This is a genomic window from Ferruginibacter paludis, from assembly GCF_030409685.1.
GTDB classification, from domain to species: domain Bacteria; phylum Bacteroidota; class Bacteroidia; order Chitinophagales; family Chitinophagaceae; genus Ferruginibacter; species Ferruginibacter paludis.
In genome coordinates this window covers 288356-346026 of sequence record NZ_JAUFQJ010000002.1, presented here as the reverse complement: position 1 = coordinate 346026, position 57671 = coordinate 288356, and the positions used below count along the sequence as shown (strand labels likewise).

The 57671-nt window shown below is 42.9% G+C and carries 31 protein-coding genes (1 of these 31 cut by a window edge); 7 read left to right on the top strand and 24 right to left on the bottom strand.

What is annotated here, in order from left to right:
* The 5 genes from QWZ08_RS03345 to QWZ08_RS03325 all read right to left on the bottom strand — a co-directional run.
* Window positions 1–1040, bottom strand: the 5' portion of a protein-coding gene (locus QWZ08_RS03345) for a glycosyltransferase family 2 protein (RefSeq protein ID WP_290335794.1). Its footprint begins 145 nt before the window's first position; the window shows 1040 of its 1185 coding nt (coding positions 1–1040); its start codon is at window positions 1038–1040; the stop codon falls past the left edge of the window.
* Window positions 1041–1360: 320 nt separating this feature from the next.
* Window positions 1361–1651, bottom strand: coding sequence for a hypothetical protein (locus tag QWZ08_RS03340; protein ID WP_290335793.1), 291 nt, complete (start codon window positions 1649–1651; stop codon window positions 1361–1363).
* Window positions 1652–1683: 32 nt separating this feature from the next.
* A complete protein-coding gene (locus QWZ08_RS03335; RefSeq protein WP_290335792.1) occupies window positions 1684–1887 on the bottom strand; it encodes a hypothetical protein in 204 nt (67 codons plus the stop codon).
* Window positions 1888–2074: 187 nt separating this feature from the next.
* Window positions 2075–3250, bottom strand: a complete 1176-nt coding sequence (locus QWZ08_RS03330; protein ID WP_290335791.1) for a sugar transferase — start codon at window positions 3248–3250, stop codon at window positions 2075–2077.
* A 12-nt stretch (window positions 3251–3262) separates the two neighbouring features.
* Entirely contained in the window at window positions 3263–3664 is a 402-nt protein-coding gene (locus QWZ08_RS03325) for a response regulator transcription factor (protein ID WP_290335790.1), read from the bottom strand.
* A gap of 482 nt (window positions 3665–4146) precedes the next feature.
* On the opposite strand from QWZ08_RS03325, the gene QWZ08_RS03320 reads away from it, so the two are divergent.
* Window positions 4147–4920, top strand: coding sequence for a glycosyltransferase (locus QWZ08_RS03320; protein WP_290335789.1), 774 nt, complete (start codon window positions 4147–4149; stop codon window positions 4918–4920).
* 159 nt (window positions 4921–5079) lie between these two features.
* On the opposite strand, the gene QWZ08_RS03315 is transcribed toward QWZ08_RS03320, so the two are convergent.
* The 5 genes from QWZ08_RS03315 to QWZ08_RS03295 form a co-directional block, all read right to left on the bottom strand.
* Window positions 5080–6435 (bottom strand): ATP-binding protein, encoded by a 1356-nt coding sequence (locus QWZ08_RS03315; RefSeq protein ID WP_290335788.1) that lies wholly within the window; start codon window positions 6433–6435, stop codon window positions 5080–5082.
* A gap of 374 nt (window positions 6436–6809) precedes the next feature.
* Window positions 6810–9602 (bottom strand): glycoside hydrolase family 2 protein, encoded by a 2793-nt coding sequence (locus QWZ08_RS03310; RefSeq protein ID WP_290335787.1) that lies wholly within the window; start codon window positions 9600–9602, stop codon window positions 6810–6812.
* Window positions 9603–9635: 33 nt separating this feature from the next.
* Window positions 9636–10577: a glycoside hydrolase family 43 protein gene (locus QWZ08_RS03305; RefSeq protein WP_290335786.1), complete on the bottom strand. Its 942-nt coding sequence runs from the start codon at window positions 10575–10577 to the stop codon at window positions 9636–9638.
* A gap of 70 nt (window positions 10578–10647) precedes the next feature.
* Window positions 10648–13077 carry a beta-galactosidase GalB gene (gene galB / locus QWZ08_RS03300; protein ID WP_290335785.1) on the bottom strand — a complete coding sequence of 810 codons (2430 nt, stop codon included), beginning with the start codon at window positions 13075–13077 and terminating at the stop codon, window positions 10648–10650.
* 31 nt (window positions 13078–13108) lie between these two features.
* Entirely contained in the window at window positions 13109–15982 is a 2874-nt protein-coding gene (locus tag QWZ08_RS03295; RefSeq protein WP_290335784.1) for a TIM-barrel domain-containing protein, read from the bottom strand.
* A gap of 236 nt (window positions 15983–16218) precedes the next feature.
* On the opposite strand from QWZ08_RS03295, the gene QWZ08_RS03290 reads away from it, so the two are divergent.
* On the top strand, window positions 16219–17676 hold the full coding sequence (locus tag QWZ08_RS03290; protein ID WP_290335783.1) for a gluconokinase: 1458 nt from the start codon (window positions 16219–16221) through the stop codon (window positions 17674–17676).
* 4 nt (window positions 17677–17680) lie between these two features.
* On the opposite strand, the gene QWZ08_RS03285 is transcribed toward QWZ08_RS03290, so the two are convergent.
* Window positions 17681–19009: an NAD(P)/FAD-dependent oxidoreductase gene (locus QWZ08_RS03285; RefSeq protein ID WP_290335782.1), complete on the bottom strand. Its 1329-nt coding sequence runs from the start codon at window positions 19007–19009 to the stop codon at window positions 17681–17683.
* A 307-nt stretch (window positions 19010–19316) separates the two neighbouring features.
* On the opposite strand from QWZ08_RS03285, the gene QWZ08_RS03280 reads away from it, so the two are divergent.
* Window positions 19317–19970: an HD domain-containing protein gene (locus QWZ08_RS03280; protein ID WP_290335781.1), complete on the top strand. Its 654-nt coding sequence runs from the start codon at window positions 19317–19319 to the stop codon at window positions 19968–19970.
* A gap of 32 nt (window positions 19971–20002) precedes the next feature.
* Here the strand turns inward: QWZ08_RS03280 and QWZ08_RS03275 are convergent, their stop codons facing one another.
* Both QWZ08_RS03275 and nagA read right to left on the bottom strand, forming a co-directional pair.
* Window positions 20003–20722 (bottom strand): phosphatase PAP2 family protein, encoded by a 720-nt coding sequence (locus tag QWZ08_RS03275; RefSeq protein WP_290335780.1) that lies wholly within the window; start codon window positions 20720–20722, stop codon window positions 20003–20005.
* 115 nt (window positions 20723–20837) lie between these two features.
* A complete protein-coding gene (nagA, locus tag QWZ08_RS03270; RefSeq protein ID WP_290335779.1) occupies window positions 20838–21953 on the bottom strand; it encodes an N-acetylglucosamine-6-phosphate deacetylase in 1116 nt (371 codons plus the stop codon).
* Between the two features lie 278 nt (window positions 21954–22231).
* Between nagA and QWZ08_RS03265 the strand changes: the two genes are divergently transcribed.
* Window positions 22232–23518 (top strand): acetyl-CoA hydrolase/transferase family protein, encoded by a 1287-nt coding sequence (locus QWZ08_RS03265; RefSeq protein ID WP_290335778.1) that lies wholly within the window; start codon window positions 22232–22234, stop codon window positions 23516–23518.
* A 135-nt stretch (window positions 23519–23653) separates the two neighbouring features.
* On the opposite strand, the gene QWZ08_RS03260 is transcribed toward QWZ08_RS03265, so the two are convergent.
* Window positions 23654–24253, bottom strand: coding sequence for a hydrolase (locus QWZ08_RS03260; RefSeq protein WP_290335777.1), 600 nt, complete (start codon window positions 24251–24253; stop codon window positions 23654–23656).
* A gap of 174 nt (window positions 24254–24427) precedes the next feature.
* Between QWZ08_RS03260 and QWZ08_RS03255 the strand changes: the two genes are divergently transcribed.
* Window positions 24428–24994, top strand: coding sequence for an HNH endonuclease (locus QWZ08_RS03255; RefSeq protein ID WP_290335776.1), 567 nt, complete (start codon window positions 24428–24430; stop codon window positions 24992–24994).
* Here the strand turns inward: QWZ08_RS03255 and QWZ08_RS03250 are convergent, their stop codons facing one another.
* The 3 genes from QWZ08_RS03250 to QWZ08_RS03240 form a co-directional block, all read right to left on the bottom strand.
* Window positions 24995–27484: a cation-translocating P-type ATPase gene (locus QWZ08_RS03250; RefSeq protein ID WP_290335775.1), complete on the bottom strand. Its 2490-nt coding sequence runs from the start codon at window positions 27482–27484 to the stop codon at window positions 24995–24997.
* A 192-nt stretch (window positions 27485–27676) separates the two neighbouring features.
* Window positions 27677–29644, bottom strand: a complete 1968-nt coding sequence (locus QWZ08_RS03245; protein WP_290335774.1) for an adenylate/guanylate cyclase domain-containing protein — start codon at window positions 29642–29644, stop codon at window positions 27677–27679.
* 53 nt (window positions 29645–29697) lie between these two features.
* A complete protein-coding gene (locus QWZ08_RS03240; protein WP_290335773.1) occupies window positions 29698–36564 on the bottom strand; it encodes an MBG domain-containing protein in 6867 nt (2288 codons plus the stop codon).
* 416 nt (window positions 36565–36980) lie between these two features.
* On the opposite strand from QWZ08_RS03240, the gene QWZ08_RS03235 reads away from it, so the two are divergent.
* On the top strand, window positions 36981–37589 hold the full coding sequence (locus QWZ08_RS03235; protein WP_290335772.1) for an HD domain-containing protein: 609 nt from the start codon (window positions 36981–36983) through the stop codon (window positions 37587–37589).
* Window positions 37590–37709: 120 nt separating this feature from the next.
* On the opposite strand, the gene QWZ08_RS03230 is transcribed toward QWZ08_RS03235, so the two are convergent.
* From QWZ08_RS03230 to QWZ08_RS03200, 7 genes are all read right to left on the bottom strand, one after another.
* A complete protein-coding gene (locus tag QWZ08_RS03230) occupies window positions 37710–37880 on the bottom strand; it encodes a hypothetical protein (RefSeq protein WP_290335771.1) in 171 nt (56 codons plus the stop codon).
* 711 nt (window positions 37881–38591) lie between these two features.
* A complete protein-coding gene (locus tag QWZ08_RS03225) occupies window positions 38592–46880 on the bottom strand; it encodes a DUF8693 domain-containing protein (RefSeq protein ID WP_290335770.1) in 8289 nt (2762 codons plus the stop codon).
* Window positions 46881–47137: 257 nt separating this feature from the next.
* Entirely contained in the window at window positions 47138–47356 is a 219-nt protein-coding gene (locus tag QWZ08_RS03220) for a hypothetical protein (protein ID WP_290335769.1), read from the bottom strand.
* A gap of 159 nt (window positions 47357–47515) precedes the next feature.
* A complete protein-coding gene (locus tag QWZ08_RS03215; RefSeq protein ID WP_290335768.1) occupies window positions 47516–50593 on the bottom strand; it encodes a PKD domain-containing protein in 3078 nt (1025 codons plus the stop codon).
* Between the two features lie 416 nt (window positions 50594–51009).
* Window positions 51010–54702, bottom strand: a complete 3693-nt coding sequence (locus tag QWZ08_RS03210) for a glycosyltransferase (protein WP_290335767.1) — start codon at window positions 54700–54702, stop codon at window positions 51010–51012.
* Window positions 54699–56063, bottom strand: coding sequence for a glycoside hydrolase 5 family protein (locus QWZ08_RS03205; RefSeq protein WP_290335766.1), 1365 nt, complete (start codon window positions 56061–56063; stop codon window positions 54699–54701). Before QWZ08_RS03205 ends, QWZ08_RS03210 begins: the two co-directional genes overlap by 4 nt.
* 337 nt (window positions 56064–56400) lie before the next feature.
* Window positions 56401–56901, bottom strand: a complete 501-nt coding sequence (locus QWZ08_RS03200) for a DUF6702 family protein (protein ID WP_290335765.1) — start codon at window positions 56899–56901, stop codon at window positions 56401–56403.
* Between the two features lie 174 nt (window positions 56902–57075).
* On the opposite strand from QWZ08_RS03200, the gene QWZ08_RS03195 reads away from it, so the two are divergent.
* A complete protein-coding gene (locus tag QWZ08_RS03195; RefSeq protein ID WP_290335764.1) occupies window positions 57076–57654 on the top strand; it encodes a HupE/UreJ family protein in 579 nt (192 codons plus the stop codon).
* Window positions 57655–57671 lie beyond the last annotated feature (17 nt).

Here is a 57671-nt window from a genome sequence, read left to right as displayed (position 1 = left end):
CTGTTTTCTAAAATGTACCCGATAATAGCCGCACTATAAAACAGCACCTGGGCAACCATTATGGTCATGTAAAACTGGCTGCCTGATTTTATAATGTACATGTTCAATATAAAGATGGCTATTAAAAGGAACGGCGTAATGGTCCAGCGAAGCACCCTGTGTGATACGTACTGAAAATATAACAGGGGTGTTTTTTGCATTGTAAGATTACCGGATAACCGTTGAATGGATTGCCAGCCACCAGCGCAAATTCGTATTTTCCGTTTTAATTCTTCAGCCACATTTTCTGATGCCGTTTCTACTGCATACGCTTCTTTTTCGTATATAATTCTATAGCCTGACGCAGCCATTTGCATGGATTGCATAAAGTCATCCAATAATGTATCTTCCGGCAAATCGCGGTACAAGGAAGACCTGAAAGCTACCAGTTCACCCGCCGCACCACATGCACTGTTAAGCTCGGAATCCAGTTTCTTTAAAAGGGATTCGTATTTCCAGTAAATGCCTTCGCCCGCAGCACTTGCACTGTCAGCAGCATCGTTGATTATTCTTTTTTCGCCCGATACACAACCCACCATATCATCTTCAAAATGTTTCACGATATTTTTTACCGCTGCACTGTTTAGCATGGTGTTGGCATCAGAAAAAATTACAAATGGCGTATCCACATATTTCATTGCCCTGTTTTCAGCAGCTGTCTTTCCACCGCGCCTGTTTTCATGCAATACAACAATATCCGGCCATGCATTTAAATAGCAATCACTGCCATCCGTAGAACCGTCGGTTATAAAAACAATCTTCAGTTTATCAGCCGGGTAATCCAGCTTTTTACTGTTGGCTATCTTAGCCCTCAATATATCCGCCTCGTTAAAACAGGGTATTACCAAAGTAACAGCCGGCTCAAACGGTTTTGCTTCCAGCTTGTCTTTACTTACAATACGCTTAATCAACACCATTGCATACAATACTATCCCGTATCCTAAAAAAGCGTAAAAAACAATACCCATACATATCCAAAAACTTATTTCAATCCATTTCATACGTAAAGTTTTGTAGGGTGGCCAGCGTGTAATTTGTCAGCGGTCATTCTTACCTGGGTAATTATTACAAATTTTCCATAATAAAAAATAACGTTATAACTGACAATAAATTGCACATAGCACACCCGGGGGTGAAAAATAATTATCGTTTATACACAAAGTCGCCCATACAACCGATGGACGATAGTGCGCAACAAATCGTTGTTTCAGCTAACCGGTAACCCGCTTATTTATTATATTTTCTATATTAATATGCCGGTAATGTTACATTTACTTTAGTATATCCAGAGCCTTTACTTCACCAGGCAGGCTGGCGCAAATTATCTGTTCGATGATCGTTCAAGGCTGGTTTGAAACTTGAAAATGTTTGTCTCAAAATCAACCACCAACTTATTATATTTCTCCGCCACTGCAGATACCTGGTCAATGGATATCTGGGCATTAAAAAAGTCTTTTTGCGCAATGGTATTATTTACTTCGGCCGACTGTTTGTTTTTACTGCTTATAACCAGCAACTTTTGTTCTAATTTAAATTCCTGGTAAAGCGTTATTACATCCTGTTTAATCTGCAATTCGGAGCTGTCTTTTTTCGCCACAGCAACGTCCAGCATTGTCTTTTGTATACGCGTTACATTCTTTCTGTTTACCAGCATGGAGAGCGAAAGCTGAACACCACACCCAAATTATAAAATGCCGACTGGGATGTTGTAAGGTTATTTCCTACAACAGCAGATTGATTGTTTACGGCGGAATAGTTGGTACCATACCCATAAGAGCTGCGCAGCGACACAATATCAAAAATGACTTTTTTGTTCATTTTCAAATTCAGGTCTGCCCGTGTTTCCATACTGCGTGATTTACGTGCCTCAGGCGAATATTTAATAGCAGAATCAATCAGCATTGGCAGTCAAGCATCATTTGCCAACACCTTTATTACTGCCAGGTGAAGCCTGCTGCGCAGATAACCGATTTAGAAATGAAACGCAGAGGAAAAAGGTAAAACCAAAAATTCTTAGCCGGTACATGTATTTTTTTTAAACATTTTCAGACTGAAACAAGGCCGGAATGGTACGCATGATCAGCCGGATATCATTTGCGAAACTGTGGGTTTTAGCATAATTATTATCAAGGTTTAATCTTTCTTCTTCCGTCATTTCTCCCCGGTCTCTTTTTTCTACCTGCCACAATCCGGTGATACCTGCGGGAGCCATAAAACGCAATGCATATTTATCTGTAGTAATTTTTTCAGCTTCGTACAATGGCAGGGGCCTGTTGCCAACAATCGACATATCGCCAATAAAAACATTCCACAACTGGGGCAGTTCATCAATACTGGTATTGCGGATAAAATTGCCAATGCGTGTACTACGGGGATCATTTTTAATTTTAATAAAGGCAGAATCAACATTGCTTTCTTTCTGCTGATTATATAAAGTCTCGCAAACAACTTTATTATCTGCGTACAGCGGGTTAATGCAACCCGTTCCTGCCTGTTCGCAAAACTCACACAACTCTTTTACTGCGGGCTCTTCCGCCACCGGCGAAGTTTTAGCAAGATTGTATTGACTCAGGTGCGACAAATCTTTCAGCTTTGCATCGGCACCAGTAAACATGGAACGAAATTTATAAAACTTAAACACTTTATACCCGGAACCCACGCGTAACGAGTAATAAAAAACCGGTCCCTTACTTTCTGCCCGTACCAAAATGGCGATGATCAAAAAGAGCGGACTTAACGTCAATAGGGCCAACCCGGAAAATGTAATATCGAAAATGCGTTTGATTAAAGGGAGTTTATACTGTAGTGCTGTTGCTGCCGCTCCTGTCTTACTATTGTAATTTTCCACCAGGTAAGGAATTCTTGTACGCAGTGCATTTTGGTCAATTGGTTTCGAAAATATTTCAGCAATACTTGCACTCATTGCCATGTTGCGCTGTTCATTGTCAATCTGGTTCATTACTACCATAAATGGTATTTTTCCATATCCAAAACTGCTGAGCGTTTTACGCAAAGGGATACCGTTGGCACCCAGTAATTCATCATCCGTAATAATGGCTTTATAAGGCTTTGTTTTTTCCATGGCATGGTGTAGCGCCAGGCCATTTTTAAAAGTATCTACATCAAATAAATCTTTCAATGCTACCCTGATATGGTCTGCCATAGCAGCCTGGCTGGTAATTACGGCTACTCTCTGATCTGTGTTTATCATAGGTACTAATTTTTATGAATTCTTTTTTCCGTTGCAGCGAAGAATGCCGTTCATTCTTGTAGACAGTTCGCGGGGATTAAAAGGCTTCACTATAAAATCATCGGCACCCGATTCCAGGCAGCGGATTTTATTGTCGGTACTATCACTGCCGGAAAGCATTACCATCGGAATATTTTTTAAGTAACCACTGGAGCGTACCTGGTAAATAAAAGTGTAGCCATCCATTTCCGGCATATTAAGGTCTTCGACTATGATGTCTGGAATATTTCCTTCCTGCATCCTTGCCAATGCCTCTTTGCCATTGCCTTTGGCAACCACGGAAAAAACATCTTTGAAATAATGCTGCAGAATGAGCTTGATAGAGACTTCGTCATGAATGGCCAGCATTGATAGTTGCGGTGTTGATTGATTCATGGATATATGTATTTTACTGTTCAGAATAAAAACATACAACAGGTACTAATTCATTCTTTGCAGGGTACTTTTTTATTGGGATAACAAGTTTTACAACGGATATCTTTCACTGATATTATAACTTAAGTTGGATGAACTTATTTGTAGATATTCATCTACGATTGCGCTAAAAATATCGCTACAGCAAATGAATAATTCGTCCATTACCGGGTTGTAATAATAAAAAAACGCACAGGCAGTTGACATGCTGTTTACTTTAACAAGCCCTGTCACGGGATAAATGACCGGCTTGAATTGGAAGCAAGTGTTGCCAACCTGCTGCCCCAACTTTGTGCACAATGCCTCACCAAAGTCAATTTTCATTCCATCCTGGCCGGTAAAAAACTAACCCCCCGTTAGATATTTGTCTAAAAAAAATCAAGTAAGAAATAAAGACATGCTGTTTACGTTAAGGCTGTACAGCATACAACGAAATAATATCAATGAAAGAAAATTTTGAAGGTGTAACGCTCTTGATTACGCACTACAACAGAAGCAGTTCTTTGGAACATTTGCTTAGAAGCTTTCAAAGCCTCGGTTGCGCATTTGAGGACATTGTAGTTTCGGATGACGGCAGCAAACCGGAGCACCAGGCTTACCTGCGAAAGATACAATCCGAATTTTCGTTCCGGTTAATTACTACTCCCCAAAATAAAGGTTTGGGAAACAACCTTAACAAAGGCCAGGATGCGGTGGTAACACCTTATACGCTTTATGTGCAGGAAGATTTTATACCAACCAAACTTTTTCCGGCCCGTTTCCGGGATGCGCTGACTATTATGAATGAACAGGAAAAGCTGGATGTAGTGCGGTTTTACGCTTACAAAGCGTATCCCTATCTGAAGCCATTTAAAAATGGTTTCTCAGAAATGCTGATAAAACCCTGGTATGCCAATTACGGAAAAATTTATTACTACAGCGATCATCCGCATTTAAGGCGAAGCAACTTTTTGCAAAAATTCGGGCGGTATGCCGAAGGAATAAAAGGCGACCGTACCGAATACCGCATGTGTGTTTCCTTTATACAGCATAAAGGAAAAGGCTTGTTCTACGATGATTTTAAAGCGTTGTTTGTGCAGGAAAATTCGGCCGCAGAACCAAGCACCATGACGAGAAAAAATCTGACTACGGTTAAAAATTCGCTTATTGCCTTTTTAAGGTATGGTTACCGTCAATTGCGTTATAATTTTGATATCCAGTTTGCCCGCTATAATTAACAGCCGCAGTTATATCCCTGGTTTTAAGAACTGGAAACTGGTCAGATAGAGAGCAATTGAACCGTTATCCCAGGCGCCTTGATGCAGGCTTGGTTAAATCAGATTCTGCCTGCCTTGATGACATTGATTGTCCGAATGCCATTTTTCCAGGCGGTACATTTAAATAAATCCTTTTATCTCTGGTATGGTAAAATAAAATGAGGTACCGGTTCCCGGTTTCGAATTTAACCATATCTGTCCTCCATGCAGTTCTACTATTTTTTTACAATGAGAAAGGCCAATGCCAGAACCGTCATATTCATTCCTGTTGTGCAACCGTTGAAAAATGATGAATATCCTTTCCTGGTGCTGCTGTTCTATTCCAATACCATTGTCGGCAATTTCAAATTCCCAAAAGCCATTGGCCAAATGCACACGCATATTAATTAGCGCTGCTATCTCTTTTTTTCTGAACTTAATAGCATTTAGAATAAGGTTTTGAAAAAGCTGCTTCATCTCGGTTGCATAACCACTGACAATTGGTAATCGTTCCAATTTAATTTCGGTGCTTGTTTCCTGTATTACTATACCAATATCAGCAAGTACTTCCTGCAGCAATACATTACAGTCTACCCTTTGGGCCTGCTTTTCCTGCCCGATACGTGAATAATCCAGCAAATCCTTTATCAGTATTTTCATCCTGTCGGATGATTGAACAATAAAACCAAGATAAATATCTGCTTTATCATCCAGCTTCCCTTTATACTGTTTTTGGAGTAAGTCTACAAAACTAGTTGTTGTTCTTAACGGTTCCTGAAGGTCGTGGGATGCCACATAGGCAAACTGCTCAAGCTCCTTGTTTTTCAGATGTAAATCTTTTTGTGAAATCAATAATTCGTCATTGATGTAACACAACTCGTCTTTTTTTGAGTTGATATTACTTATAATTTCGTTTTTACTTTTTTCAATATAGTTTACCTGCGACGTTAATACCAGGATACTAAGTATGCCGGTTATTAAAAAATCAAGATCAATCAGGTGGGGATCTTTTCCAATGAGGGAATAATCTGTCCAATTGGTGTATACCGTTATAAAATAAAAGTAGATAATATGCAACACAGATACAGCAGCCATTATTCTTCCGGATAATTTGCCCAGCAACATAAAGGCAACCATGATGATTGCTGAAAGATAAAACATACCGGAATTTCTCACCCCTCCCTGCCCATACGACATAACATGCAACACAGCAAAAAGCAAGACGACCAGTGAAACAAAAGCTATCCCTGGCTTTTTATGAAAAGCGAAGGCAAAATAGTTAACAAATACGGCGATGAATAAAACCGATATAACTGATAACATCAGCAAATGACCTGATATGACCATCGTAACCTGGTACTGCACAGTGGCAAACACCAGTAAAGCAAATAAAGTGGTTATTTTAAACAACCGGAAACGCTGTTGTAACAGCAGATCGCTTTCATGTATTGTTTCACTAACCGCTTCCAAAAAAAACAGGCCCTTAACTTTTTTCATTTTTTTAAAATTGTTACGCCAGTTTATTGTAGAACTCTGATCAGGATAAAACGAAAAACTGCTTCAATGCTTACCGGTATTTACACCGTAATTCAGTTCGCTTTTTTGATTCAGGTGATACAATAAAATCTAACAACAGGGCTGTACGTAAAACGTTTGATAATCTATTTATTCTTTTATAAAGCTCCTGATATAATAACATGGACGAATAACTGCTATAGCAAAAGAAGCAAATAAATTGTAAAAATCAGGTAAGAGAAATAAGCTTGTTGTTGTAATCTTCTTTCGATTTCCGGGCATTCATTATTTAATTTTCTGCAAGTTCAATTCCATCGGAGCATAGCACTTTAGTTCGCTGTAAAGTGAGCAGTATTTTAATGTGCAGGTGTAAAATCAAACCACAAATTACCTTTAACCGGAGCATAGTTTAACTGCATATTCAGCTGGCTTTGCGGACCCATTTTTTCAGCCGGTTGAAACTTGGTTCCGATAGCGGGAATAGCATTCATAAAACCAATATTACCTTCTGCAAATGCAGGACTGGTATTGTCATTATTTGCGCCGGCAGGCCTTGAAGGTTTCAGCATTTGCAGGAAAACATTTTCTTCTTCATTGTATACCCTGAAAGTGGATTCTTTATTTTCAATTGCTACCCAATACAGGTTTGCGTGGTAGCCTTTAAACTCAGGATAGTTCCAGCTTTCGCCGGTGATGGTATTGTTGTATTGCTTTTGCCAAACGCCAAACTGCTGGCCTTTTAAGCGATTCTTCCAAACACGGTAAGGCCCACGGCCCAGCCACTTCATACCGGTAATCTTTTCTTCCGGGTAATTAAAGCTGATGCCCATACAAGGCACCTGTCCTTTTACAGAATAAGCGTATTCAAGCTTCACTGGCTGGCCAGGAGTAAAGATCCATTTTACGGTAAAAGTGGATGGCCCTTCATAAATCGGTTCAACAATATATTGGGTACTATTTGCGTAATGTTTCAACTCCTTTAAATTATGTTTTACCCCACTAACAATTGGTCCGTTGGACAATGAAATGGTTGATTTTTTATTGATGACTTTTGAAAGCTGACCTGTAGCGTTATCAAAAAAATAACTGATGCCATCCAGCTGCACGATAATATTATTATCCGATGTTTTTGTTTCAACAGCTGTTGTAGCTGCAACAGGTAACATCTTTTTTGCAAGAGTTGCTGCGGATTGCAATGGCCAGCTCCAGGTAAAAATTTCTTTGTTATAAGGATCATGTGCGGTGAGGTACAACACATCACTGCTGTTCCATAACGCTGGCAAATTTAATTGCAGCGGGCCTGTCCCGCCAGGTGCAAGCGATATAGTTGCTTTTCCTGTTGCAACGATGGTGTTAGATGCGGTCGTATCACCGGGAGCTGGCAGCTTCGCCAGTTTCCAGGCGAATGAACATTGATTGAGGTTGGTATATAAATAGCGGTTGGCAATTTCAATACTACCATTGAAAGAGGACGTGATAGCTGTCTGTTTAATATACACCGGGCTCCATATTTCTTTAATGGTATAAAAGCTGGCTTCCTTTTCCCGGTATGGACCCACAATGCCATCGGGTGCATGATTGCCATCTGTATCCATCACGCTGTCCTTATCCATGCGTACCATACCTTCATCATGAAAGCTCCATAAAAAACCACCTGCACCATACGGATGCTGCAGGATCAGGTTCCAGAAATCATCCAGTCCGGCACCATGGCCGCCATCATACAGACCATGCATAAACTCCGTTGGAAAAAATATTTCCTTTCCATACAAAGCCGAGTTGACCACGTAATTATAATCAGGATAATGTTTAGTGTCGGTACCGTTAAATTTCTCCCAAGGGTGAATGACCAGCCTGTTCTGTGGATCATATAGTTGGTAATCATTGTCCAGTGCCCGGTTCCAGCCGCCTTCATTGCCATTGTCCCACATTACAATACCGGGATGATTGACATCTCTTGTCACTAGTTCCTTCACAAGCCTTCTTCCTGTGACAGTATCATACGCAGCCTGCCAGCCTGTTAACTCATCCAGCACAAACAAACCCAGTGAATCGCAGGCATCTAAAAAGTGCTGATCCGGTGGATAGTGTGACATGCGCACGGCGTTCATGTTCATCTCTTTCATCAGGCCGATATCCAGCAGGCTTATTTCTTTACTTAATGTACGTCCGGTTAAAGGCCATGAGCTGTGGCGGCACACACCTTTGAAAATTACTTTTTGCCCGTTTACATAAAAACCATCCTGCGACCGTAACTCCGCTGTTCTGAAACCAAATTTTTGTGTAATGCTATGCAGTGATTGACCCCTATTTTTGATGGTAACTTTTACCTGGTACAAATGTGGAAACTCGGGGTTCCATAAATCAGGATTAGTGAATTGCTTTTTCAAAACAATCTTTTCATTGACTGCCGTTACGTTAACAGAAAATGGTGCTTCTACATTTTCGCCGCGTAGGTTCTGTACCTGCGCTTCAATAGTGTTGCCGGCTTTAATATTCATTGCAAACACATCCATGCTGAAAGCTCCATTGGCCTTTGCGTCAATGGCCACTCTGTCAATAAATACGGATGGTAGAATTTCCAAATAGACCGGCCGGTAAATACCGCCCAGCACCCAAAAATCACCATTGCGTTCAGCCCTGTTGATGGATGCATTGGCGGATTGTTTACTGACTTTTACTTCAAGCAAATTATTTGTACCGTATTTGAGTAATGCACTGATATCATATTTAAACCGGTAAAAACCTCCCTGGTGCAGGGCGCCTGCCAACCGGCCATTTATCTTTACTTGGGTGTCCGTCATACTACCTTCAAAAACAATAAACACTTTTTTATTTTTCCATTCTGAAGCCGCTTTAAATGAATGTTTATACAAACCCTGTTCATCCGTTTTTACTTTATCATGGCCATAGCTATAACCGCCAAAGCTTTGCTGCTCCCAGTTGGAAGGCACGGCAATGCTTGTCCATTTGCCGCTGTTCATCCCTTTCGTGCAAAAGAAATCCCATTGCACGGTATGATCTTTATCTGTGCCCGATAAGTATTGAATGGCTGTTTCCTGCGCCGTTGCATGCACAAAAAACAAGGTCAAAATCATAAGTCCAACAAAACTTTGCTTAAAATTTTTGCGCAGGCAAGATGGCATCATTACATTTTAATTTTCTGTTGTAAAGTTATCCGGTTATTTAAAGAAACTTTCAAACTCCGACGAGGTAATCCCGATAACAGTCCCGTGCCTTGTCCCAGCAGGAAACTGGATAGCATCAGAAACATCCTTCCAATTTATTAAATCAGTTGATTCTACCCCACCGTATTTTTCTTCAGCATATTTATCAAAATAAACAATCCATTTTTTTCCTACTTGAATGGCAGTAGGTCCTTCGGCCCAGTACTTACCGGTAATGGGTGCTGATGGTTTTCCAAAGCCATAAGTAAGATGATCGCTCCATGCGATTCGGATATTTTTTTGCGGCAATGGTTTTAATGTTTCATCCTTTAAGAACATGCAATATTTTTTACCCACTTTTTGAATGGTAGCATCGATAACGTTGAAGCCCTTATCGTATAATAATTTGGCCGGGCTGTATTTTTTAAAATCGCTGGTAGTTACATAATACAACCGGTGATTGTATTTTTCATCACCACTGGTATCTCCGGCTGCAAACCGGCCTGGTATGGTGGTTGACCAATAGATCATGTACAATTTGTTTTGTGCATCATAAATAATTTCTGGTGCCCAGCAATTGAGTGCTGTTGGTTCCTGTTCCATCACCGGTATAAATTGCTGCGCAGACCAATGCACCATGTCTTTTGAACTGGCATAACCAATGCCATGGTCTTTCCAGCTCACTGTCCAAACCATGTGAAATAGTCTGTCTGCGCCTTTAATGATACAGGGGTCTCTCATCAGTTTATCCTTGCTTACTGCAGGAGTTAAAAAAGAACTATCACCTTTTAATGCCATCCATTTGTACCCGTCCTTACTATAGGCCAAATGAAGTCCGTCCTGGCCATTGTCCCTGAAAGAAGCAAAAATTAATATGCTGTCTTTTGCAATTTGCTGCGCATAATTATTTTGTAAGAAGCCAAGCAGAAAAATAAAAGGGACGATTTTCTTTTTCATTGTATATAGTACTAAAAATTAAAAATACCGTCACCAAAGTTTGATGACGGCTTTATAAAAGATATAATCTTTATTTTGAAATAATATTTACTTGTGCTGTCTGCAAGCCAGGAGCTGTCGCTTTTAAAACAATATTTCCTTTTTTACTACCTGCCTTTATCACCGCCAAACACAAACCATTAAAAGCTTTTCGCTTGTTATCCTTAAAGCTTTCCATGCTGGTTTCGTTGCCATTATCGACACCTGCAATACTTCCCCCATTGGTGACTTCAAACTGTACCAGGTTGGCTGCATCCGGCACGAGGTTGCCATTTTTGTCCAGCACTTTTACGGTTACAAAACTTACATCATCACCACCTGAAGCAATGATTTTTCTATCAGCGGTTAGTTCTATTTTGTAAGCAGGTCCCGCGGTTGTTACTTCTTTTGTCAAAACAGTCCCGCCGTTTTTACGACTGATTGCTTTCAGTGTTCCAGGTTCAAAAGGCAGGCGCCACATCACATGCAGGTCATCACCGGTTTTCTTTTTAATGCCAACCGATTTGCCGTTTAAATACAGTTCCACTTCATCGGCATTGTTGTAGTATGCCCATACATCTACGGTATCACCCTGCTTCCAGTTCCAGTGCGGCAACAGGTGCAATACATTTTTATTTGTCCATTCGCTTTGGTACATGTAGTACACATCCTTTGGAAAACCCGCCAGATCGATGATGCCGAAATAAGAGCTTCTTGCAGGCCATGGATAAGGTGTTGGTTCACCAATATAATCAAAGCCGGTCCAGATGTACTGGCCTGAAAGGAAATTGTATTTCTTCATTTCTTTCCAGGTTTCTTCATGTGTTGAACCCCATGGCGCAGATACATTATCATAAGCAGATACGGTTAAATCTTTATTGCCCTCATTAAAAGGTTTGTCCCAGCGCTCCGGCCAGCGGCGCAAACTATCAGAAGGAATTAAATCATAATGGCCACGGGTTTCCAGTGCAGAAACCGTTTCAGTGCCAATAAACTTTTGGCCGGGAAAATTCTTTTGAAAGTCTGCGAAATTCTGGTGATGATAATTGAATCCAACCAAATCCAGCGCACCGGATTGATAAATTTTATTACCCGGCTGAGGATCGTTGAGAGCGGATGTGATGGGACGGGTGGTATCCAGTGCTTTTACAATACCAGCTAACTCTTTGGCAATGGTGATACCTGAGCTATCCCATTGCTCTAAAATTTCATTGCCAATGCTCCACATAAAAACCGATGGATGATTGCGGTCGCGTAATATCAAATCTTCCAAATCTCTTTGGTGCCATTCATCCCAAACGAGGTGATAATCGTATTTATTCTTTTGCTTTTTCCACATATCAAACGCTTCGTCCATTACAATAAAACCCATCTTATCACAAAGGTCCAGCAGCTCCGGAGCCGGCGGGTTATGCGACGTGCGGATGCCATTGCAGCCCATGCCTTTTAATATTTCCAGTTGCCTTTCCAAAGCACGGGTATTAATGGCTGCACCCAGACATCCCAAATCGTGGTGATCGCAAACGCCGTTTATTTTAACAGGCTTGCCATTCAGTAAAAAGCCTTTATTTACATCAAACACAAAGCTGCGTATACCCATTGGGGTTGTGTACGCATCAATTAATTTTCCATCACTCATCACCTGTGTTACTACTTTGTATAAGTAAGGATTGGTATCCGACCATAAGGATGGAGCAGTGACTGTAAGATCGTGTGCAACGCCCGAAACCGTATCCTTCAATGAAATACTGTTGCTGGTTTTTCTTGCCACTTCTCTACCTGCCGCATTGTAAATGATATTGGTTACAATTACATTTTTTTGAGGGTCATCTGCATGCCGTATGTTAGCGGCAATATGCACCGTTGCGGAATTTTTATTGACAACCGGGGTTGTAATGAAAGTGCCCCAATGATCGATGTAAATTTTATCTGTTGTAACCAACCACACATTGCGGTAAATTCCGGAGCCGGAATACCAGCGGGAATTGGGTTGCTTTGAATTATCCACTTTAACTGCAATCACATTATTTTCGGTGCCGTATTTAAGCCAGGGTGTAAGATCGTAACGGAAAGAACTAAAGCCATAGGGCCGCAGACCAAGCCAATGCCCGTTGATCCATACTTCACTGTTCATATACACGCCATCAAAATCAATACTGACTATTTTATTTTTTGAAGCCAGCGGCACCGTAAAGTTTTTTACATACCAACCGAGGCCGCCACGCAAAGCCCCGCCGCCATTGCCTGTCGGGCTGGCAGAATCAAATGGAAATTCAATACTCCAGTCGTGCGGTACATTTAATGTGCGCCAGCCCCTTGTATTTGCCGACGGTTTGCTGTAATCATTTAGAGAGTCCAGTTTAAACTTCCAGTTGTTGTTAAAGCTGGCTCGTGTTCGTTGCGCAGTTACATTTTTTACCGGCGATAAAAATGCTATAGCTGCCAGCAAAAAAAACGTACACTTGATAGTAAGGGTATTCATATAAGATTTCTAATAGTTAAAAATGAGTGTATTATTTTGAAAGATTCGCTACCAGCTTTTTACCTGCATACTTCACTGTTTTTTGCGGGGCAACATTTTGTAAATCAAGTGGCAATGGTTTGTCTTTCGTTACCAGTACAATTTTAAAAGTACGGTTGTTTAACATGCCTTTGAAACTGCCTTTCCTGTTTTCAATTGTTACAGTTTTTGCTGCTTCAGTATAATTAATTTGTATCGTTGCAAACTGCCCGTTTTCATAATTGTAATTGGTATTTTCATCTTCATACAAGGTAAAGCTGGCATCCTTACCGCCATACACATACAGCGTGATTGGGTCAGCGGGTTTTTCGGCCGTGTACTCCATCTCGGGTCCATAAGGAATGATGGAACCTTCTTTTACAAACAAGGGTATTTGCTCATAAGGTGCATCTGCTGTGATGGTTTGACCCCCTGCTATAAATTTACCATCATATAAATTATACCAGCCAGTGCCTGCAGGTAAATACACAGCTCTGTTTCTTGCTAAAAAATCAGTGACCGGGTTTACCAAAATAGCAGGTCCAAACATATACTCGTTGCCAATGTTTTTAACCTCGGTATCATTTGCGAAATCCATTTGCAAAGCACGCATAATAGTGTAATCGTTTTGGTAGGTTTGGCCGGCCAGTGAATAAATGTAAGGCATCAGGCGGTAGCGCAATTTGTCGTAATACAACATGCTTTTATAGGCAGGATGATCTTCCGGTGCGGTGTTAAATATTTCGCGGTAAGGGTATTGCCCATGCACCCTGAAGAGCGGGCAAAAAGCGCCAAACTGGTACCAGCGGGTCATTTGTTCCCGCCACTCTTCCAGGTCCTTTCCCTTTGCATTTTCGTAACGTTGTTCGGTGGCAAAACCACCTATATCTGTTGTCCAGTACGGCATTCCGGATAAACCAAAATTTAAGCCAGCGGGAATTTGATTTTTAAAATCCTCCCAGCGCGAGCCGATATCACCACTCCAGGTTGCAGCCGCATATTTTTGAATGCCAGCATAAGAGGAACGGGTAAGAATAAAAACCCTTTTAGCAGGATTGGTTGCACGCTGCCCTTCATACACACCTTTTGCATTCATCAGTGCGAATGCGTTGTAATTTTTTGCAGAGGAACCGAAGTAGTTGGGTGTGCTCAATTCTTTGCGTTGCTGCGGACTGCCATTGCTGTTGATATCCGGTTCGGTTGCATCCAACCACCAGGCATCCACGCCGGCGGGATACAAAGTTTTATTCATCGTTCCCCAGAAAGCTTTACGTGCATTGGGATTATATGCATCGTAAAAACTGCTCACATATCCTTTACCAATCCAGTCTCTTTCATGGTTGGCCACATTGCGTTTGTATATCCAGCCGCTATCGTTCATCATCTTATAATTGGCTATACCTTCATAAAACTTGGGCCATACCGAAATCATAAATTGGGTATGGTATTTTTCATGCAGTGTTTTGATCATACCGGCTGCGTCCGGGAAACGTGTTTTATCAAAGTCCTGGCTGCCCCACTTGTCCGGCTCCCAGTAACTCCAGTCTTCTACGATATTATCCAGCGGAATTTTTCGTTTACGAAACTCCGCCACAGTGCTTAAAATTTCTTCCTGTGTTTTATATCTTTCCCTGCTTTGCCAAAAGCCCATCGCCCATTTAGGCAGCATAGTAGCTTTACCCGTAAGATTGCGGTAACCGCTTATTACCTCATCCATGTTAGCGCCGGTAACAAAATAATAATCAACCGCAGTGCCTGCTTCTGATTCAAAAGCAAATTCATTTTTATCCTTGCCAGTTAAGGGTTTCAGCCAGGTGCAGGAAATATAAGACTGACTGCTGGAAGGATCCCACTCAATTTTAAAGTCGTATTTCTTCCCTTTCTCGAAATTGATTTTTATAAGCTCTGTGCCCGGGTTCCAGCTTTGACGCCACCTGCTGGCAATCAATTTTCCATCCATAAAAATTTTTGTATAGCCGGACAAATAAAAATTAAATACATGCTGGCCGGTAAAGCCGCTTTCAATTTTACCCTCCCATGTTACGAGTGTATTGGCCAAATTGATACTGTCTGGGAATTTTTTTAGCGAAGGAATATAAGGATAGTCGATGTAAGACTCGGGCCTTGACACAAAGATGTGCGTTGGATTTTTCTTGTCAATATAAGTAGCCGTTAACCATCCCTCATCACCATTGGCGCTAAATAATTTCAGCGTATTCAGTTGCTCATAGTTCCTGCTGTCAATGCTTTTGGTAATGGAATTGTTGTGCCATAAAATACCATAATTTTTACTGGAGGTCATAAAAGGAACCGCCACTTCTGTGTTGTACTGCGATAATAACACCTGCGTGCCCTTATAATTAAAAACACCGGCCTGGTGCTGGCCGAGGCCATACAATCCTTCATCAGCGCTGCTTTCAAAAGCCTGCCGTACTATGTAAGACTGTTCACCATCCAGCGTGGTGCCGGTAAATGTTTTTCCGCCGCCGGGCGCCTCCTGCAATAATACATTGCCTGCCTTGTCAAGAAAACTCACCTGCCCGGTTGATAAAATTATTTTCGCTTGTGTGGTTGCTGTAACTAAAATTACTTCGCCCGCAGTTTCTTTGATGTCCCACTTTACAGGGCTGCGCTTTTTTTCATCCAGTACCAGGCTCGGTTGTTCTGCAAATTGATCCAGCGGCGTTGCCGTAACATGAAAAATATTTTCACTGACCACCTGTAGCTTAATCAGCCGGGCAGCATTGGGTTGCCCATTGTTTAGCTGAACAATAATACCATCTTCAATTTTTGTGTAGGCAGGTGGCTGAGTTGCAGCTGCAATAAAAGGTGTTAATAAACAAGAACATAAAAAACAAGCAACAATTGCGGAGACTTTGGTAAACATGGAAGCTTTAATTTAGCAGATCGTGATAAAAATCCGTGTAAGTTTAAACGCGAACCGGGTATATTTTATAAAATAAAGTCAAAATGACATTTATACCATAAAGGTATTTAAATGTTGACTTCAACGCCGTTTTATTTAGGGATACCACGGAAAGACAGTATTATTGTTTATAAATAAGCAGTTAACTGCTAAACTGATTACTTATACATTTTGAAAAGCCACACAACGACTGCGGTATGGATTATTTTATAGGAATTGATATTGGAACTACATCTACAAAAGCCGTTGCTTTTTCTTCTACCGGGGTGGTGCTGGCAAAGCAGTCATCCGGCTACCCGATATTGCATCCGCAGGAAAACCAGAGTGAACAAAACCCGCAGGAAATACTGGATGCGGTAATCCATTGTCTTACCGGAATAGCTGCTGCATTGCCGCAAGATCAGCCGGTATTCATCAGCTTTTCTTCTGCCATGCATAGCTTAATATTGATGGATGAAAATGATCAGCCATTAACCAATTGTATCATTTGGGCGGATAACCGTGCCGGTGAATTAGCCGTTGCATTGAAGCAAACGCCACAGGGCGAAAAGTATTATCACAGCACCGGCGTGCCCATTCATGCCATGTCGCCGCTTTGCAAGATGCTTTGGTTTAAAAAGAATGAACCCTTGGCTTTTGCAAGGTGTACAAAATTTATCGGCATCAAGGAATTTGTATTTCACCGGCTGTTTGGCAAATACATTGTTGATACCGCCATTGCATCGGCCACTGGTTTATTGAACAGTGTAGCACTGCAATGGGAAGCAAACATTCTTGCAGATTTGGGTATTGAAAAAAGCCATTTATCCAGCATTGTAGCCTGCACTCATATTGAATATTTACCCGCAAAAATTGAATCGAATGCGGCAGAACAACTAAAGGCTTTTAAGCAAACCGCTTTTGTAATTGGCAGCAGCGACGGCGCATTGGCGAATCTTGGCAGTGGCGCTACAGTAGCGGGTTCTATGGCAGTAACCATTGGCACCAGCAGTGCCGCAAGGGTGGTTACTTCGCAGCTGATAACAGATAAAAGCATGCGCACTTTCTGTTATCATTTAAACGGCGAACAATATATTCTGGGCGGCGCCAGCAGCAATGGCGCCGTCGTTATTCAATGGTTGAAAGAACAGTTATTAAAGGATACAACGGCCTACGACGAATTTATACATCTTGCGACCAACGTTGCAGCGGGCAGCGATGAATTATTGTTGTTGCCTTATATCCTCGGTGAAAGAGCACCGCTATGGAACCCGGATGCAAGAGGCGTTTATTTTGGTTTGGACATCAAACATACTACAGCACATTTGATACGGGCAGCCATGGAATCGGTGGTATACAATGTGTACAGTATCGGCAAAATATTGATGGAGAAATCACCCGTTACCACCATTTACGCCAACGGTGGTTTTACTGAAAGCCCTTTGTGGGTGCAGGTGCTGGCTGATACATTTAACCTGCCGGTGAATGTAATTGCTGTTGAAGAATGTTCGGCTCTGGGTGCCGTGATGGTGGGCATACAGGCATTGGCATTGCCTTACACCATGGAAATTGCTGTCGGAAAAACCTACGAGCCTGATCAATCAAACCATCAAATTTATCAACGTCAGTGCTCAAAAATGGAGCGGTTGTATGAACTTGTAAAAGATGAATTCTAACTGTCTAATTTGCACCAACCGCCTGTGGCCTTTGTTCAACTACGACGGTTGAAGGTGCTTCAGTCGTGACACTTTGCTTTGCCGCTGGCCTTAAAATCATTCTTAAAGACTGGTCTTTTGTAAAATAAGCAATCATCCAGTTCCAGAAAGTACGCACCCTGTTGCGGTAAGTAATTAACGAAGCCAGGTGAATAAAAAGCCACGCCAGCCATGCTATGAAACCATTCATATGCAACTTCGGTTTAGGCAAATCTACTACCGCCTTGTTGCGGCCAATGATGGCCATAGAGCCCTTGTCTTTATATTCAAAAGCCTCCGGCGTTTTGCCTTCCTGTATGAGTTTAAAATTTTTAGCCAGCTGCACCGCATGCTGAATGGCCACCTGCGCTACCTGCGGATGCCCATTGGGAAATTTTGCATCTGTGGTTTGTAAAGCGGTATCTCCCAGTGCATAAATATTTTGTGTATTTTTCACTTTATTGAACTCGTCCACTATCATTCTTTTTCCGCGGCCATAACTTTCCTCAGGCAATCCCTCAAACACTTTTGCGGATACACCTGCGGCCCAGATCAAACTCCTTGACCCAATGGTTTCGCCGTTGGCCAGTATTACTTTATTGTCAACATAATCTTTCACCTGGCAGTTAAGCTTTATTTTAACACCGAGCTTTGTCAGGGCTTCAAAAGTATCTTTCTGCGATTCGGGACTCATCGGTGTAAGCACCGCACCGAGGCCATCTACCAAATAAATTTCGCCCCCCTTACCTGTTAAAAAAGGATACTCTTTTCTTATTATTCCATTCTTCATTTCGGCAAACATACCGGCCAGTTCAACGCCTGTAGGCCCGCCGCCTGCAATTACGATTGTGAGCAATTCTTTTATTTCAACGGGATCATTGCTGATGGCTGCCTGCTCCATATTTTCCAGCAGCTTATTCCGCATTTCCATGGCGTCACTCAGCGTTTTCATGGGCAGCGATTTTTGCGCTACGTTCTTCATGCCAAAATAATTGGTCTCAGCACCGGTGGCAAATACCAGCTGATCGTAACTCATTTCACCCTCATCCAATATTATTTTGTTTTGTTCCGGCACTACTTTCAGTACTTCTGCCAAACGAAAATGCAGGTTATCTTTTCCGGCAAAAAATTTACGGAAAGGATAGCTGATGCTGGTCGGCTCAAGGAAACCAGTGGCCACCTGGTAAATTAAAGGAGGAAAAAAATTATAGTTATTCTTATCAATTAAAGTCACATCGAAACCATCCTTGCCGGCGAGCTTTTTTGCCAGGTTTACCCCTGCGAATCCACCACCTACTATTACAATATTCATCATATTTTATTTTAAAGAAATCTGTTAAGACTCCTGGTTACTGGCAATAACAAATATGGAAAGCGAATGTTTGATTTTAGCAGTTGCAATTATAATACCTTTTTTTAAAAGGGCTACATAAATGGTCTGAAGGATGGATTGGGGAGTTAAAGCTACAGGCTGGGTAAATACGCTGGTCTCCTGGCGATAACTAATCATATTAAAACCCAGTTGCCCGAATGGAAACTTTGGGTATTTTGCAAGTATAATACTTTAAAGGAACCATAAATTTGTATCAAATTTTTTCAACACCCATTACCTTAATCAGATCATGACAGAAGAGGAGATAATTAATGCAACAGTCCATTTTGTAAAAGCAACTTTGCAGGGAGCCGAGGGCGGTCACGACTGGTTTCATATTGAACGGGTTTGGAAAAACGCCAACACCATTGCAAAAACTGAAAATGTGAATGGTTTGGTTGTAGCATTGGGTGCATTGCTGCACGATATTGCCGATGCTAAGTTTAATAATGGCGATGAAGAAATCGGACCTGCTATGGCAAGCCGTTTTTTGCATTCACTTGCAGTCCCTGAAGCCACCATTGAGCACGTTGAAAACATCATCCGCAATATTTCTTTTAAGGGCGGCCATTTTACACAAATATTTACCAGTCCGGAGCTGGACGTTGTACAGGATGCTGACAGGCTGGATGCCCTGGGCGCCATTGGCATTGCCAGGGCATTTAATTATGGTGGCTTTAAAAACAGGGAGCTATATAATCCTTCGGTTGCACCAGACTTACACATGACGAAAGAAACCTATAAAACAACAACGGCACCCACCATCAATCATTTTTATGAAAAACTGCTGTTGCTAAAAGATAAAATGAATACCGGTACAGGCAGGCAAATGGCTGAAGAAAGGCATGCATTTATGGAAACATTTTTAGCACAATTTTACCTGGAATGGGAAGGCGACAAATAAATTAACGGTAAGAATCAGGTGTTTTGTGGCCTTTAATTTTTCTTCTTTTTATATTTTACTTTATCGAAAACCCAGTAAGTCAGTTTGCTGGAAAGCATACCCAACCCGGCACCTGCCAGCACTTCGGTAAGGAGGTGACTTTTATTATAGATACGCAGTACACCCACGGTAGCAGCCACCAGGTAGCCGCTGTAACTTAACACTGGATGAGATTCTTTTAACTCCTGGTGAAATATTTCGGCGCCCCTGAAAGCATTTGTTGTATGACCGCTCGGAAACTTGGTGCCCTGTGTGGTATAGTCATCAATGCCATGCGAAATCTTTCTCATCACAAAACCAACACCACCCGCGATGGCTACAGAGCCTGCATCAAGAATAACGTGTTCAGCAAAACTATGTTTAGTTTTTATATGCAGTGCATCCATCAGGTAAATGGATGCCGTTGGTGCCCACATCAGGTAGTCATCGGCTTTTGTGTGAAAGCCGGGATGATTGGCTTTAATATTTGCCATAATATCATCATCGAGTTGCCGGATACCACCCATGGCGGGCTTTAAGCAACCATATAAAATCATTGAAGCTGGTATAATAACCGCAGCAGGCTTTAAATAGGTTGTATGCGTTACATTGCTTTCGTCAGTAGGGTGGTGACCACCATAATGCACCACAATCGTGTCCTGTGCCGAAGCTTTAACAACGATAACAAAAAAGATAAAAAATGATGCAGTAAAATTGGAGTAACAACTTTTCATATGTAACAAATTGATGCCGGGAGGTATACTATCTTGCAAATTTTTGTAGTGCTAACGAAATTGCAAAGGCAATTGGTGTGCATGCAAATAAAAAAAATCAACCTTATTTTGATAACTACAACACCATCGTTTGTATCAATGACAGGTCATCACTGAACTGCACAAAACTGGCCGGAAAGCCAGCTTTGATTTTACCAACTTTATCCTGCATTTTTATTGCCGCTGCAGCCCTGCAGGTTGCCATCCTGATTGCTTCTTCAGCGGATACATTCAAATGCTTTACCGCATTGCGAACCGCATCTGCCATGGAGATGGTAGCGCCGGCCAGGTTGCCTTCATCGTTTCTGTACAGGCCATCTGCCAACGCCGCTTTAAAACCTTCCCATACAAATTCCTTTTTCTTTTTGCTTAAAAAGAGCGCATCGCTTATCAGCACCAGCTTATCTTTTTTACATTTATAGGCCAGCCTGGCGGCGGCATAATCACAGTGAGCGCCATCTAAAATGATGGGGGTGTAAACAGCATCGTTGCTTAAGGCCGCACCAACCAATCCCGGTGAGCGGTGGCCAAATTGCGTCATTGCGTTAAATAAGTGCGTGATGAGTTGTATGCCTTTTGAAAAACCATACTGCGCCTGTTCGTAGGTAGCATTGGAATGGCCCGCCGACACAACGATGCCGCTTTCCATCAGCATATCAATTTGTTCATCAGTAAAACACTCCGGTGCAATAGTAATTAATTTGATGACGTCCTTACCGTACCGGATGATTTCTTCCAGCTCGGCATTCGTTGGCGTACGAACGTATTTTGCCAGGTGTGCCCCCCGTTTTATGGGATTAATAAACGGCCCTTCCAGGTGCATGCCCATTACACCGTTGCTGAATTTGAGCCGGTAGTTTTTGACGGCTTCAATACCCTGCAAAATATTTTCATGTGATGAAGAAATAAGACAGGGCAACATATGCGTGGTACCATATTGCAGACTGCTTTCATAAATATCATGAATGGCAGCTTCGGTCGGTGATTGACTAAAATGCAGCTGTTCGCCACCGTTGATATGGATATCGATAAAACCGGCTGCAATATTTTGCCCTTTTAAGTCCACCACGGCACAATTTTCCGGCACTTCTTTTTGAACAGATTGTATGACGCTGTTTTCAATAACTACCACTCCTTTCTCTATTATTTCTTCACCGGTATGTATGGTACAATTTATAATGGCCTGCTGCATGCTTCTTGTTTGGTTTTCTTTTTATTAGGATGAAATAATGCTATCTAAACAGTATAAGGGCACTGTGAACTTTTTTATTATTCATCACTGCAATATAAATCATGTGCGGCAATGAAATATATCATATCTGTATAACTACCCTTTAATTCCCGCCATTTTTAAAGGTGCAACAAAAACTATTGTATTGCACCCTTGTGATAATAATCATACCAGGCCATACAAAAACGTCATGTGCTGCCAGCGGAACCCGGAATATATTTGCGGCAAATAGTTCAAATATGAAAGTTCCTGTTCAATATGTGAGTCCGGCGGAAGCGTTATCAGTCATTCAATCCAATCAACGGGTATATATACATGGCAGTGCGCATACGCCCACTTTTTTGCTGAGGCACTTGGCGCTTGAAGCCCCGCGTTTACGTAATGTAGAAATTGTATCTATCAGTTTGTATGGCGACTTACAGGTTGATAAGAGCGAATTTAAAGACAGTTTTCATTTTAATTCACTCTTTGTTTCAGCTGCTGTGCGCAACGCCGTTAAAGAAGGGATAGCTGATTATGTACCCGTTTTTTTAAGTGAAATACCCAACCTGTTTAAACAAAATATTTTACCGATTGATGTTGCCATTGTGCACGTATCGCCGCCCGACAGTCACGGTTACTGCTCGCTGGGCGTGTCGGTAGATATTGCCCGCAGTGCGGTAAACACTGCCAAAACTATCATTGCGCAGGTAAACCCCAATGCGCCCAGAACCCATGGTGACGGCCTGGTGCACAGCAGCCGTTTTGCCGCCATGGTATATTGTGAAGATGAAATGCACGAGGCCAATTTCAGCGAAAAGGTGGGCGACATTGAGCGTACCATCGGAAAGAACGTGGCAGAAATGATCGATGACCGTTGCACGCTGCAAATGGGTATTGGCGCAATACCGGATGCAGTACTGAGCTGCCTTATGAATCATAAGGATTTGGGTGTGCATACAGAAATGTGTTCCGATGGTATTATTCCACTGGTAGAAAAAGATGTGATCAACAACAAGTATAAAAATATACATCCCAACAAATCAGTATCTTCTTTTGCCCTGGGCTCTGCTAAATTATATTCCTACATCAACGATAATCCGGCATTTGCATTTTTGGATATTGATTATGTAAATGATCCGCATGTTATCCGCCGCAACGACAAAATGATTTCTATCAACAGTGCAATCGAAATTGATATTACCGGCCAGGCTTGCGCCGATTCTATTGGCACCTACCAGTTCAGCGGTGTGGGTGGGCAAATGGATTTTATGCGGGGCGCAGCCATCAGTAATGGCGGTAAACCCATCATCGCTATTCCCTCAAGAACAGCCAGGGGCGTTGCCAGGATTGTACCAACGCTAAAACCAGGCGCCGGGGTAGTTACCACCAGAGCGCATATGCACTACGTTGTAACTGAATACGGTGTTGCGTACCTGTTTGGCAAAAACCTCCGGCAGCGGGCGAAAGCACTGATCAGTATCGCTCATCCCGATGACCGGGAGCTGCTTGAAAAATCTTGTTTTGAAAGATTTAAAATATTTTAAACGCCATAGGCTTAGTTTACAACGCCCGTCTTTTGTTCCAATATTTTACTTGTAAAAAAAGCGGATAACTGTCAAACAGTGATCCGCTTTTTCTTTTTTCGGCTGGTTAAACCCCTTAATAAAAAAATGAGTATATTATTTTACCGTTGCCTGGCGGGGAATTATAAATGTGATCAGGTCATCCAGCGCCAGAGCCGCCCGCTCACAGGCATCATTAATATCCTCTCTGGAAACATTGGCTGCAAAAGATTTTTCTTTCAACCTTTTCTTTACGCCTTTTAAATCCATGCCCTCATATCCTCCCGGCCGCATCAATGCATAAGCATGTACCAGGCCGCTTAACTCATCAAAAGCAAACAGCATTTTGTCCATAGCAGTTACTGGTTCAACACCAAAATACAACGGTCCGTGGCTTGCTATAGCATGGATAATTTCAGGATCAATGTTGCGGGCTTCCAGTTCTTCAATTATTTTTTTGCAATGCTGATCCGGCCACTGGTCCCAATCCGCATCGTGCAGCAAGCCGGCCATTTCCCAGCGCCATTGACCTGTTTCATCCAGCTTTTCTTTTTCAGCCGCCCAGCATTTCATCAAGTGTGCCACCTGCTTCATATGCAGTTGTAACCTCGGATTTAATACCCAGGAAGAAAATAATTGTTCAGCAGCTGTTCTGGATAGCACGTTGCCGGCATTAGCAGCGTTTCCAAAAGTATTCCTGTTCAGCAGTAGCGACATGTGATTGTTTTTTTCAAAAATAAAGCTTTTGAGATAGTAAAAATAGCCGCTAATCCATGGACATGGCGGCTGCCTGCAAAATAATTGCGTTACGGGCAAATGTTTACTATGCTTTTACAACGGTTGAGTTGGTAAATAAATTATCTTTGTTATAATACCTTTAATAAATTCAACATGAGAAAAATTGACGGAGAAATTTGGAAAGTGCTCAGTTTTCATAAAAGCGCTTTTGGAAAACGCTATGCGATCTCTAACCAGGGCCGCCTTGTTTGCTTTGACAAAGATCCCAATGATGGAGTTCAACTGAAGGGTTCCCTGCAGGAAGGTTATCCTATCTGGCGTTTTACCAAAAAGAAAAGAAACGGAACCCTTGTTTACCGTGGTATTTTACTGCATCGTTTGGTGGCCGAACAATTTTTGGCACCGGCCAAAAAAGATGAAACGGTTGTTATTCATTTGAATTATAAAAAAGCCGATAACCGTGCAGAAAATCTTGCCTGGGCCACTATAGCCAAAGCTTCTGCTCATGCACAGGAAAGCCCTTCTGTAATTAAGTCCCGCAAAATTGCCCGAAAAACAGGCACTGGCGGCAACACTAAACTAACCCTTGATAAAGTTAAGGTGATAAAAAAACAGCTGGCAAAAGGCACTACCCTGAAAGCACTGGCATTGAAATATGAAGTAAGCGACATGCAGATTCATCGGATTAAAACCGGCGAAAACTGGGGTGATGTAAAATAATCAGTTGTTACTTTTTTTAAGCAATTTCCACAATTCTATCCAGCAGGTTCCTGCCATTGCAACAGCAATGCAGGTAATCAACATGGGCCATGGCAGTGCATCAAGCCTGAACAAACTACTTACAAAAGGGATGTAAATTGTAGCTGCGATAAACAGCAGCGTTACAAAAATTACCAGTGGCACCAGGTTATTTTTATATTGCAGGGTTGTAAAGATGGTGTATTTAAAAGACCTGTTGACCAGTGTTAAAAAAATATTACTGAATAGCAGTGTTATAAAAATAATGGCTCTTACCGTAGCATCCGTATTACCCTGGTTAATATAATACCAACCCACACCAAGGCAGGCCGTTGTGATGGCTATCCCCTGTACAATGCTCATCGTTAGCTGTTTAAGCGACAGAAAATTACCCGCCGCTTTCCTGGGCATCCGCTGCATCGTTCCTGGTTCAATAGGTTCATTTTCATAAATGATAGAACAGGTTGGCCCCATAATGAGTTCTAAAAAAATAACGTGCACCGGCGAAAAAATGTCTGTAAACTTCCACATCAGCAGCAGCGGTAAAGTAACAATTAAGATGATAGGTATGTGAATGGATACGATGTACTGAATGGCTTTTTTAAGGTTGTCGTAAATCTTTCTGCCCAAAGCCACCGCATCCGTCATATGGGCCAGGTCGTCATCCGTTAAAATCAGTGATGCCGCAGCTTTGGCTACTTCACTGCCTCTAAGCCCCATGGCAATGCCAATATGTGCAGCCTTCAATGCCGGCGCATCATTTACGCCATCACCTGTCATGGCGACTACCTCCCCGTTGTCTTTTAGTGCGTTAATCACCTTTAGTTTTGCTTCAGGAAACATCCTGGCAAAAATATTTACGCTGGTTACTTTTTCCCTCAGGGCTTCCGCAGTTAAATTCATTACCTCATTGCCCGTAAGTGTGTCTCCATTGTGAGTTAACCCAACCTGGTCTGCTATCGCCAACGCTGTTTCCATGTAATCACCGGTAATCATTTTTACCGCTATGCCCGCCTGCCGGAATGTTTGGATTGTTTGAATGATATTGTCTTTGGGCGGATCCTGGAAAACCAGCAGACCCAGAAATTCAAATTTAAATTCCTGCTGGGTGGCCGGCCATTGTTCATCCTTCCATCTGCCTTTGCCAACGCCTAAAACACGATAGCCCAGGCGGGCGTATTCAAGTGAGCGCTCTTCAATTTGTTGCAATGCTGCTGACGGTAAGTTGGTTTGGCGTAAAATAGCTTCCGGTGCGCCTTTGGCAGCTATTACTATTTCGTCTTTGTCATTTTTAAAGATGTGCGTCATCATGGGCGGTTTGCCACCTACTGGATATTCATGTATCTGCTTAAACTGACTTCTTTTGTCTGCTACTGCCGTTTTTTGGTACAATGCGTGAATGGCTTTTTCCATCGGATCGAAGGGATCGGTTTCGCTGCTCCACATGGCATATTCCAGTACGGCGGCTGGTATATTTTCAGTGCCATTCATGTCGATGGACTGATCTGTTTGAGCATCGTACAAAAAAGCAAGATGCATACTGTTTTGCGTAAGCGTGCCCGTTTTATCGGTACAAATTACCGTAGCAGAGCCAAGCGTTTCAACATACTGCGGCTGCTTTACAATGATATTATTGCGTAATAAGCGGAAAGCACCCAATGCCTGGAAGGTGCTGAAAGCAACCGGTATTTCTTCAGGAAGTATGCTCATGGCCAGTGTAAGCCCCTGTAGCAATGATTTGACAAAATTGCCCGACTGATAATAATTGAAGCCTACCACAATTAAAAATGCCACTACACCAATCCAGACCATATTGCGTACAAACGAACGCATCTGTGCCTGCAGCGGGGTTTTAACAATGGTGATTTCCTTTAATGACAGCCCGATTTTTCCGAACCTGGTTTGCAAACCAACTGCTGTTACCTTAATTGCAGCGCTTCCACTGGTTACCAGGGTACCCCTGAATACGCCGTTGGTGTCATCCGGGTTTTTTATTACCTGGAACGATTCCCCGGTTAAGACCGATTCATTTACGGAAAAGTCATTGGCTGAAACAATCAATCCATCGGCAGCGATGATTTCCCCCTCTTCCAGCAATAACAAATCGCCGCTCACAATTTCACCGGCGGGTACTTGCACTGTTACTCCATCACGGATTACACTGGCACTGGAAGCTGAAAGCTTTTTTAAAGCCAGCACGGCGTTTTTACTCCTGTATTCCTGGAACAGAGAGATTCCGGCCACAATAAAAATAGATACCAGCATGATGATGCCTTCGTTGTACTGGCCTGCAGCAAAATAGATAATACAGGCAGCCAGCAATAACAGGAACATGGGTTCCAGTACTACTTCCTTTAACACATTTAACAGCACATTGTCTTCCTGCATCTCCAGCATATTGCTGCCGTATTGCTGCCTGCTTTCCATTACTTCTGCAGCTGATAATCCGGAAGTGTGACCTGAACTTTCCATATCCATTTTTTTTGCCTTCGTTATGGTATCACTTTAACGAACGTAACTCAGGGTGACTGATGAGAATTATTAGCTTAATATCAATTCAACCTAATGCTGAGATGTTCATTAAACGTGCAAAGAAAATAAAAAAATAAAGGAAAAAAGATGATGGGAATAAGGTGAGGAGGTGATTGATACCGGTACCGCGGTTTATATGGAAAAAGTACTTGCAGATACTTTGCCGGCCAGCTTATTGTTTGAGGAGGCTACAAAATACATATCTACATCACCCACATTTTTTGCATAAATTTTACCCCGGTAACTGCAGGTAAAATCATTTTTGACGATTTCGTAAACAGACGCAGAAATATTCACCTGTTCGGGTTCGCCGTTGCTTTCCAGCCGGCTGGCAATATTTACAGTACTGCCCCAGATATCATAGGCATATTTTTTCTTACCCACCACCCCCGCTACAACTGGTCCAACGTGCACGCCTATGCGCAGGTCCCAGGGCTCCTGGCCGTCCGCTATTTTTCTTTTATTATTAAGCACAATGTATTCCTGTATTTCCAGGCTGGCGCTTACCATATTGTGCACATGCCGTTTATCGGGCGTTGGAATGCCACCTGCGCACATATAAGAATCTCCAATGGTCTTAATTTTTTCGAGGCCATACTTTTCTATAATATTATCGAAAGCAATGAAACAGGTATTCAGTTCTTCTACCAGTTCCTGTGGTGAAAGTTTATCGGCATGAATGGTGAAACTTTTAAAGTCGGTAAACATGACTGATACCTGGTCAAAATTCCGGGGCGTTGCCTGGCCTTTTTGCTGAAGTTCTTTGGCCACTTCCGAGGGCAAAATATTCAACAATAAATTTTCTATCTGCACTTTTTGCTCATCAAGAATCTTGTTGATTTTAACCTTTTCACGATAGTTTCTGAAGATGAGTATTGCAATTAAAAATACCAGGCCCAGCCCAGCCGCAAAAGCATTGCGGGCAAATTTTTGCCTTTTTAAATCGGCGTCCTGCAGGGCTTTGTCTTTGGTAAGTAAACTTATCTGCCCCTCTTTTTTCTGCAAATCAAATTCAAACTGAAGTTTGTTTAACTTTTTATCTGTATCAATATTATACAGCGTGTCTTTTACATCAGCATAAAGGGAATTGTATTTGTATGCATTTTTGTAATCAGCATTTTTAGCGTACGCCACTGCCATTTGCTGGTAAATATCCTTTAAATCCCTTGGCGCCTTCAGCTCTTCGGCCAGCCCGCTTGCCTTATTAAAATAAAGCAATGCTTTGGCATATTCTTTTTCGGCTATATACACATTGGCAATTCCCTGGAAAGAGAGGTACATATGGTGCTTACTGTCTGTTTTTTCCGCAATTTCAAGTGCCTTATTGTGATAGCTGAGTGCTTTATTGTAATCGCCTTTTACTAAATATATTTTACCGATACCATTGTAGGCATAGGAGCTGTTGGACAGGCCGCCATAAGCCTTTATTGAATTTTCGTAATAGGTCTTGGATTTTTCAAAATCGTTTTTATAAAAATATATTTCTCCAATATTGCCCGACGTAACTCCGATACCGTCCTTATCGCCCACTTGTTCGGCCAAAGGCAACGCCTTCAAAAGATAATTCAGCGCTTTATCCCAGGTGGCTTTCTTTTCATAATAAATACTGGCCACAGTATTAAGTGCAGCCAGTATTCTATAGTTGTCGGCCGATTTTTCGGCTATCGTTAATGAACGAAGGGAATATTCAAGTGCCTTTTCATTGTCTCCTAAATCATCGTATGCTGCGGCGATATTATTCAACACATTCGAAACCCCGATATCTTCTTTTAAACTTTCAAAAAGTTGCAACGATTCATTCCAGTATACTATTGCTTCAGGAAGTTTTCCCAGGAAATAATTCCCTACGCCTATGTTTTTTAATGCATTGGCCTTCCCTTTTACAAATTCAATTTTTTCCGAAAGATCCTTTGCCTGGGTAGCAAGACTGATCGCTTTAACAGGATCATCTGAAAACCGCTCTTTGCTTTGCTGCAGTAATAAATTTACTGCAGCTGTATCTTTATTGTTGTCTGAAGCAGCTCCGCCCTGGGATTGCGCATGCATAGCAAGGGCATGCGCACATAATAATAAAATTATTCCCAGTGTTTTACAATTCATATCCAAATATCGGTATTTCAATTCATCCCAACGAATTTAGGGTTTGGTTAAAATTACCTGTTTATAACAATTTTCTTCACTGTGGTATTGTTACCCGTTTTTAATTGAACCAGGTATAATCCCCGCACCAGTCTGCTTACATCAATATTTTTGACATATTTTTTACCTGCTTCCCAAACGCCATTGTTAAATTCCATTACCTGCTTTCCGTCTGCTGTTAATATCGATATTGAACTGGCTCCTGTTTGCGCCGGAACATATACCAGGGTAAAATCAGCCGATGCAGGGTTGGGGAAAATAGACAGTGATCCTGCTTTAGCAAGTGCGATATCTTCCTGGTGCGCTACCTGTACCGGTTGCGATACGCCCGTCATCAGGCGGTTTACAGCGGAAGAATCGGACGGGATACAGGCAGTGAATGTGTTGAACGAAGCGGTACTTCCTGTATAATTATTTCCACCGCCGCCGCTGCCGCCCTGTACCAGATATTGAATAACCGGTAACGGCGTGCCTGCACGATAAGTTCCATTAATGGCAACCACCTGCCCTGCTCCACCCACCTGCGCATAGGTAAAATAATTAGTGGGTTTGGGTAATTGATAAGCCGCCGTTGCATATGTCCATTGGTCTTTGAAAAACTTATTGCTATACATAATTCCGGTAACCACTGTATTGGCATTGTTCTTTTTCGCAAAACCAGTACTGGAGTTAATAATAGCTCCGGTTATAAAAATATCCGACGTGCTTGCAAAGCCCAATGGCACCCTGGTTATCCAGGTATTGGTGCCGGCATCAAAATTCGTAACGGGTGCTGCAACACTGTTATCTGCAATTATTTTACCGTTCGGAATTGCCTGGCTTCCAACCAATGTATAGTTGATATTATTTAATACGATAGTTCCTGCCCTGAACGTCAGGTAATCTCCGTTAACCGCCAGCTGACCACTCACTTTGGTAGTTAAATTCAACCACAGGCTGGTGGGGGTATTTGGATTAGCAGTACTACCAAAATTGGTTGCCGTATTGGGGGGCAGCAAACAGGGGTTATTAACCACTGTTAACACACCTGGTACATAATTAAAAGTGTATCTGGATGAAGTACCACCACTAACCGTAATTGGATAAGTACCTATTGCACTTGTCTGCGTAGCGGTAGTGCTTAACACCGGCAACGTGGTAACACTATTTTGCAAACTGTCGCCAGGCACAAAGCCACTATACGTTGCGGTCAACTGGTTATTTTCTCCATAAGGCCTTGTAACATTATTTGCAGTAACCGTTAATGTTGCCTGCTGTATATCTACTTCGCCAAGTCCGTACGTTATATCAAAATTAGGATCAGCCAAAACGCCGGGCACCAGGTATTGTTTGCCAACATCCAGGCCAGTAATCATATTGACGCCAAACATAGAACCGGGTGAGAATGCTCCTGAAGCACCGGCTGCATCTGCCGAGTCCAGAATCACTGCAATATTGTTGTTAGCCGCATCCGTTCCCAACTGGGTGCCACTTACCACTTTTAGCAGGGAACCATTCACCACTTTCAGTAAAGAGCCATTTACCACTTTGAGTAAAGAACCATTTACCACTTTCAGTAAGGAACCGTTTACCACCTTTAACAATGACCCGTTAACAGCCTGTACCAAACCATTCGGAAGCATTACGAGTGTACTGTCCAGTACCGGTGTACCATCCTGGTATACTACTGTGTTGGTGCCATTCACCACCTTCAGTAAAGAGCCGTTTACTACCTTAAGCAAAGAGCCGCTGGTAAACTGTACATAAGACACTCCGTTGACTACTTTAATCAATGTGCCGTTTACCAGTTTTAACAAGCCGTTTACTACCTTGAGTAAGCTGCCGGAGGTAGTTATCTGCACCCATGAACCGTCATTTACATATTGCACCAATCCATCTGACGCTGGCACCGTAACCCCGTCTACTACCTGCACCAATTCTCCATTCAATATTGGAGCAACAAGTCCGTTAGAAGTACTTACCATTTGCTCCAGGGATCCGCTTACCACTTTAAGGAGGGAACCATTTACATCTACTGTTCCGATATTGCTGTCATCACTTTCCATTGCTGTTGCTCCCAGTAATGCCTTAGGACTTATGCCCGGGTAAGCAGCAATGAATTTAGCTGTTGCCGGATTTAATTTATAGTTATAAATAGATTCCGAAGCAATGTCAACAAGGTATTGAATGTTTAAATTGTCTTGCAACAGGGAACTGCCGGCCGGTATAGGTACCAGTGCATTATTTGATAAAGAAAACTTGCGGGAGTTTTTTACAGCATTAAAGCTTGCAATCATACTCATATTCACAAGGTCAGCAGCAGAGAGTGTTGAACCGTTCAGTTGTTGTTTTTTAAAATCCTTTACCACAGCCAGGGCATTGGTTGGCAACAAGCCCTGGTGATATACTTTAATGGCATTGGTGAGGGAATCGGGGTTATAAATATTTGTTGTATTGTATTCATATTTATAAGTAATGGTGCCGATGTTTTTACCGTAAGCTACTGCCGTATTATTGGGAGTTACCTTCAACGGCATTTTGGCTATTGTTACCGCGCCATTAAAAAACTGATAGCTGTACTTTTTCTGCAAAGCCAAATCAGTAGTATTGGCAGGATCGAAAGTTCTGGACGGCGTAATAACATAAGTACCTACATCACTGCCTGTTGTTGCGGCTGTTGTCAGCACCAGCTTATCAAGACCTATGTCCTGCAAACTCAGTAAAGGACTGGTGTTTTGCAACAATACCCCGTTTACTTTAATAACCGCTGAAGGAGCAACAAGGGTTTCGCCATATTTTTTGGTGATATTATTTGCAGTGACTGTGATAGCCGAACTAAAGAAATACTTACTGTTGGAGAAGCCGCCATCAGTACCATTAGTGCCGGACTTTGGAGGCGTATAAGCAAGAATTTCAGGATTGCCAACACAGGAGCTAACGGTTACCGACACTGCGCTTGAGCTGATAAAAGTGGGCACAATACGGGTTGTGTCGCCGGGTGCATTCACCAGCATAACAATGGTGTTGTAATTAAAATTCTCACCCGTAATTGTTACTGTAAAAGGCGTTCCGCTACATGGTATTACTGCTGGCGGTACAATTACATCAATCAAGGTTGCGGTAGGCGCAGCAAAGGTCCGCATCGCCGAATCAGCATTTACCAATCCGTAGCCTGATATAAAATCAAAATGAGTTCCGGGTAAATTACTGCTTGTTTCCATGTCAACAGCCGTTGCCTGCATCAGCGAGCGTATATCATCTGGTGGAGTTGCCGGCAAGCCGAGAAATTTTTTCTTTCCTTCCATCAACAAAGCAGCTACCGCTGCCGCATGCGGTGCCGCTGCAGATGTACCAAAGAAATTGGAATAACCGTCCAGTGCGCTGTTGGGATAATCCTGGCCCATTTTAACCGTTGTATTCACACCATCAGGACCAACTAAATCCGGCTTATTTCTTACCACGCCCTCGGTTTTTGTTCCTCCAATGGAAGAAAAAGATTCAGTGAGCGGTGTTGTAAGATAAGGGGGCGCTTTGTCATATCGGGCGGCGCCCACAGCAATGGCGCCTGCAGCATTGGCCTGCCCTACCAATGTGGATGTACCGACATTGTATTCCAGGATTTTTACATCCCCACGGTAAATAATGTATTTAATGCGAGCTGGGTTGCCATCCGTTGTATTGTTGACAACAAGGAAATTGGCATCAGTTAAGGTGGTAATTGTAAAGGGTAATATTTCCAGCGGATCGCCATTGGTGTTATCCCTGTTAAATCCCTTTAAACCTGTTCCGTCTGTATTAGATGTCCAGAACATATCCAGGTCATAATGCGTTCCCTGAATTTGCCCGGTAGAATAGATATCATCCACCCATTGCAACACAATGGTGTAATCGCCGGGAACCAGGGTGATATGCTGAAAAATATCTCCGGTACCGGAAAAATCATGCGCCATTTTTCCCGGAAATCCTGCAGGGGCTGCGCTTGCCGGCGTAAAGTCTTGTTCATATGATTTATTGGCAAAATTACCCGCAGCAGAAAAATACGATACGCCCTGCGCTTTTACCGCATCTACGGCTTTGGCTACCACCCCATCTTTAAGATAAGGTTCGGTGATATAAGTTACATCATCCACGATAACGCTGCAGCCTGCATTTTTTAAGTCGGCAATACCAGTGGCAAAATCACCGGCGGTGAAAAATCCGGTACGGAAATAAAGACTTGCTCCCGGCGCTACATCATGTACAATTTGCAGCATAGCCCTTCCTTCATCAGTACTTCTTGGGTAGTCCTGCAATACAGTTACATTGGAAAGATCTCCGTTTGAAAGGTCAACAGCTGCCGTGTTGGTGTTAAACGTTTGCGGCGCACCGGGAACAGGATTGTAAGGCAGCGTAGCAGTGGTACCGCTGGAAATAGTATTGAAACTGTTTGAAATAACACCCACTTTAATGCCCGCTCCGGTTAATTTATATCCGCTTCGCACCAGATTGGAACGCATGGTGGTATCGCCCGCCGAATTTACAAGCCCGCTGTTGCTAAAGGGCGCATAAAAAGGCCGGCAAAAATTAATAATGTCATTCAATAAATTCAGCTTGAGCAGGTTGGCAATCGGGTAGTCGCCCGTGATAATTAATTTACTGCCCTGCGCACCATTCACGCCATTGGTAACGGTGTTGATCAACCCGTAATCTGATGATTGTAAAAGGCTCAATACATTGTCGTAATTATTTACCTGAACAATGATGTCTATCCTTACCATGCCGTTGGCAATGATAAAAAATGGCGAAGGATCTCCGTTGGGATTGTTGTAATAGATGGAGGTAAGTTCAGAACCAATCAGTTTGCTAACCTTGTTTGAAACCAATGCCTGTTTGGTAGTAACGCAGCCGGCTGCAGCAACTGTCAGTGTATAAATACCGGGTACGCCAACGTTAACGTTGGCCTGGTCTGCAGGCGATTTTATTTCTCCACCGGGCGGTGCTGTCCATTTAAAAGTAGCGCCGGTAGTTGATGAAGACCCGTTCAGGGTTGTATTGCCGTCAAAATTAAAGGGTTTGTCATCGCCTGCGCTGGCGTCAGGAAGCAGGTTAACTGTTACATTGACTGTGTTACCGGTACTGGCGATGCAACCTTTGCTATCGGTTATCTGCAGGGTGTACACTCCGGAGGCAGCATCCGTAACAGTAGTGAGCACCGGATTCTGATCGGTACTGGTAAAACTATTAGGCCCTGTCCAGGCGTATGTATAGGGAGCTGTTCCCCCCGATGCAGCTGAACTTAATGTCAAATTTGTACCTATACAAAGTGGCGAGTTGGAGTTGATACTGCCAACAGTAAGCGCAGGCGCCTGGGTAATGGTTAGAGCTACGGCGGCTGTACAACCGTTTTTATCTGCAACGGTTACAGAATAAGTGGCAGCGGCAAGTCCGCTAAACAGGCCGGTGGTATTTTGTACCCCATTCAGTGAATAGGTATAAGGCGATGTGCCGCCGGTTGCAGCGATGGTTGCACTGCCTGTAGATGTTCCAAAACAATTTACATTGGTTTGGTTGCTAACAGAGGCTGATAATCCGTTAGCCGGTTCCGTAATGGTTGCCGAAGCTGAACCACTGCAACCGGCAGCATCTGTAAAAGTTACGTTGTAAGTACCTGCAGCAAGATTGCTGATATTTTGAGATAACGCAGTGAACGTACCCGGCCCGGTCCATTTATAAGTGATGGGTGCTGTACCACCTGTCACGGTAAGATTAATGGAGCCGGTAGCACTTCCTTTACACAATACATTGGTTTGAGTTGTGGCCCCTGTAATGTCACAAAAAATAAAAGGCGCAAAGTTGATCGTTATGCCGCTTTGCAATATTACCTGTGTTCCGCTCCAGAGTGCACCTGTCATAGTAGTACTACCCGTTCCCGAGCCGATATTGATGGCAGCATACGGGGCCCAGACAGAACCCACCCATTTTGATCCGCCGCCTGATCCGTTAGCCGTATTCCACGCAACGGTGCCGCTTGGGGAAGTAGTACCGGTACCATGTGTTTCAAAGTAAATGCTTGACTCATTGCCACCAATTACGGAGGCTGTCACTTTGCCTAAATCAACGTCGCCTTCCACATACACTTTTATCTTTCCCAAAGGGGTGGCACTTAAATCAAAAACAAAACTGTTGCTGTTGCCCGTATTTTTTATTGATTTAAAGACATATATGCCTGCTCCCTGCAGCGTGATTGTTTTGTTGCCTCCCAATAAAATATTTCTACGAATAACCGGATCTCCATTGGAATTAGCAATCAACTTTGTTGTTGTTGTGATATCAACTGTGGAATTGTTGACAGGAAATTGGTTGATGGCTGGCATGGAGGGCAACACAGGCAGTGTTACCAACGGGTTGGCAACGTTTGGAACAAGGTTATTGGCAAAATAATAAGTGGTATTTAAGGGATGGTTTACAGGTCCGGTAACGGTACCTCCGCCAATTACAATGTTGCCGTTCACATTGATACTTCCCCCGAGGGTGGCACTTGAACCTATCGAAAGAACCGTTCCGGGAGCGGGGTTGGTATTTGGTAGCCCCGCAGCAATTTTGCCCGTTACCACATTGCTGTTGGTTAAACTAATGGTTCCTCCGCTAAAAATATTTGCGCCTATAGACGAATTGCCGGTTGTCTGAACAAATTTATAACTGCCTATTGATCCGCCATTGATGGTAGTTGATGACCCCAATTGAACACCATAACCTGGCGCAGCCGGTGCTTTCTGGCCCTGGAGCGGCTGGCTGGTGCCGCCAAAAATAACATAATCAGAAATGCTGGTTTGCTGCGCCTGAAGGGTAGACAGCAGGGATAAAAACAGCACAAAAGTAAATGCTGATTTTGCCAAAGTACTGCACGTAATAAATTGCCTCATACAATAAGTTTAAAGGTTAATGGCGAAATTTCCAGGTGATATTGGCAACTATTTTAACAAGTCAAACAATGCTGTAACAATTACTTGTCAGCAGGTTGAAAAGAAAAACAAAGAAATGGGGTGATTGGCAATTAATTATAGGAATTGACTTTAGCAGTACTTATAAAACGGGAATTTTATGGAGTAAATATACTACATTATTTGAGACCTGATCCATTATCTGAGAATTATTATTTCTGCCGTTCAAAAGATCTTTCAAAACAGCGTAATTGCATAAATAACAGAAAATAAATCAGTTAAAGGCATTGTTACCTATGCCTGTTCTATTCATATGCACCGGAGCACAATGTATCGCTGCTTCCCGCGTTTGGCATAATGATACTATTTAATTATTTTGGTTATGTTTGTATTAACTTATGCCTGAAAAGCTATATGAAACCATACGCTCCGCCATCTTGCTGAAACTTAGCAACGGATTGGCAAAAGACCTCTTCTATCATGGTGTGCATCATACTATTGATGTGGAGCAACAGGCAATCCGCATTGCGCACAGGGAAAAAATAACCAGTGCCGGAGACTTATTTCTTTTAAAAGTGGGCTGCCTGTATCATGATACCGGATTTCTTTTTACTTACCGCGAGCATGAGCTGGCAGGCTGCGAACTGGCCAAAAAAGAATTACCAGCTTTTGGCCTGACACAACAACAGATACAAATTATTTGCGGATTAATTATGGCCACAAAAATTCCCCAGTCGCCTAATACGCAGCTGGAAGAAATTATCTGTGATGCGGACCTTGACTACCTCGGCCGGGATGACTTCTTCCCCATCAGCGACACCCTGTTTGAAGAATTAAAGGCACGTAACATTGTGGCCGGTAAATACAACTGGAACATTATTCAGATGAATTTTTTTAAGCAACACCAGTATTGCACGGCTACCAACCTGCAATTGCGGGCGGCTAAAAAACAGCAGCATCTTGAAATAATTGCCTCGGAGAACGAAGCCATACAAATTGGCTTGTAATCATCAAAAAGCCCGCCCTGGAAGGGCAGGCAACAAGTCACGCTATTTGTATTTTTGGGAGATGACCGTACAACGGGCACGCCCCGGTTTATCCCTCTTTAATTGGTGGATTAATACCATCTAATCTTCATTCCGGTCATTTCTCCGTGACCGTAACAGTTCTTCTCTTCTGTTGGGCGACTGGTTGATTACCGGTTGCAAAGCGGGTTGCGGCAACAACGACAATAATCCTTTTTTTACAGCGTCCAATACCTGCGACCAGTTTTCAAGTGCATACAGTTTACTCTTCATACAATTTATTTAAAAATTAAAAACATCTTGCTGCTGTTAAAGGCAGTTTGCTGAAAAGGAAATTCAAAAGGGTAAAGGGACTGATTAACGGGTAATTTTTCAACAGGTTTTCGGACGGTATCAATTTCTTACACAGTATACAATTAATCGGTGTGTCAGGATTTAAATGCCTTGTTAAAAGCATCATAAATACGCAGCCTGCACTTGTAATCAACAATTATTAACCTGTTCAAAAGGAACTGGCTGGCAGCATTTAATTTTAAGCTAATAGTAGTTAATACAACGATGTACTGCTACCGGTTTAAAAAAGTAAATTTTTGCAGAGGATGGTAAGATGTGGTTGTAGAAAAGATAAGCTGAGATGAAGGTAAGAAAAAAAATGACACTTCCAATTTTTACGTGGGTGTTTTCGACGAACGGAATTGCCCTTGGTTGCAGGTGCTGTGTGTGTAAAACCAAACCTGACTAACAACAATGTCTCATTCGAATGTCCTTCGGATGAGACAATTGGTGACTGCTATTCTTCCGGAGGACTATGAAGGTTGGCAACCCCGAGCCTGCCGGCTACCTGCCCCTGCGGCAACAGCAGGTGAATTGCTTCCATGATCCGCACTTACCCCTGGCTTTGAGTGGGAGTGGCCATACTAAAAAAAAGCTGCCCCGGTATCGGGGCAGCAGGGGTAATTCATGTGTGGAAGAATAAGGTATCCGTTATTGTACAATCACTTTGACTGTAGTTATTTTTTTGTCAGGCGCTGCAATTTCCAGCTGGTAAATACCTGCGAGTATTTTATTGGCAGGTGTGATGGTTTCTGTAGCAGTACCGCCCATGTGGGCAATGTAGTTGCTCACCACTACCTGGCCAAGGTTGTTCATCAAGCGCACGGCATACCCGCCTTTCGCCATACCGTTCATCTGCAGGTGAATGGTATTTTCTGTTACCGGGTTAGGGAACACATAAATGGCAGGTGTGCTCCTGTTCAGCTTCACTTTTACAATATTGCTATACCCAATCACATCATTGTAACTGATGCTGCGGATACGGTAGTAATACTGGCCAAGCGCAGGCGATACATCCAGCCAGTTGTAAGCAACAGCCGATTCACTGTTTCCGGCAGAAGCCTGGTCGGCTACTTTGGTAAAGTGCGTACCATCTGTTGAGCGTTCAATCTCGTAGCCTTTGATGTTTTCTTCGCTGACCACATTCCATTGTACCCCGATATCGCTGGCGAGCACATTGGCGGCCACATTGGTGTACACCACCGATGGTTTAAACACTACCCTGAAGCGGTTGGCAGCTGCGGAAGCTTTATTGCTGGTGATTGCAAAATTGATTTTAGTAGTACCATTCATGTTGATGGGCGTAGCTGTATGCGTGAACTGATCCTGTACAAAACCTGCCAGATTATCCCTATCTAAATTATTTGCAATTAACTGGAACTGGTATTTCTTAGCGGTTGTCCTGGTGAGCTGGTAAAACAACGTATCGTTCATTGCTGGCAGCGGCCTTCTATCGGCTGCCAATGAAACACCATTGCAAAGCAGGCTGAATGTTTCGTTTGTATTGGTCATTTTTTTGGCGTCCATCCAATCAATTCCCGGGTTGTAACTGTCATCAAATTGTGCAAGGTTGCCATCTGCGAGGAACAGGCTGTCTTTATTTGTGAATGCATACAAATTAGTTGAAAGTGATGTTATTTGAGCAGCAGGGCTCATAGGCCTGAATACGCCGCCTGGATTGCTGTAGGTTGACTTGTTGCTTTCATTAAATACCAGCGAGGCAGCTCCCCCCGGGTTATTGATGTAAAATGCCTGGCCTGATTGAAGGGTCGTAGTCGGGTTACCCGGCGAACCTGCTGGTACTGGAAAATAGCTGCCCGATCCTACAGGAGATTCAATAAAGGTTATATATGCACCGGTTGTATTTTGATATGGGTTCCAGGTATATAAAAAGTTAGTGAGGTTAGTCCTGGGCAGGGTTCCAAAATCTACTGGTGATGCATATGGATTACCAATCATGGTAAAAGAGCCTGGTGTTGGGTCAGCCGGAAATGACTGTATTCCGGTTTGTAATTTACCAGTGCTGCTTATAACTGTTGGGCTAAACACATAGGGGGCAAAATTAGCCAGGTCTCTATCTCCTCTTACGAAAAGGAAATAGGGGATATTGGTTGAACTGGTTCCTCCGCTGGACAAAGTAGCAGTTTTAGTGTTGTTAATTATAACTAGGGTTTGATTGCCTACTCCCTGCTTTAAAGTGCTATTGAGGTATGTTGAACCTCCGTCAAGTCCGTTGGAAGCTGTTGCAACGTCAGTTCCTGTTATGAGCGTACCTTTTCCGGGAGCTACATCGGACATTATCCCTTTGTTCTGCCAGTTGTCGAATATACTTCCTCCTTCGTAAACCGGTCCGGTAATCAACTTCCATCCCCTGTTTTGATAATAACGTTCTACCGTAACACGTCCTGCTCCTGAATACAAGATCGTTCCGCCCACTATCCCTACTCTTGCGGTGGTTGCCGACGTTGAACGCAGCACAAGCGTATCATTTAAGGTTAGTGTACCTGATGTTGGTGTCAAAGCACCATACAGCGATACTTTATTATTTAAGGTAACCGCAGCACCTGCACTGTTAATGGTTAAGTTATTCAGCGCATTGGTTGTACCGTCAGTTAATTGGTTAAAGTTAATGGCACTTGAACCTGCAGCATTGAAACTTAGATCGGATGCAGGTGACCCTTTAAACGACCCGGTGCCCATTGTTACAGCCCCGGAATTGGTTAAAGAAAATCCATTCAGATCAACCGATGCAGTGCCTTGCAATGTAAGTGTTTTGGTAAATGAGGCGGCCGTTAACTGAGGTTGGTTGCTCACCGCCGGAACAATGACATCCGAAAGTGATGTTGGTATGGCAGCACAAGACCAGTTACCCGGGTTTTGCCAATCGGTACTGATAGCACCGGTCCAGGTATTGGCAGCTGTAACTACGTTTGCAGGCAACGATGATGCGGATACACAACTTGTTGCAGTATTGGTAATAACAACGCTGTAGTTGCCGGTTACCAGTGACGTAAATGTGGCTACATTGCCGGGATTGGTGGCCGTAAGGGGTACTGTCCAGGTATAGCTATAGGTACCGGCTATGCCAGGAACTGCGGTGATTGTTGATGGCGCACCACCGCACACCGTACTTGCATTAACCGTTACGGTTGGAACAGGATTAATGATAATTGTAGCTGTTGGCCCGGTAAAGCCTGTCGTGCGACTACAAGTTTTGGTATCAGTAACAGATACAAGTGTATAGGTGGTAGTTAACACCACCGGTGTAGTAAATACGTTAAACGGAGTACCGCTTACAACATTGTTTACTGTGCGGTTAGCTACCCCATCATTGTAAACTACAGTAAATGGTCCCGTGCCTGCAGTTGCCGTAAAGGTGAGTTTTCCTGCGCCCGTTCCGCAGAAAGGGCCGTTGGCTGTCAATGATCCCTGGGCCAGAGGGTTTACTGTTATTGTAACCGGAACAGGTGTAGAAGGTGTACAGCCGCTTGTAGATGCGGTCACCGAATAGGTAAAAGTCCCATCTGTCGGAGGTGTAAACGTTACTGATTGGGTATTTGTTGCTGACAAATTAGTAGCCGGTGACCAGCTGTAATTAATTGTATTAAATACTCCTACACCGGTAGGATTGCTCGTACTGTTGGTAACTACAACATTATCCACTGCCCAGTCGCTACCTGCCACACCAGTGTAGGCAAACCTTATTCTCATATTGGTTTGCCCAAGATAAGCATTCAGGTTAAAATAATCTGTTGCATGGAACCCATTTGTAGGGCCGTAAATTACACCTGGCGCCGGGCCAGATCCAGTATAGGTCTGAATGGTTGTATAAGTCGCACCACCATCCTTGGATACTTCAATTTTTGCTATAGCACCAGCAGAGAGATTGTAAGCCTGGTTCAATGCAAGGTAAGCAGCTGAAAGGCCAACCAGGCTAAAAACAGGCGTAACCAAATTGCTGGTACCCGGCACTCCTGTACCGGCAATGATCGCAAATTTACCGTCAGAATTATAGACTTGGCCATTCCAGGTGTTGGAATTCGCCGCAAACCCCCATCCGTTATTAGCTTCTCCATTACTGCTTCCGGCAGCATAGCCACTCCAGCCGGGAGGATTCGACTGGCCAAAGTCGCCACCGGTAATTACCAGTCCGCTGCTGGTATATCCAGATGCCGTTAGTATGACCGGTATTCCAACACAAGTAATCGCTGAAAGCGGGTTTGTACTAATAGTAGGGTTAAATACCGGGTTAACTACAATTTGTGCTAAGCTTGAATAAGCTAATGTACAAACGTTGCTTTTTACCTGTACCCTGTATAAAGTTGTCTGTGTAAGATTTGTATAACCCAGGCTTGTATTGCCGTTATTTCCAATATTGGTCCATGTACTTCCACCATTTACAGATTGCTCCCAGTCTAATACCGTTCCGGTATACGTTCCTGGAGATAAGGCAATCGTACCGGTATTAGCACCGATACAAACAGTCGTTGGCGTAGCAGGTGTTAAGGTACCTCCAACCGATGCGGCATTGACAACTATTGTTCCCGTAGCGCTGATAGCACTACACCCCCCGATTAAGGGAATGGAATAATTGAAGGTGCCGGCAACTGTAGGTGTTCCAGAAATAGTGATTGTATTGGATGACCACACTGCTGTTACACCACCCGGTAGCCCCGATGCCACACCAATACCTGTTGCACCCGTTGTTGTATGGGTAATTGGAGTTAAAGCAGTATTGATACACAAGGTTGGGGTTGATGAAGCAACGCTAACCGTATTGTTTGGATTAACCGTAATTGTTCCGGTGGCGTTTACAGTGCTGCAACCCCCTGTTAACGGAATGGTGTAGTTAAATGTGCCTGTTGCAGTTGGGGTACCGGAAATGGAAATGGTATTAGCTGCCCAGGCTGCTGAAACCCCTGCCGGTAAACCTGTTGCTGAACCTATACCTGTTGCTCCAGTAGTAGTATGTGTAATATTTGTTAAGGCCGTATTTACGCACAATGTTGGCGTTGATGAAGCAGCACTAACGGTATTGTTTGGAGAAACTATAATAGTTCCTGTAGCACTTACAACACTACAGCCTCCGGTTAATGGTACTGTATAGTTAAATGTTCCTGATGCAGTTGGTGTTCCTGAAATAGTGATGGTATTGGCTGACCATGATGCTGTTACGCCTGCTGGTAAGCCTGTTGCAACACCAATACCAGTGGCGCCCGTTGTGGTATGTGTAATATCGGTTAATGCTGTATTGATACACAGTGTTGGCGTAGAAGATGCGGCACTTACGGTGTTGTTAGCGTTAACAGTTACCGTCCTGGTAACCATTGCCGAAGTACCGTTACAACCTGTTGCGGTTACCTGGATGTCGACAGTACCTGAAAACCCGTTCGCCCATGTCATAACGCCAGTAGTAGCATTGATTGAACCTGCTGCCGCGTTGCTTAATGACCAGTTAAATCCGGTTCCATTGGTTACCGTTGTGGCATAAGTTGTAGTGGTAGTTCCGTTTGCTAACTGGCACACCGGATCTGCGCCGCTGCTGATTGTTATTGCAGTTGGCACGCCTACCGCTGGTGTAATAGTTACAGAAGTTGTGGTGGTAATGGGGGCACAATTGGCCGATGCAGGCGTAATGGTATATGTTACTACATAAGTGCCTGCCGTACTGGTGCTTGGTGTAATGTCGCCATTGGCCGCATTGATACTTAATCCCGCTGGTGCAGAATAGTTGCCACCCGTAAATGTTCCGGTTCCGTTTAATGTAACATGTTGTGAAGAGCCGTCGGTTTGACAGAAAGGTGCTCCTGCGTAACTGATTGTAGCAGTCGGAGAACCGTCCACTTCGACGGGAGTCGTAGCTGAAACAGGGCATGCGTTTGGTGCATTATAAGTAACTGTATAAGTGTTAGGCGTTGATGTACCCGGTGTTATGGTACCCGTTGATGAATTAATTGAAAGGCCGGCGGTGGACGAAAAAGTACCCCCGGTGAAAAGACCGGTAGGATTAACAAATCCCACTGGCTTTACAGGATCCGAAGTACAATAAGGCTGAAGTGCGTAAGTGATATCACCGGTAGGAGTTTCGCTTATCGTTACCGTTTTAGTGATTTCGATATCACCGCAAGGAGCACCCAGGGATATCTTTAATGTAACATCGTATTGGCCGGGTAAACTGGTAGAGGGTGTAATTTCACCTGTAGCTGTATTTAATGTTAGCCCCGTTCCAGTATAAGAATAGGTACCGCTGGTAGCAGGTGTAACCGTTGGAAGTGTAGGCGTTTTTGCGAGACACAGTGGATTGCCATTGTTATATGTAAATGTTATTGCGGGACTTGCCACAATAGTAATATTTGCCGTAGCTGTTACTACGGAGCACCCACCGGCCGCAGCGATTGTATAGGTGATGGTATGCGATCCGGTGGTACTTCCGCCAGGCGTAATGTCGCCCGTTGCAGCATCTATGATTAATCCGGCATCAGAAGAATATACGCCACCGGTGGTTCCGCTAAAAGTGACGGGCTTGGCGGCCTGGTCAGTAGAACAAAACGTACCCCCAGCATAAGAAATAGTAGCGGTTGGGGTTGGCGTAATGATCACATTTACATCCGTTGTTGATGCAGGGAAGCTAGGCGAAGTAGTAGCCGGAATATGATATGTGATCGTATATGTTCCTGCGATTCCATTGGGAGTAATTGCTCCGGTCGAAGAATTAATCAACAATCCGGACGCGGGGCTTACAGAATAAAAACCTGCGCCTCCATTATTGTAATTACCAGTACCAGTTAAGGTAGCCGGATAAGTTGTGTTGTCTGTAATACAAAAAGCGTACTGGGTGTAAGTAATGTTCGCAGTAGGCGCTGCGGTAATGCTTACCTGTGTAGTAGCCGTAATCTGGCCGCAACCTCCCGCCGCTGAGATGGTATAGGTAACTGTGTGCAGCCCTAAAGTACTGGTATTAGGTGTTATGGCACCCGTTGCAGAGTTGATTGTAAGACCTGCATCAGAACTATAAGTACCACCTGTGTATGCATTGGTACCTGTAAGGGTAACAGCTTGAGAGGTACCAGTTGTATTCGCAAACGGGGATGTAGCATAATCCAACAAAGTAATTGTTGGCGCCTGGGTAACAGTAAGTGTTGCTGCACCCGACGTAACTGAGCCATTTATGTTGGAATAAGTAGACCTGTATTGATATCCGCTCATAGACATATCAGGAGCGGTAATGGTTAAAGTACTGGTAGTAAAATTTGTGTACTTGCCACCATCTGTTGCGCCATTTACTGGCACCCAGGAGGAACCGTCGAACCGCTCCCATGAAACTGTTGGTGTTGGAGTCGACGTACTTGCACTGGTAATGGAAATATTATTGCCCAAACAAACAGCCACATTGGTCGGCTGCGTTGAAACTGTTGGTACACCGGAAATTTCACCAATAGAAAAATCACCATAACCGCTTAATCCAGTCGCTTGCGTGCTGGTGGTGGTTTTTATACCGGTTACGGTGGTCGCCCAACCTGGAACATATTCCCGAACTACAAAATTTACCGTATTGGCACCGCCCAATATATCGCCTGCGACAAATCCAAAGGTAGCATCATAAGTACCACCTACGCCGCCAGAAGTAAGTGTCCAATAACGGTTAACGGCTTTTGCACTGTTTAACCCTGACGAGGCAATTTGAGGATGCAGGCCTGCTGTAGCTTTTACATTTAAAAAGCCGGCGGTAAAACCAATTGTTGTATAATTGACTGCAACCGGGCTATAGCTCACCGCATCGCCAACATGCAATATAACGGCACTGGCAGATGCAATAAATTGTTGAAGATTTCCATTTATCCAGCCATTGGTTCTTGAAGCTGACCCTCCATTGGGGATAATAACTTTATTTCCCCCGGTTGTCAGCACTCCGTTCGTAAGAGCAAGCGATTGATTTATGGTAATGTTTCCACCTAATGATGATATTCCAGCTATGTTGTCAACAGTAAGATTATTGAAAGTAAAAGAGGGAATAGCTTGGGCAGTAGTTCCATTAAAACTGACTGTACTGGTTCCGATTGTATATGTTCCAACGCCAGGAGTAAATGTTCCACTAATTCCTATTGTTGGTGAATTAGCAAGAGTTCTGTTACCATTCCCACTATTACTAAGATTAGCATAGTTAACTCCTTTTATGATTTGAGCTTGGTTAGAATTGTAATTAACTGTGGTCCCGTTCGCAATATTATTTATCCCGAAATTTGGATAATTAGTACCACCTCCAACTCCATTTATTCCGATATTAAAAATACCAGATGTAAGCGTAAACGTTCCCGTAGCCGTTAATTGAAATCCCCCATCATTAAAAATACTATTAGCAGTGGTGTTTCCAATTGTAAGATTAGTTATCGTTCGTGTAGCTGTTGAAGTAACAGCAACTGAATTATTAATAAAGACACTGGTTGGACCTGAAGCTGATGGCCATTCCCCACCAACTACCTTTGCAGTAGTTCCTGTATAAATTAATACTTTTGTTGTTCCGTAAATTAGTGATTGCCCACTCAAATTTATAAATCCATTCCCTTGTATCGTTACAGTTCCGTTAACTGTAAAATTCTTATTACCTAAAGTGAATGTTATTCCATTATTTATTTGTAAATCGAAACAGGTTATTGTACTTCCGCTGTTAACTGTTACTGGGCCATTGATTATCACGTTATCTGTGGTAGTTGGAACCACTCCACCAACCCAGGTACCGCCTGTATTCCAATTACCTCCGGCTGTGGTACTGGTTATAGTTCCAGCATTTGCCCAAAAAGCAACCACCGATAACGAAATCAATAAAAATAAATGCTTGAGCAGTTTTGCAGGAAAACAAAAATTACTAATCAATGATTTTTGATTAGATAAATTAACTGATCTGCCATTAAAATTCTCAGTGGAGCGTAAACTTATTTTCATACCATTAGTTTAGAGGTGGTAAAGCCGAATTATTAATTTTATTATAGGGTAAGCGTTTGCTTTTTTAGGGTTTAGCACGGTGCTACTGGATAATAAAAAAAGTCGGCCGCAATAAACTACGGATCAACGGAAGGCTGATTTTTGAAGGGATAAGAAGGAAATTAAAAGATAATTGTTCAGGAGGATTAGCGGATCAATGGGAATTCAGAGGTAAAGAAATAACAAAAATTTGAGGTTTCCAAAAAAATGTACCTGATTCATGCCCCGCCAGCAGGCTTTTTCGACGAAATGCTTCCTTTGGCCACGGAGATGTTTTTTCCGGCTAACAATTTGTGCCCCGTCATGTGCAGAAAGATCAATGGTACAAAATATTTTGCCCGGATATAGCAGAGTACCTTCTCCGGACTTGCTTCGGGAATGCTTCGGGACACCTTCGGTAATTGACGCTGCTGGTACGAAGCAATCCAAAAGGACATACGAATAAGATCTTAAATAAAGCTGGCCTTATTTTCTGCCGTTTGCTTTATGGTTATTATACAAGGGGCGCCATTGTCCCGCATTTAAATTAATACGATGGTATATAAAAAAAGGGCTGCCCGTTTGAGCAGCCCTGTATATTTTGCGATCAATCCCCTTTATTTGATCTGCACTATTTTTCCGTTCACTTGTTTATCACCTACCCGCAGGGTATAGATCAACGCACCTTTGTTGGAAGAAGGTATGTTGTAATCTACTACCTGGGTTCTGTTGGCAAACAGGTAACCGGCAAAAACAGTTTTCACTTTCTGACCCATCATGTTGTACACATCCAGTGTTGCTTTACCGGATACGGGAGAAACAATGGAGAATTTCACCCTGTCGGTAAATGGATTTGGATAGGCTGTTGCTGTAAGCGCTGTAACCGCCTGTCTTTCTTCTGCCGCAGTTATCACACTGGCAGACCTTGCCAATGATGAACCACAAGATTTAGCATTATCATAATAACCAAGGTAGAATCTTCCACCGTCAAACGACCTGTTGATGACATCAATTGCATTATTAACATCAGTCAACGTTACATTCGCAGGAATTAATGCAGGCATTGATGCATTGGTGCCCCCGCCTAACATATTACTGGCAAGAGCTAGTAAATCATTCACTGTTTTACCGGATGACATCCAGGTAGCCATAGCAGAAGTCGCAGTGAGCTGCAGGCTGCTTATTGCATTATTAGTTGGAGTACATGCAAGTGGCTTTGGTGCAGAACAAGTATTAGGATCCATCAGCTGAGTAGTTAAATACTTATTTGGTTTTAACACCAAACTTCCCAAAGGATTATTAACACTACTGTTTATATTGAGTGCCAACGTAATTGTCTGACCTAACAACACACTTGAAATCTTCTTATTATATATTTTAGGAAGATTTTGACTTGCACCGGGTGATAAAATATTTGTATTGTTGTTGGTGAGTGGAGTCGAATTGGATGTAATGATTGCAGCTGTTTGTCCGGCAGGCATGTAAGTAATTAAATTACTAATTTCTGCACTTGTATTGTTTATTGTAAAAGTTCGGCTATTGGCAACTATACCGAGCTTTAATGATCCACCCATTCTTACAAGGCTGGCTGCTATTAAAGATGGAACATTAGCTTTATTGGTACCAGCTATATAAGTAGTGCCACCAATGCATATTTTACCCCCAACGTTACCATAAAAACCTTGAGTAACTGTGTAAACGGGATTACCCGGGCCAACAGTAATTGTTTTGGAACAAGATTGAGCTACACAATTGGTACTGGTATTTGTAACCGTTAAAGATAAAATATACGAACCTACTGTAGCTGTTGTTACAACAACTGGAGATCCTGTACTTCCGTTTACAAATGAAGCACCGCTTGTATTGGAGGTAATGGCCCACTGGTATGAATAAGATCCAACCGGACCGCTAAAAGATGCATTGGCGCCAAGCGTTACAGCAGCCGGGCCTGTGATGGAGCATGGTGGCAATGGATTCACAACAACAGTCAGTGTTGCTGTAGTTGCACACTGACCGTCAGCCGGTGTAAATGTGTACTCTTTAGTGGTTGTATTGTCAACCACAGGACTCCATGTGCCCGGGATTCCTTCCTTGGAAGTTGCTGGCAAGGTAATGGTTCCTCCACTACAGATTGGGCCAATGGCGTCAAATGTTGGAGTAGTCTTAGCATTCACAGTAACGGTCAGTTTTGCGGTAGTGGCACACTGTCCGTCAGCTGGTGTAAATGTGTACTCTTTAGTGGTTGTATTGTCAACCGCAGGACTCCATGTACCAGGAATTCCTTCTTTTGAAGTTGCTGGCAAAGTAATGGTTCCTCCACTGCAGACTGGACCAACGGCGTCAAATGTTGGGGTAGTCTTGGCATTTACAGTAACAGTCAATTTTGCGGTAGTGGCACACTGTCCGTCAGCTGGTGTAAATGTGTACTCTGTTGTAGCGGTATTGTCAACCGCAGGACTCCAGGTTCCGGGAATTCCTTCTTTTGAAGAAGTTGGCAGTGTGATAGTTCCTCCACTGCATATTGGATCAATTGCATTAAATGTAGTAACAGTTTTTGCTGTAATGGTCAATTTTACTGGTGTTCTGGTGGGGCTAACGCACGTAGACGTGGATGCTTCTGCATAATAGGTAACAGAGCCTACTGAACTCAGTGAAGGAACAGCAACTCCGTTACCATCCGCATCAAACCAGTTAATTGTTTCACCTGGTCCACCTGTTGCGGTAGCTGTTATTGTTTCGCCTTCACAACCGGTCAGGTCGCCCCCGCTTATCGGTGCAACCAAGGTACAACATGAAACAGCCAACACAGTATGAGTAGATGTAACACTGAAAACAGTATTTGGGTCAGGTGACGCATCGGACCCAACCAGTGTTATGGTATACAAACCCTCTGCTGCATAAGTATGAGAAATTTTAGCAGCAGCAACTGTTGCCAAACTGGATGCAGTTGTTGTTTGAATTGGTGTATTATCACCGAAGTTCCATGTAAAAGTAACGGGGTATTGAATGTTTTTGTCAGTAACGATAGAAGGGGTGAAGTCAAAAGCCTTTGAATCTCCACCAGCTGAGCAATCACCCTGCAGGGAGATAAAATCAACTTCTAACTTAACAGTGACAGGTATTGTCTCATCAGGAGTATACCTGCATTTAGAAGGTGTTTCAGGACAATGTCCATTGGAACTACCGTCACAAAAATCAGTTTTACCGGTACCCCATGACACAAACAGGTTATTGAGAGAAAAAACATCTACGCAAGTTGCATCTGGCAGTGGGAAGGAGAACGCCAGGTCATTGTTACCCCCGTCATTCAGGGTAATATTGGTAAAGCAGTTTGCAAAAAGAACGGTGCTGGTTACACCATTTATTTTTACATCAAAGTTGCCGCTGATTGAAACCCCTTTGCGTTGGGTATTAGAAAATACTATAAGGTGCAATTGGGCATTCAGAAAAGGTTGGGCCGATGAACAATTAATAGGTGCACCATCCGGGCCGGATAAGTATGCACTAATCACTCTTACATCATTTGCCGTACAATTAACATTGCCGCAATTGGCGGGTGTAAAGGAATTTGTAATCGGAATTTGCGAATAAGCCGGGCTGCTTGCAAACATTGTTGTGATAAAACAAAGCATGCTAAAAAGCCGGAACAGCGGCCGTTTTTGCTGCCATTTTTTTAAAAAGGTAAATTGGTTCATGATGAATGTTTTAGTTTAAAGAATTAGAAGGTCTGTTTTGGAATTGAGTAGAAAATTTGGAAAATAATTAAGGAGGCATCGATATACGGCACAGGTAATTTTTTTTCATGTAAAAAAATTTGGTGATTAAATTAAAATGCAGCTTAATTAAAATGTTGGATTTATAGGGCATAGTTATTAAAGGGCGGGCACAGTTTTACCTGTACTTTACAAGAATAAAATTTTACGAATTAAATATTAGCCAAAGTAAAAACGATGGAATTGTAACTTAGGGAACGGGTAATAATTAACGGTAATTAGAGATGCTGGCGGCTCAATAGAATTGGATATACGTGCGGGAAAATCTAAAGTAAATTAAAATAAATTGTAATCCTATTAAATAAGGAAAATTATTTTTTAAAAATGATTTTAACGGATCACTCGTAATACAACGGCGTATTTAGAGTAGTGGAAAGCACTTTAACCTGGTCGCCCATGATGGCTTCCAGCGTGAGTTTGTAATATTGCGGTTCGCGGGGAATGACAAAATCAAGCGACGGCCCCTCCCCCGCTTTTTTTATAAAAAGGGTATTGCCATACTGATCGGTGCGCACCAGGTTCCATTCAAAACTAAGGCCCGGTACATTGTTGTGGTACAGCTTCCATTGGTGATTGTATTTTACAATTACCTGGTAAATCAATTCGTTCCCTTCAAAGGCCAGTTTGGCCGGTTTTAAAATGCTTATTTCGGGTATGGGTGAGGGTTTGCCTGGCGTGTTGTTCCAGGTGCTGGCTACGGTATTGTACCATTGCTTTTTCCTGCCTTCCATATCCAGTAAACCATCCAGGCTGATGTACCTGGTATTCTCCAAATCCTGCCAGGCAGGTAACGTTCCGGATTGCCGGATTGCCGGCAGCAAAGGCCATAATTCAGGAGCTACCTTACCCCAGGTCATACCAGGTTCCAGGGGTTCAGCTAAGCCAGCCGGGTATTTCGCAACAGCGGTAAGCATATAAGTATTTATTTCCGGCACCTGCCCTTCGTAATAGTGAAACCGCTCACGGCCATTTTCATCCCAGTTTAAATTCATTACAATCGGGCGGGTACTGTCTGTTAACCGGATCTGGCGGCAGAGTTCACTCAGCCATTCAGTATAGCGCTGCCGGTAAAAAAAATAATCCGGTAAAAAGGTTTGGCTGGCGAGACTGCTTAATACATCATCACCTACATTCCAGGCAATGATATTTTTATTCTGCAGGTTATTTTTTATTACATTCAGTATGTTATTTTTTTCCTTTTGCAGCAGCTTTTTATCATTCATTACGGCCATGGTGGCAGGTATCCTGAAACAGGGAATTAACCGGATATTGTTTTCAGCCAGTACTTTGCCCAGGTTGTTATCGTAAAAGCCCGGCATCATTCGTTGAACGGTATTTATACCCACTTTTTTCATTGCGGCCACATCAGCCTGCAATGTGCGCAGGTTAAGCGTATGCCTGTTTCTGAACCAGTAGTATCCTTTGTTGTACTCAACACATTTAATACCGCCAGGCAACTGGTGATTTTTTGTAACGCCGGTTGTTATGCGACTTTTTGAATACGTAGCGTCCGGCGGCATACTGGCGGCCGGCGCATTTTGCCAGAGGGTATTTTGCATTGTAACGTCACCGGCATTGTGCACGGTACCTTCCTTATGTGCCGGGTAATCTGCCAACACACTTTTTATTTCTTTGAAAGCTGTATCCACATTCTGCCAGGCTGCATTCCACCACTGCAGGTTGTAACGATTGCTTACGTTTGCCCCGGTAATCATTACCGGCAAACCGCTGTTAAAAACTGGCTGCTGGTGGTAGGGCCGGTACAGCTGATCAAAACTTGTTACAGGTCTGCCGGTGCTGTCGGTAATGTGTATGTTAATCCAGTCTGTAAATCCCTTTCCGGGGAAATAAGCTGTTGCAGACAGCACATCTTTCGGTGTCCAAACCCACACAACTTTATCCGCACCGGCTTTACTGACCAGCTGGTGCACATATTGCCAGGCTGCTATATACAGTTGCGGATTATTGCCCGTGGCGGAAAACAGCGGGTATTTATCCCGCACCGCCTCATCTCCAAAAGTTAAAAAAACCGGCTTGTTCAATGTTGCCAGCTGCTTCGCGAAAGCGGTTATTACCTCATCGTACTCCCCATCTGTAATTTGCTGCAACACCATGGAATCTTGTGCAACCGCGATACCACTGTCTTTTTGCCAAAGCTGCCACACCAGCAGCGGCAAGGCGTGATGGTGATACACCTGGTTAAGGTAACTGGTATCCAGTATATTTTTTTCACCTGCCCCCCAGGGAACGTTGGCAGCGATGATGGCTGTTTGCTGTTTCGTCAGCAGCGAAGCAAAGAAATTGCCCGACGCCACATTATTTTCCGCATTGCTTTGCAGGCTGAAGCCCTTATAGAATATTTGCAGACCTGGCGGAGGCGGGGGTAAAAAATCCGGTAACTTTTGCTGTTGCCGGTAGGCAAATACAAACGCTACAATTAAGACCATGGCAAGCGGCAGCGAATAGGTGCGTAAAAATCCATGTGCCTTTTTAATTAACCAGGTATGTTGCCGCAGCTTCATGGCAAAATCACTTGCCGCGCTTGTTTCGCTGGTATACCCGGAAATAAAAAAAATAAAAACCATAAATATTACCTGCATAGACGCCAGCACTACCATGAATACGGTATACGGATTATAGTCAAACCGTATCCCGTAGGCAATAGCCGCCAGTGACACTATTGCAATGACGATATTGGGTAAGCTAAACAAAAAAGGCAGCGGGTCATGGTCATTTTTGGGCGTAGGTATATAAGGTACTTTTTTTCTGAAGATGGTGTAAATAAACCCAATACTGTATACCCACCAGGCACCGATCTGTAATATGCCCCCTATAAAATGAAAACCCCTGTCACTGTCTTCTGCCACCCATTTTTGTACATAGTGCCTGATAAGAATACTCATGGTAAACAGCGGAGCGGACGCCAGTAAAAAATTCAGCACATCCATTTGCAACGGAATATAGCCGGTAAATAAAGAGATAACTGGAATTAAAAAATTAATAAAGAAAATAAAGCCCAGCAGGTAATGAAATGGCAGCGTGAAGTAATGTATTTTTTGCCGCCAGGTAAATTGTTTAAAGAGAGCCGGATAGGTTACCAGCAACAATTCCCATGTACCCCTGCTCCATTTTAATTGTTGTTTATAATACGACGACATGGTTGCGGGAACAAGACCCCTTGTAATAATGGCTGGTACGTACACCGATTGCCAGCCCTTGGCATGCAACTGCATAGCAGTGTGCATATCTTCTGCCAGGCCATTGGCGTGGCCGCCAATTGAATCCAGCGCAGCCCTGCGAAAAGTACAATTGGCGCCAATGGCCTGTACCGTTCCGTAACTCTGCATAGCCATCATCATTGGGCCGTAAAACTGGTAGGTTTGCTGCGCAGCACCTTTTGCCACCAGGCTTTGCTGCTGATTATAGTATGCCTGTACTACCTGTACAAAACCAATGGAAGGATTATCGAAATAAGCCACCACCTGATCTAAAAATTCGGGTGCCGGAATATGATCCGGATCCAGTACCACACACAAGTCGCCTGTTGCATATTGCAGGGCATTGTTGATATTGCCGGCTTTGGCATCTGTTTTATCGGTTCTTGTAACATGTTGTATGCCCAGCCGGAAACACAATTGCTTTACATTGGGATCGTCCGCTTCATCGCAGCACCATGCAGTATGAGGGTAGGTTATATTTTGAATGGCGGTCAACGTGCGCTCCAGCATATCAAATGGTTCTCCCGGGCAATAAGTAGTTAAAATATCAACTGTATACATCTTTGCTGCAGCTGGCGTAACCGGACTTGTAATAGAAAAATAGTGGTACCATTCGTGCAGGTACTTAAAGCAATAATACACCATGGTAATTATCAGCAAAACATACAATGGATAGTAGCTGATGTTGCCCGGCTGCAGTAGGGTATATAGAAAAAATATAACGGACACCACTCCAATAAGGATCATCAGCCGCAGGGCCATCTTTTCTTTTACAGAAGGAGACTGTATGGGGGTTAATTTATAATTTATCATTGTACTACGTAGAAGGGGATATTGGCTGTAGCACAAAAGCCAGCCGGATTTTTGACTGTTACAAATATCCTGTAGGGCCCTTTACCGGCAGGTGCTTTAAAATTAATTTCACTCTGTAAGCTATCTGTCATCAATCCCATTTGGACAGCCGGTTTTTTAAAATTGTCCCAGGTAAGTCCCCAGTGCTGCCAGTCTTCTTTTAGAATCTGCCATTGATATACCAGGGTATCTGCAGCGCCCGGCTTCTCCAAATAAACAGCAGCCTGGTGAGTTGAACCAGCCTCAAAAATAAGATTGCTGTCCCCGCCCGATTTATCTACCAGCATATATTGCAGGCGGGGCGATTGGTGTTTGGTAACTGTATCTTTCCAGCAGTCGTTTAAAACCTCCAGTGCTTCAGTAGGAGTATCATCTTCATTAAAAATACTGTACCAGGTATGCGTATATTCCTGTCGGTTACCCCAGAAAAAAACCAAAGAACCCAAAAAACGGGGATCATTGCGGGGTATGTACTTTGTATAAAATTCGGCGTATTGCTGCGCTTTTTTGGTACTGGTATTTTCTATTGGTGCCTGCCAGGTAGTTAAGGATGCTTCCCAGCCGCCGTTGGGCGACCACTCCCCAACCAGGTAAGGTCCGTTCCAAAACCATTTTATCAAACTAAGATCGGTTTCAATTGATTTAATCCGGTTATAGGTATTAATACAAATGAAATCCAGCGCGGGTATCCGCCACCGGATATTAAAAATAAACCGCTTCGCCACATTGATTGTAGAAGTTGAAACAGGGTGATCGGGATCTGCCTGGTGAATGGTCTCAAGCAGGCGATTATAGCTTTTGTAAAATGGAACTGTTGTAAAAGTAAGGGGCATATCCAGCTCATTGCCCAGGCACCACGCAAGCAACGCCGGCTCATCCTTATAGCGGGATACAATTTGTTTATAATGATTGTACAATTTGTTGGTATTGCTGTCCTGGCTATAAAACTCTGTATTGTCTCCGCCCGGGATATCAATCCCTATTATTACTGCTACACCATTCTTTGCTGCTTCTTTAAATGTATTTTCCAGCCTGGATGTATCCCAGCAAATAATGGTATTTCCGCCTGCATTAACCAATTCTTTAATATGGGTAAATCCTGCCCCACCTTTTACAATAAACGGTTTGCCGTTTTTATAAAAATTAAACCGGCCATTTTGCTGCCGGATACTTACCAGTTTATCACGCTTTGCATATTGATTTTTGGGGCCTTTGGTCAGGACGTAAAACAACAATACTAAACATACCAATAACAGGGAAGCTGCCATGAGCCTTAATAGCCATCGTTTAATTTTACCGGCACCTGGGTAGTACTTCTTCAATGATTGGATTAGTTAATACTGGATTATTATTATTTTTTAAGCGTAAAGGATTCAGGGTAAATACAAAACGCTTCAACAAAATACATACAATCCTTAAAAATAAAATTAAATTCAAACAATGCAGGGATAAAGTTCCCTGATGCAAAATAATCTGCCTTTAACGAACCGATCATTCAAAATAGTCCTGACAATTTTTATGCCTGTACTACCAACAACCGGTTTAAGTGACAATTTATTAAACGAAGTACTTACAGGAGAAGTATTTTATAGCAGCGGAAACAATAATAAAATGAACAATAAGGCGCTTGCTAATAGCCAACGGCATCTTTCTCCATTGTTAAAACTCAAAGTCAGCTGCTTCATCCGGGTTATTTAACCGGGTACTTTTTCTTTCACCGTGTACCATTACATGGATGATTTGCATTTGCTGCGGCTTGGCGTCGTATAAAATGTTATTGGTTACTGTAATTTTTTTTACCGCGGCAATATTATCCACCTGGAAATAACTGATAATCCCTTCTTCCTGTTGTTCGAAACCGAGAAATTGCAGCACCAAATTTTTATTATCGGCCGATACTTTTACATGTTGCTGAACATACTTATTCACCAAAGGATTCATCTGATTTTTTAAAGCCGGATTCAGCAAATCTATTGTTGTTTTATTTTGCTGGCGGAGGGTCTGTTCAAAATCATCAGTAAAAATCTTGCAACTTATTTCCAGTGTTTTGGCAGCGGCATTGTGATTGATTTCAGTAACACTCACAAAAATGGGATGCGGTTTGCCCGTGAAAGTGCTGATTGAAAAAAGAAGTAACCATTTATACAGTATAGATGCCATTTAAACAAAGAATTAGCTGTTTACAATTCAATTGAAGATATTTGAACACCAAAATTAGCAACTATTACAGTATTAAATTGGAATGGCTCAATTATCTGTTCATATACAAAGTATTTAGCTCAGATTGTTTAAATAATTTGTACACCAGCTATCGCAAACTACCAACTAATGTAAATGAATGATGTTGTTTTTTATTTAGAAACAGGCTGGCACCATATTATTAGTTGGAATGCATTGGATCACATATTGTTTATCATTGCACTGGCGGCCATTTACCTGGTACAGGACTGGCGGCAGGTACTGGTCTTAATAACTGCCTTTACCATTGGCCATTCGCTTACCCTGGCACTGAGTGTAAATGATGTGATCCGCTTTAACGAAAAATGGGTGGAATTTTTAATTCCCTGCACCATTCTTGCTACTGCCATATTTAATTTTTTTGTAAAAGGGTATCGGCCCAAATCATTAAGGGTAAACTATTTTTTAGCCTTGTTTTTTGGATTGATCCATGGAATGGGTTTTGCCAATGCCATCCGTTTTATGCTGGCTTCCAACCAATCTATTGGCTGGCCATTGCTAGGTTTCAACATTGGGCTTGAGGTTGGACAAATAACTGTAGTTAGTGTGATACTACTGATCAGTTATATCCTGGTGACCAGATTGAAACTGGAAAGAAAATGGTGGGTATGGGGCTTATCCATCCTGGCCATCATCATATCTGCAAATATGTTGATTGAGCGGTGGCCTAAATAAATATGCGCAACAATTGA

Excerpts from the sequence above, each read along its gene's own strand:
- QWZ08_RS03340 (WP_290335793.1), bottom strand. The coding sequence starts at position 1,651 with ATGCTGGACGTTGCTGTGGCGAAAAAAGACAGCTCCGAATTGCAGATT.
- QWZ08_RS03335 (WP_290335792.1), bottom strand. The coding sequence starts at position 1,887 with ATGGAAACACGGGCAGACCTGAATTTGAAAATGAACAAAAAAGTCATT.
- QWZ08_RS03330 (WP_290335791.1), bottom strand. The coding sequence starts at position 3,250 with ATGATAAACACAGATCAGAGAGTAGCCGTAATTACCAGCCAGGCTGCT.
- QWZ08_RS03325 (WP_290335790.1), bottom strand. The coding sequence starts at position 3,664 with ATGAATCAATCAACACCGCAACTATCAATGCTGGCCATTCATGACGAA.
- QWZ08_RS03320 (WP_290335789.1), top strand. The coding sequence starts at position 4,147 with ATGAAAGAAAATTTTGAAGGTGTAACGCTCTTGATTACGCACTACAAC.
- QWZ08_RS03315 (WP_290335788.1), bottom strand. The coding sequence starts at position 6,435 with ATGAAAAAAGTTAAGGGCCTGTTTTTTTTGGAAGCGGTTAGTGAAACA.
- QWZ08_RS03310 (WP_290335787.1), bottom strand. The coding sequence starts at position 9,602 with ATGATGCCATCTTGCCTGCGCAAAAATTTTAAGCAAAGTTTTGTTGGA.
- QWZ08_RS03305 (WP_290335786.1), bottom strand. The coding sequence starts at position 10,577 with ATGAAAAAGAAAATCGTCCCTTTTATTTTTCTGCTTGGCTTCTTACAA.
- galB (WP_290335785.1), bottom strand. The coding sequence starts at position 13,077 with ATGAATACCCTTACTATCAAGTGTACGTTTTTTTTGCTGGCAGCTATA.
- QWZ08_RS03295 (WP_290335784.1), bottom strand. The coding sequence starts at position 15,982 with ATGTTTACCAAAGTCTCCGCAATTGTTGCTTGTTTTTTATGTTCTTGT.
- QWZ08_RS03290 (WP_290335783.1), top strand. The coding sequence starts at position 16,219 with ATGGATTATTTTATAGGAATTGATATTGGAACTACATCTACAAAAGCC.
- QWZ08_RS03285 (WP_290335782.1), bottom strand. The coding sequence starts at position 19,009 with ATGATGAATATTGTAATAGTAGGTGGTGGATTCGCAGGGGTAAACCTG.
- QWZ08_RS03280 (WP_290335781.1), top strand. The coding sequence starts at position 19,317 with ATGACAGAAGAGGAGATAATTAATGCAACAGTCCATTTTGTAAAAGCA.
- QWZ08_RS03275 (WP_290335780.1), bottom strand. The coding sequence starts at position 20,722 with ATGAAAAGTTGTTACTCCAATTTTACTGCATCATTTTTTATCTTTTTT.
- nagA (WP_290335779.1), bottom strand. The coding sequence starts at position 21,953 with ATGCAGCAGGCCATTATAAATTGTACCATACATACCGGTGAAGAAATA.
- QWZ08_RS03265 (WP_290335778.1), top strand. The coding sequence starts at position 22,232 with ATGAAAGTTCCTGTTCAATATGTGAGTCCGGCGGAAGCGTTATCAGTC.
- QWZ08_RS03260 (WP_290335777.1), bottom strand. The coding sequence starts at position 24,253 with ATGTCGCTACTGCTGAACAGGAATACTTTTGGAAACGCTGCTAATGCC.
- QWZ08_RS03255 (WP_290335776.1), top strand. The coding sequence starts at position 24,428 with ATGAGAAAAATTGACGGAGAAATTTGGAAAGTGCTCAGTTTTCATAAA.
- QWZ08_RS03250 (WP_290335775.1), bottom strand. The coding sequence starts at position 27,484 with ATGGAAAGTTCAGGTCACACTTCCGGATTATCAGCTGCAGAAGTAATG.
- QWZ08_RS03245 (WP_290335774.1), bottom strand. The coding sequence starts at position 29,644 with ATGAATTGTAAAACACTGGGAATAATTTTATTATTATGTGCGCATGCC.
- QWZ08_RS03240 (WP_290335773.1), bottom strand. The coding sequence starts at position 36,564 with ATGAGGCAATTTATTACGTGCAGTACTTTGGCAAAATCAGCATTTACT.
- QWZ08_RS03235 (WP_290335772.1), top strand. The coding sequence starts at position 36,981 with ATGCCTGAAAAGCTATATGAAACCATACGCTCCGCCATCTTGCTGAAA.
- QWZ08_RS03230 (WP_290335771.1), bottom strand. The coding sequence starts at position 37,880 with ATGAAGAGTAAACTGTATGCACTTGAAAACTGGTCGCAGGTATTGGAC.
- QWZ08_RS03225 (WP_290335770.1), bottom strand. The coding sequence starts at position 46,880 with ATGAAAATAAGTTTACGCTCCACTGAGAATTTTAATGGCAGATCAGTT.
- QWZ08_RS03220 (WP_290335769.1), bottom strand. The coding sequence starts at position 47,356 with ATGTCCTTTTGGATTGCTTCGTACCAGCAGCGTCAATTACCGAAGGTG.
- QWZ08_RS03215 (WP_290335768.1), bottom strand. The coding sequence starts at position 50,593 with ATGAACCAATTTACCTTTTTAAAAAAATGGCAGCAAAAACGGCCGCTG.
- QWZ08_RS03210 (WP_290335767.1), bottom strand. The coding sequence starts at position 54,702 with ATGATAAATTATAAATTAACCCCCATACAGTCTCCTTCTGTAAAAGAA.
- QWZ08_RS03200 (WP_290335765.1), bottom strand. The coding sequence starts at position 56,901 with ATGGCATCTATACTGTATAAATGGTTACTTCTTTTTTCAATCAGCACT.
- QWZ08_RS03195 (WP_290335764.1), top strand. The coding sequence starts at position 57,076 with ATGAATGATGTTGTTTTTTATTTAGAAACAGGCTGGCACCATATTATT.